The following is a 47,858-nucleotide window of genomic DNA, read 5'->3' on the forward strand; positions in this document are numbered from 1 at the left end:
CAGCATCGGCAAATCAGCCTTACCAGACGTGGCTTTATCCGCTTCGGCATACGCTTTGATGATGTTGATCACGTCATGGGCTACCTGATAGACGGTATCCTCATAGACTTCGCGCACATCCAATACGGCGTTCGCGAGAGCCTCATCATCAGGCAACGTATCGACGCTGGGAAGCAGACGTTTGACGGTGGCCAGCTGCAGGTCGTCCACAAGTTCCTTAGTGGACTTATAAGGGGCTGCGGCCAACATTAATGCTTCCGTGCCAAGCCAGCGTGAAGAGACGCGTTCGGAGGGCAGACGCAGTGCATCCAATGCGCCATGCCAGAGCATGTCGGCGCGAGACTGCGTGGTGGCGCCGGCCTTGTGCAGCAAATTGGCTTGGCTCACCAGATTGCCTTGCTTGGCTGCCTGATCGGCTTGTTTCTTCACCATTTGGCGAGCTGAAGCCTCGGCTTGAGCCGCATACTTGCGCTGCAAATCCTTGAGGTTCTTGGCGCTGTCCAATACCTTGACCTGGCCGCGTACACGGCGACGCCCATGAGACTGTTTGGGTGCGGGCATCTGCTGTTCCACCGAGAACGTGACCTTGAGATACGGCTGCAGACGATCCATCAAATCCGGTCCCAATACTTCCGGATGAATCTGTGCACCCACGGTGGCGATGGCGGCCTTGGTAAATACGTGGGCCAGATCAGGCCAGCCGATTGTTTCGCCATCCTCGCTGGCCGGAGCGAGATTCGGCTTCTGCTGTGAACCGGAGCCAGGCAAATTAGGGTAGTGCTCATCAATCCATGCGCGAATCGCGTGAGCTGCATCAGGCGCTGGCACGAACTGCACGCGCAGCTGCTTGGGCAGTGCCTTGATCATCGCGAGAATCAGCTCATCCAACAGGCCAGGCACATTCCATGTGAACTGGGCTGGCGTGATGCGGGAGAGCGCTTTCAACGGCACATGTACGGTCACGCCATCCAGTGGATTGCTGGGGTCGTAAATATAGCTCAAACGCAAATCGATGGGTTGGCCGTCAGTGCCGATGGTGTGCCAATGATCGGGGTAGTCGTTGAGACTCACGGATTCGCTGGCCGACAGTCGTTCCACTTTGGCAGGGTCGAACGTGAGCAGCTCGGGCTGCTTATCGTGCTCGTCCTTCCACCATTTCGCCAAATCGGCCACTGACGTCACATCAGCGGGAATCACCGCATTGTAGAAGTCGAACAAATCCTCATCGGATACAGTGTTCGCCAACTGACGGGTACGGCTGGCATCCTCAGCGGCATCCTCAAGAATGTCACGGTTCGCGCCAACAAAATCGTCATAGCTGAAACGCTGCTGGATATCACCTTCCACCAAGCCTTGGCGCAGCAGAAAATCACGAGCCTCCAGCGGATTGATACGCCCCCATTGCACAGTGCGATCCTGCACAATCGGCAAACCATACAACAACACGCGTGCAGTGGCCACCGCCGAACCGCGTGAACCGGACCAATGCGGTTCCGCATACGTGGTGCGTGTCAACTGACCGGCCAACGGCTCCGCCCACGCCGGATCGATGGCCGCGGAATAACGAGCCCACAGACGGGAGGTTTCCACCAGTTCCGTGCTCATCACCCAAGACGGCGTCTTCTTAGCCACAGCAGAAGCAGGGAATAAGGCGAAACGAGTACCTCGTGCACCCTGATAGTCATTTTTCGACTGCTTTTGCGCACGTTTCATTGCACGGGCACGAGCCGCACCGGTAAGACCGGCAAAATCGGAAGCCTTAGGGGCACGAATCACCTGCATGCCCATCATCGAAAGCAAGCCGGCCAGCATCGACTTATGAATACCGTCTGCATCCCAAGCGCAGCACAAGGAATGTGCCGGCTGCTGATTCAATGGCAGTTGGCGAATCTCCAAACCTGGGCGAGTGGAAGGCAAGGGATCGCCGACCTTGAACTTGAGCTCTTTGCACATTTGCCTTAACTGGGAAACCAAATCTTTCCACTGGCGCATTCGAAGCCAGCTGAAATACTCGGTTTTGCAGATGCGGCGCAGAGCATTATTGCTCGGATCGCCATCTGCTTGGAACACGCGGTCCCAAATGTTCAACGCGGTCAGAAAGTCCGAAGTCTCATCCGCATACCGGTTATGGATACGGTCGGCTTCCTCACGTTTATCATCCGGGCGTTCACGCGGATCCTGCAAACTCAGGAAGGAGACCACAACCAGTACTTGAGCCAGAAGATTCGGAGAACCGGATTTCGCAGCCTCGATAACCATGCGGCCCAGTCGCACATCAATCGGAATACGAGCCAACTGGCGGCCAATATGAGTGAGTGTCACCTCGCCGCGTTTGCGGCCAATCGCCTTCAACTCGGTCAGCTCATTGAAACCATCGGAGACTGCCTTCATATCCGGTGGGTCGATGAAACCAAATGTGGTCACATCTTCAGCCGTTCGCGCCACACCGACCGACAGCATGTGCAATACCACTGCGCCAAGGGAAGTCCTCAGGATTTCCGGCTCGGTGAAGCGTGGACGGGTTTCATAATCCTCACGCGAATACAAACGGATGGCAATGCCATCCGCTACACGGCCGCATCGACCACTTCGCTGATCGGCGCTGGCCTGACTAATCGGCTCAATCGGCAGACGCTGCACCTTGGCGGTCTTCGAATAGCGGGAAATACGAGCGGTACCAGGATCCACCACGTAACGAATACCCGGTACGGTCAGCGAGGTTTCGGCCACATTGGTGGCAATGACAATGCGCTGATGCGTATGCGGCTCAAACACCTTATGCTGGTCGGCGGAAGACAAGCGCGCGAACAACGGCATGATCTCAATCGCATCAGGCCTGCGCATATCATCGGCACGTGGACCATAATGATGCCTCAGCGCCGCTTCGAACTCGTGAATATCGCGCTCGCCGGAAGCGAACACCAAAATATCGCGAGGGCCACGTTCATGAGAGGAATGAATGACCAGCTCCGCGCAGGCGCGTGCCACAGCGGTAGGCATATCAGTAATGCCGTCATCCTCATAACTCTTACCGGAGCGGCGGGAACGCGAACTATCCGCATCCGACTCGGCGATGGCATTCGCCAGCTCCTCATAATCAGCGTCTCCCGGACGGGCGCCAGTGGCGAAACCGGGCACTTCGCGCATCAATGCGGGCGCGGTCCCGAGCGGCTCATACACCACCTGCACTGGGAAGGTGCGGCCGGAAACCTCAATCACCGGCACCTTTTCGTGCAACGCATGCTCGAAATGCTCTTTGAACTTCACTGAATCGATGGTGGCGGAAGTAATAATCAACTTCAGGTCGCGTCGGCGCGGCAGCAGGGCGGTCAGGTAGCCGAGCAGAAAATCAATATTGAGGCTGCGTTCGTGCGCCTCATCGATGATGATCGTATCGTACTTGGAAAGATTCGGATCGCGTTGAATCTGGGCCAGTAGAATACCGTCCGTCACCACCCTCAAACGGGTGTTCGGGGAACTCTCATCGGTAAAACGAACCTGATAACCCACTTCATCGCCAAGCTGCACGCCAAGCTCGGAGGCGATGCGTTCGGCCACCGTACGCGCGGCAATACGGCGAGGCTGCGTATGCACAATCTGTTTGCCATGTGTGCCTCGCCCTAATTCGAGCAAAATCTTCGGCAACTGCGTGGTTTTACCGGAGCCTGTCTGTCCGGATACGATAACGACTTGGGTGCTCTTAACCGCTTCGGCTATCTCTTCACGGGCAGCGGAAACGGGAAGTTCGGCAGGATACTCATATTTCATGACGAACTTCAATAATACGGAAGCCCTTGGAGCTCGCGTATTTGCTCACCGTGAACTCGGCCCCCAATGCTTGAGCAAGCCACTTGATCAGCGAATCAGAGCCAAGATTCTTCTGCACCACCAGATATGCCGCGGCCCCTCGCTTCAACTTCGGCAGCCAAGCCATCAACAGGGTGTGCAAGGCTTCCTTGCCGATGCGAATCGGTGGATTCGACCAGATGGCATCGAACTCAAGACTCTCGGGAACACTGGTCGCGTTCTTCGGCTGGCGGTCCTGAGGCAGGGGAGTGCTGGATTCATCAACCTGCGCAATATGTACATTGGCGCAGCCATTGTCGGCGGCGTTGGTTGCCGTCAAATCAAGCGCGCGCTCATTGACATCAACCGCCCACACGTTAGCGTTCGGAGATTCAAACGCCATAGACAATGCGATAGGACCCCAACCGCAACCCAAATCAAGGAAATCGCCCTCTTCAGGCAGTTCCGGAGCATGACGCAGCAGCACTGACGTGCCCAAATCAAGGCGAGAACCGGAAAACACGCCGTTGGACACTTGAACGCTGGCCTCATGGTCGCGCAACGTCACATGCAACGTGCGGCGTACATCCTTGGATGAAGGCTCCGCGGAGAAATACTGCTCTGCCATACTGTGCTCCATTTCCGCGGGATTCCCGCATACCATTGCTGTTCGTCTGTGTGCATTTCTTGCCGCCGATGCCCGTGTGCCGGGCATGTCACCTCACCTGATGATAATAAGGAGCCATAGAAGAATCGTGAATCACCGATGTGAATTGATATGAGAGGTGTTTTTGAGCGACAACAACCAGTACACCGATATTGACCACGGCAGCTCCAGCGTAACCTCTCAAGGCGTGCTCTCCTCACAGTCAGACGTGTTGCTCGACAGCAACCAGCGGCCGGCCGGCTGGCATGAGGACACCAACCAGGAATGGGAGGAACGCGAGGCTCGCAACGAGCTCAAACATGTGGCAGGTCTCGGTGAGCTCGAAGACGTTACCGAAGTTGAATACCGTAAGGTCCGTCTGGAACGCGTGGTTTTGGTAGGCGTATGGTCAAGCGCTGTGACCACGCAAGCCAAAGCGGAGGAATCCCTGCGAGAACTGGCCGCGCTCGCGGAAACCGCGGGCGCCGTGGTGTGCGATGGTTTGCTGCAACACCGGTTAAGGCCTGACTCGGCCACGTATGTGGGCTCCGGTAAAGCGCGAGAGATCGCTGACATCGTGGCGCGCGAGGAGGCCGATACCATCATCGTTGATGATGATTTGCCGCCATCACAGCGCCGTGCCTTGGAAGACGCCGCGAAAGTCAAAGTGGTGGACCGTACGGCCGTGATTCTTGATATCTTCGCCCAGCACGCCACTTCTCGCGAAGGCAAAGCGCAGGTTGAGCTCGCCCAATTGGAATACATGTTGCCGCGTTTGCGCGGTTGGGGTGGGTCGCTGTCTCGTCAGGCAGGCGGCCGTGCGGCTGGCGCGGATGCTGGCATAGGCTCCCGAGGTCCTGGCGAAACCAAAATCGAGATGGATCGCCGTGTGATTCGCACGCGTATTGCAAGACTTCGCCGCCAGATTCGTGAAATGGCCCCGGCTCGCGAAGTCAAGCGTGGATCGCGTCGTCGCTTTGGTTTGCCGACCGTGGCAGTGGTGGGCTATACCAATGCCGGCAAATCCTCGCTGACCAATCGCCTGACCGGTTCCGCCGAATTGGTGGAGAACGCGCTGTTCGCCACTTTGGATACCGCGGTGCGTCGTGCAAAAACCCGAGACGGCCGTTTCTACGCCTATGTGGATACGGTTGGATTCGTGCGCCGTCTGCCCACCCAGTTGGTGGAAGCGTTCAAATCCACATTGGAGGAAGTGGCCGAAGCTGATGTGATTGTGCATGTGGTGGATGGTTCGCATCCTGATCCGTTCTCGCAGATCGATGCTGTGAACGATGTGCTGGCGGATATCGAGGGCACGGCTTCGATTCCACGCATCATCGTGTTCAATAAAGCTGACCAGATCGATGAGGCGACTCGGGAGCGTCTATCCGCGCTGCAGCCTGACGCCTTCATCGTCTCCGCATATAGCGGCGAGGGCATTGATGAGCTGCGCGATGCCGTGGAGGCATTGCTGCCGGTACCACATGTGCATGTCAATGCATTGCTGCCGTATACGGCGGGGTCGTTGCTGTCTCGTGTACGCGAATATGGCAAGGTGAGCAAGGTGGAATACCGTGATGACGGTGTGCTGCTGGAGGCTGATGTGGACTCGCATTTGGCGGCAAAAGTCATTGAACAATCAATCGATTAACGTGATGAAAGTCACATATAGATTGTGAGCGCTAACAACCATTGGGAATACAAGGTTTTCTGATTTTCGTAGCGAATTTTTGGGAGCGCAAACGTCTAACCGGGTTTATAAAGTAAAACCGTTAGTTACATGGCCTGCCATTCTGCAGACCGCCTTTGAAGAGAGGTTAATCCATCATGGCGGAAACTACCGTTAAGCCCACGAAGCTTGCAATCATCGGTGCTGGTGCTGTTGGCTCCACTCTCGCATTCGCTGCCGCACAGCGTGGCGTTGCCCGCGAGATCGTGCTTGAGGATATCGCTAAGGAGCGCGTGGAGGCTGAGGTGCTCGATATGCAGCACGGCTCCAGCTTCTACCCGACCGTGTCCATCGACGGTTCCGATGATCCTGAGATCTGCCGCGACGCTGACATGATCGTCATCACCGCTGGTCCTCGCCAGAAGCCGGGTCAGTCCCGTCTGGAGCTCGTTGGCGCCACCGTCAACATCCTCAAGGCCATCATGCCAGGCCTCGTCAAGGTCGCTCCGAACGCCATTTACATGCTCATCACCAACCCGGTTGATATCGCCACCCACGTTGCCCAGAAGATCACCGGTCTGCCGCAGAACCAGATCTTCGGCTCCGGCACCAACCTGGATTCCGCTCGTCTGCGCTTCCTGATCGCCCAGCAGACCGGCGTCAACGTCAAGAACGTTCACGCCTACATCGCTGGCGAGCACGGCGATTCCGAAGTCCCGCTGTGGGCTTCCGCCACCATCGGTGGCGTTCCGATGTGCGACTGGACCCCGCTGCCGGGCCACGAGCCGCTGGATGCCGCTAAGCGCGAAGAGATCCACCAGGAAGTCAAGAACGCCGCCTACAAGATCATCAACGGTAAGGGCGCCACCAACTACGCCATCGGTATGTCCGGCGTTGACATCGTTGAGGCCGTTCTGCACGACACCAACCGTATCCTGCCTGTTTCCTCCATGCTCAAGGACTTCCACGGCATCTCCGACATCTGCATGTCCGTGCCGACCCTGCTCAACCGTCAGGGCGTCAACACCGCCATCAACACCCCGGTGTCCGACAAGGAGCTCGCAGCCCTGAAGCGTTCCGCTGAGACGCTGAAGGAAACTGCCGCCCAGTTCGGCTTCTGATAAATAATCGCTGTACGGAGCGCCTTTTGCGCCGCTCAGAGTTCGAAATACCTTTGTATTCCTTCACTCTGAGCGTCACAAAAATCGCACACGTACAGCGATTATTTATAGATTGACAGCAATCATATAAGTAATCGCCACATGGAATTGTCCATGTGGCGATTACTTATTTGTGATTAGTTACTTGTGGAGGTCGCCAGCTGAGGGGGTGGTGTAACCTTCCGGTTCGAGTTGGAACGTGGTGTGGGGCACTGAGACCGGGAAGTGCTCACGTAGACAATCCTGAAGTTGAGCCAATACCTGGGCCGCCTGCTCCATCGTGAGATCCTTATCCACCACCACATGGGCCATCAGAATCGGCATTCCGGTAGACACCGTGCTGGCATGAAGATCATGCACGGCAATTACATGCGGCACACTTTCCAGATGCGTGCGCACAGCATCCAAATCAAGACCCTTCGGTGTTTCCTCAAGCAGCACGCGTACAGCATTGTGCAACAATTTGATGGCGCGCGGAATCATCAGTAGTGCAATAATCGCACCAGCCACGGCGTCAAAGCCCTTCCAACCGGTAGACATCATTACTAAAGCAGACGTCACCACAGCCACCGAGCCAAGCGCATCATTCATGACTTCCAGAAAAGCCGCCTTCATATTCATGTTGTCTTCCCGCTGAGACGCCAGAATGAAGATAGAGATGATATTGGCGCTCAATCCCAGGATTCCTACGAAGAGCAACAAGCCGATATCATCGATTTGATTATGCGAATTGCCGAACAAACGCATTCCGGCTTCAACCAATGCATATATGCCAACAATCAGCAATACCAATGCGCCAGCAGCAGCCGTCAACACCTCCAGACGAGCCCAGCCCCAGGTTCGCGTGTTGCTTGGCTTGCGTTGCATCAGAATGGCAGTCACCGTGGAAGCGATAAGCACCGACATGTCGGTGAGCATATGGCCTGCGTCCACCAGCAATGCCAACGATCCAGTGAGAAACGCCGTGACCGCCTCAATCAGAAACACCGATGCAGTTACGGACAACGTCGCGATAAGTCTGCGCTGATGGGCTTTGGCATGTGCCACGGAAGTCGGCGAAACAGATGCATGTGTATGGGGCATGGTGTGATGCGCTCCTTTAACGGTATCAAGATGAAATCGTTTCTCAATACCATTTGCGTTACGGTTCATATATGGAGAAACCCCGGCGTGGAGCCGGGGTTTCAATGCTGCCTGACAGTGTAGCACGTATTGCGATGCATGCGTCAGAATGAGGACGATCAGAAAATCGAGATGAAAATCAGAGCTTGCGGAGCACTGTTACCACTTTGCCCATAATCGTGGCATGCGTGCCATCGATGGGGGAATAAGCGGGATTATGAGGCATGAGCCAAACGTGCCCCTGCTCCTTGCGGAATGTCTTCACCGTAGCCTCATCATCCAAGAGCGCAGCCACGATATCTCCGTTCACCGCGGAATTCTGCTCTCGAACCACCACATAGTCCCCATCGCAGATAGCGGCATCAATCATCGAATCACCGTGAACCTCCAACATGAATAATGTGCCAGAGCCGGTTAGCCGTTCCGGAAGACGCATAACATCATCAATATGTTGTTCGGCGGTAATCGGTACGCCGGCTGCGATACGTCCCACCAGAGGAACATCACGAGATTCGCTGATGGATTCAGCCGGGAACTGGAAAATCTCGGCCGATGATGATTCCTTCGTCTGGCTGTCCTGCGACGCAGGGTATTCATGTTCCCGCTGGGAGGCAGGGGAGGCGCTGGGGACGATTACTTCAATCGCGCGACCTTTATTGGCATTGACGCGAATAAATCCTTTTTCCTCGAGCACCTGAAGCTGATGCTTAACCGATGAAGGGCTTTTAAGACCGGCTGCAGATCCGATTTCGCGGAACGAGGGCGCGAATCCCTGCTCTTCGATATGAGCTCTAATGGCGTTCAGAACCTTGCGTTGGCGATCGGACAGTGAGGCTTCGTCTGGTGCGCCTTTGGGGGAAAAGGGGATGGTGCTCACGTCAGGGCTCCTTTCATGCTTTCTCTAGCATAACGTGACATTCACAAAAAATCAAACATCTGTTCGAGTTCTGTACTTGACTAATTCGAACATATGTGCAATGCTATGAACAGATGTTCGATAGAACACCTGTTCGAGAAGGGTGGCTGTGATGAATAGTCCAAACGCAATGGTGATTGTTCACCATCCGAAGATGCGCAATGTTGCACATCGCTATGACGAGACAATGCGCGCTATGGTGTCACTCCGGCATGAATATAAACAGCGCCAGCGGTGGCGTCATGTGATATTGGCGATGTTATTGGCTGTGGTGTTGGCCTGGGCTGGCATTGGCGCGTGGTCGGCACGGCCCGCGCAGTCGAGTACCGGAGCTACCCAAGTAACTAGCTATATTGTGAAACCGGGGGACACATTATGGTCGTATGCCTCCTCCATCACGCCAAAAGGTCAGGATGTGTCAGAAACCGTGGATGAGCTGATTGAATTGAATGATTTGGATTCTGGTGCATTGCAGGCGGGTCAGCGAATTATTGTGCCCAATGAATGATACGAACCACCTGTATTCGGTTTTTCTCCACGGTCACGTTATTCTAGGTGGCATGCATTGTCCTTTTTGCCAGAACCCCGATACCAAAGTTATTGATACCCGTATCAGCGAAGACGGTCATTCCATTCGTAGGCGCCGTGTATGCCCGAAATGTAATAGACGCTTCACCACACTGGAGACCAGTATGCTTTTGGTCACCAAGCGCTCTGGTGGAGCTGAGCCTTTTAGTCGTGACAAGGTGATTAATGGCGTACGGAAAGCTTGTCAGGGCCGTCCGGTGAAGGAAGAAGATCTGAAGGCCTTGGGGCAGAAAGTCGAAGAGGATTTACGCTCCCGAGGTCTTGCGGAAGTTACATCGGATGAGGTGGGCAAAGCCATCCTCAAGCCTTTGCGAGATTTGGATGAAGTGGCGTATCTGCGCTTTGCCAGTGTGTACCAGGATTTCTCTGGTTTGGAAGATTTCCAACGTGCCATTGACGAGTTGCGCAACGACAGATAGCAAGATAAAGGTTGGCCGGTCCCTGAATAAAACAGGAACCGGCCAACTCATAGCATGCGATGCGCGCTATCAGTTGGTAACGCGCATGCGAATCGTGCCTTCGATATTACGCAAGGCTTCCAAGGTTTCGGTACTCGGCTTAGATGCCACATCGGTCACCACATAGCCGAGCTCACCTTCCGTGGCCAGAGACTGGAACGAAATATTGATATTCTCATTGCCTAGTACATGGTTCACGCGAGCAAGCACGCCAGGAAGATTTGCATGCAAGTGGGCAATACGGCAAACGCCCTTGCAGCTGCCGAGATTAATCTGCGGCAGATTCACAGATAGGGATGTAGAACCGTTAAACCAATAATCCTCGAGTCGCTGAGACACAAAATGACCGATGGACTCCTGAGCTTCCAGCGTGGAACCGCCAATATGCGGCGTGAGAATCATATTGTCCTCGTCAGCCAGCGGGGTGTTGAATGCATCCCCGCTCTTTTTCGGCTCAACAGGGAATACATCAACCGCAGCACCGGCCAGATGGCCGGAATCCAGATGCTGCTTCAATGCGTCCAAATCAGCCACAAAACCGCGAGACAAATTGATGAAGATCGCGTCCTGCTTCATATGGTCGAACTGATCTTCGCCAAAGAACCCGGTGTTTGACTTACGGCCGTCAACATGCAGCGTCACCGCATCAGACTGCTCCAGCAGCTCGTTCAATGTGGCGCAACGATGAGCATTGCCCAAGGCCAATTTCTCTTCGATATCGTAGAAGACCACGCGCATACCCAATGCTTCGGCCAGAACCGAAAGCTGAGAGCCGATATTGCCGTAACCGATGATGCCTAACGTCTTGCCACGTACCTCATGGGAGCCGGCTGCGGACTTATCCCAAACACCATGCTTGATATGGTGCGTATGGGCCGGAATGCGGCGCATCAGGCAGATGATGTCGCAGATAACCAATTCCACCACGGAACGAGTATTGGAATATGGGGCGTTGAACACCGCAATGCCATGCTTGCCGGCATAATCCAAGTCAACCTGATTCGTGCCGATGCAGAAGCAGCCGACGGCACTCAAATTGGGACGTGCCTCCAAGACGCGGGCGGTGACGTTGGTTTTGGATCGCACGCCAACCAAATCCACACCATCGAGAGCGTCAATCAGCTCGTCCTCGCTCAGAGCGCCCTTCATCGTTTCGACTTCAAAACCATGATCGCGTAACGATTGGGCCGCATCTGGATGAATATTTTCCAATAACAATGCTTTCGGCATAATTTTCACCTTAGATGTTCATGGACTGTTCGTCCGCTTTTGTCCGAACTATAACCAGTTTCTGGGTTGGCCTGGTCATTGCCACATACAAGTCAGATGCGGCCACCAAGCGGCTCGGTGCATCATCCTCAATCATGGCCGGTTCGGCTACCACCACGGCGTCGAACTCCAGACCCTTAACGGTTTCCGTGCCGCATACACTAATCTGTTCATCCCATTCAGGCTGATCAATCAGACGCTGATATTCCTTGGAATCAAGCGCACCGGATAGAGATTGACGTACATGCTGGCGTACCGGTTCAATCAGCGAATCCGGGCAAATGATGGCAATGCGGCCGGTACCGTCCGTGGAGACGAAATGATGAGCAAGCTGAACCGCTTGATCAGCAATGGCTTGCAGCAGTGATTCCGTATCGTCAACGGTATGGCGAGACACCGAGCCTGGCACATCACGCACAGCATGCACGGTCGAGATGTAGAGTCCTTCGTTCTGGGCGAACTGGGAAGCAAGATCGGAAACCGCCTGTGGATTGCGGTAATTAATGGTCAACTCGTTGAGATCCCAATGTTCCGCTCCAAACAGACGATTCATGGTCTTGTCCCAGCGGCGGGTTCCTCCCAGAGCGGAGGTTTGTGCCACATCACCCACAATGGTGAACGAACGCGAAGGGCAGCGGCGCATTAGCATGCGCCAATCCATAGCCGTGAGCTCCTGCGCCTCATCAACCACGATATGACCATAAGTCCATTCGCGGTCGGCGGCGGCACGTTGTGATGTCAGCTCCGCGTCAGTGCCATTCATTTGGTCAAGAAGCATCTGGCTGGAAACAATGCCCTGGCCGAGACCGGTGGCGGCCAGCGTATCCTTGGCATACTGTTCTTCCGCAGCGAGGCGAGCGTCCGCCGCAGATTTGCGGGCTACGACCTTGGGGTCGGGCCCCAGCAATTCCATAGCCTCATCCAGCAGAGGGATATCGGATTTCGTCAACGGCGAGCCCTTTGGCCTGGCAAGAGCGCGAATATCATCGTCGGACAGCCAGCCGGCAAGCGACTTCAAACGTTCCGGGTGCGCGAATAATTGATCAATTAGCCAAGGGCCGGTCATTGGCAGCCAGCACAGGTTCAGTGTTTTGCGCACGGTATCGTTCATGCGCAGCAATTGCATGGCCCGATTGAGCTCAGCTTGGTCCGGTGTATAGTCCAGCTGTTCGGCATATCGGCGCTGCATGCTGGAAAGCATTGAGCGGATGAACGTTTCACGCGCCTTGTTATGTGCCTGACGAGTGCGCTTGGCATCGGTCTGCGCCTGCTGAATGTCCACGGCAAGCATCGGCACTTGAATGCCGCTGATGGTCACTGTAGGCAGGTTCGCCGGTATGCGAATACGCGAGGCGATGGCATTGGCCACGACCTGCGCCATGCGACGGTCTCCCTTGAGCTTGGCAGTATAAGGGGTGTCGGTGGCGGTGGCGGTGATGCCGGGGATAAGGTCGCTGATGGTGCGAGACACCACACCGGTTTCGCCCAATGAAGGCAGCACCTGATCGATGTAATGCAGGAACGCCGAGCTGGGGCCCACCACGAGCACGCCGGAACGTTCCAGAGTGCGGCGATGAGTGTAGAGCAGATATGCGGCGCGATGCAGGGCCACGGCGGTTTTGCCGGTGCCTGGGCCGCCTTGAACAACCACGGCGCGGTTCATATCGGAACGGATGATGCGGTCCTGCTCGGCCTGAATGGTGGCGACGATGTCGGTCATTTTGCCGGTGCGTCGTGAGCTGAGGGAAGCCAGCAATGCACCTTCGCCGGTGAGGGTTCCGGCCGAGGAGGCTTGCCCCACCTGATCGGAATGAACGTCGAGCACTTCATCTTCGACGCCTACTACATTGCGGAAGCTCAAGGTGATATGGCGGCGCATCACAATATTGCCATGATTGGAAGGCGTTGCCTCATAGAACGGCCGTGCGGCTTCGGCTCGCCAGTCGGTCAGAATCGGTTCGTGATCGGTACTGGATAGGCCGATACGCCCGATGTAGTGGCGGGTGCCGTCTTTGGAATCGAGGCGGCCGAATACCAGACGATCCTCGACACTGCGCAATTGGGTGAGGCGATCCTCATACATTGTGGCAAAGGAATCGCGTTCGGTACGCTGCGTGGGCGATCCGTGCGAGCCTGCGGCGCGTACGGTATCCAAACGCTGCCACATTTCGGCACGAAGGTCATCAAGACGTCCGTAGGCGCGATCAACGGCTTGTTGTTCCTCATGCAGCTGTGAGGCGTAACTCGACATGCTTCTCTTCGTTTCCATTTCTTCGAGGTCAACACTTTAAGGCACTCAAATTTACCGCACGCCCCCTACCGGAATGCTCGGTGAGCTGAATGGGTGCATGAACTTCCGGTGAATTCGTATTCCGCCATGCCTGATGAAGGCATACGCCGGCATGCTGGCGGTGGAGCGGCAGCTGCTAGCAGTGGATGGTGGCAATGTAAGGGTGAACTCCGCCGTTTCCGCTTGAAGGATTTGTGCTGAACCGGCTATGAAAGCGCGCCGACACGCACGGACAAGTGAAATTCTTCGTAAAAGGATGAGCAAATTGTGTATCAGTGGGGAAAAATGGGGAATGGTGGGGTAAAGTGGTGAACCAGTTGGCAGGAGTGTACCCAAACGCGTGAATAAGGAGGTGGAGCCGTGGCTGGTGAACAGACCTCACAGGACGCTCAAACCTCCGGGAATAGCTCCACTGGAATCTCCGATCTCCTGTCAGGACTGCCACCGCTGCTTCTCGGCACATACACTCCAAAAATCGACGCCAAAGGGCGTGTGGCACTCCCCGCAAAATTCCGTGCTCAGCTTGGAGCCGGTCTGGTCATGGCCCGTGGCCAGGAACGATGTGTATATCTGCTGCCCTTCGATGAATTTCGCCGTATCGCCGCACAAATTCAGCGCACCTCGGTGGGCAATAAGGCAGCGCGCGAATACCTGCGTGTATTCCTTTCCGGTGCCGTCGATCAGGAACCGGATAAGCAGGGGCGTGTGGTTGTGCCGCAGATGCTGCGCGATTACGCCAACCTTGGCTCCGACATCGTGGTTATTGGCGTTGGCACGCGTGCGGAAATCTGGAACAAGGACGCTTGGGAGGCTTACCTCGCACAGAAGGAAGAGGACTACGCCGATATCGCGGATGACGTATTGCCGGAGGTTGAATTCTGATGACTGATCTGACCACTATTCACCAGCCAGTGCTACTGGAAGATTGTGTGCACTTGATGGCACCCGCCTTGGCGCATGAAGGTGCTATCGCAGTAGACTGCACGCTCGGTCTTGCCGGCCACTCCACAGCGTTCCTGAAAGCCGCTCCCAATGCTCGTCTTATCGGTATCGATCGAGATAGCGAGGCACTGGGCTTGGCCACCAAGCGAATGGAGCAGGAAGGTCTCGCCGACCGATTCATTCCGGTTCATGCCGCATTCGATCAGCTTGATCAGGTGCTCGAGAATCAAGGCATCGAACGTGTGGACGCGGTGTTCATGGATTTGGGACTGTCCAGCCTCCAGATCGATGAGGCGGACCGTGGGTTCTCCTACTCGCATGATGCTCCGCTTGACATGCGTATGGACGTCAGCCAAGAGCTGACGGCGCAGCGTATTCTCGCCACATATGACGCTCCCGCATTGGTGCGTATTTTCAAAGAATACGGAGAGGAACGTTTTGCACGCCAAATCGCTCGTGCCATTGTCACTGACCGTGCTAAGGAACCGCTGACCACCACGGGGCAGCTCAATGCTCTGGTGGAGCGTGTGGTTCCCAAGGCACATCGACCGGCCGGCAATCCCGCCAAGCGAGTATTCCAGGCATTGCGCATCGAGGTCAATGGCGAATTGGCCAAACTCGCATCCACATTGCCTCAGGCTGCAAACCGCCTCAATGTGGGTGGGCGTCTGGTGGTGGAGTCCTACCATTCGTTGGAAGACAAAACCGTCAAATCGTTCATGGCGAATGGATTGAAGATTGACGCGCCCGCCGATTTGCCGATAGTTCCTCCGGACGCACAGCCTTTCTTCAAGGAATTGACTCGTGGCGCCATTAAAGCCGACGAACAGGAAATCGCGTCGAATCCACGCTCCGCATCAGTCCGATTGCGTGCGGTGGAACTGATTAGACCTATTCCGGATCGATGGCGTACCCGTTTTGAACATATGGCCGAGCATCCGGATGACACTCATGAATCTGGCGGCCGGCGCGGCGGAAAACATACTAACAATCGCAACACTTCGAGGAGAAACTAAAACATGGCGGCAACGGCACGTAGCATTCGATCCGGCTCTTCGGCATCGCAGCGTCCTCAAGCCAAGCCGCAGGCGAGTTCTCGTCCGCAGCTGAGGGTTATCACCAATGCTCATGGTGATAAGGAGCGCAGCGTGTTCGGACGCGTTCTCGAATGGACGAGAACGCGCACGGCGCCAATGGTGCATGTGATTATCGCAGTGGTATTTCTGGCCGCCACACTATTGGGTGCGCTGATGTTGCGTACCGAGATGGTGCAGAACTCTTTTGAAGCCGCCGAAGTCAAGAGCCACATCAATGTACTGACTCAGGATATTGAGGATGATCAGGCGAAGCTCGATCAATTGATCGCATCACTGCCGGATAAGGCCAGCGAAATGGGCATGGTCTCCAAGGGAGGCACTGCCACTATCGATCTTCAGGGATATCAGCAGCCGAAAGACGCGGAAGGCGGCACACAGTGAAATTATTTTCCCGCATCGTGCGGTTCGCCAAGGTGAAGACCTTCGCGTGCAAGTGCATCGCGATTGGCCTGGCCTTGGCATTCGTGGCGTCGCTATGCGTAGGGCAGTTGGCGTCCATCCAACTGATTGACGGGCGTCAGATGGCGCAGGCCGCTACGGCGTCGCGTACTTCGCGAGTGACGCTCAGTGCCAAGCGCGGCCGTATTCTGGATGCCAATGGCACGGTATTGGCCCAGAGCGTTGAACGATATACCATCGTTGCCAATCCTGAGGCCGCTCAGGAATTCACTCCGATTACCTGCAATAAAAACAATCAGGACTACTGCCATCAGATCGATGGCAAGCCAGTTGGAGTCACCGGTGCGGCGGCGGTCGGACGTCTGCTATCCAAGGAATTAGGCATCAGCGCTATGGAATTGGGTGCAGACCTGTCGATCAGCGGCCAATACGTCGTGCTGAAAAAGGATGTGACTCCACAGGTCAAGCGCAGCATCGACGAGCTCAATCTCGGCGGCATTGTCTGGGGAGAGCTCAGCAGCGAACGCATCTACTCGGATGGTGACCTGATGGGCGCATTGCTTGGTGGTGTGAACGACGAGGGCACTGGTGTGGCCGGCATTGAGCAGATGGAAAACAAAGTGCTCACCGGTACTGACGGGCATCAGACTTACCAGCGTGGCAATTACGGCGGTGAGGAAATTCCAGGCACCATGACCGAATCCGTGGCGGCAAAGGACGGTTCCGACGTCAATCTGACCATTGATCGAGACGTGCAATGGTACGTCAAGAAAATCATGAAGGAAGCCAAGTCCACCTACAAGTCGCCTTGGGTTATCGGCGTGGTACAGGATGTGCAAAGCGGAGAGATTCTGGCTCTTGCCGATAGTGACGAAGTGGATGCGGGCACTGATGAGGCGAAGTTAGGCGCATCCCGCGCTGTTTCGGAAACCTTCGAACCGGGTTCCATCGGCAAGCTGATTTCGGCCGCTGGATATCTGCAAACCGGTGAGCATAAGATGACGGACAAGTTCACCGTACCGAACTCGGTGACCGACAATGGGCAGGACTTCAAGGACGCGTTCACCCACGGGGACATGCATTGGACTCTGGCCGGCATTCTGCAGAAGTCTTCCAACAACGGTATGGTGCTCGCCGGCAAGAACTACACCGATGACCAGCGTTACGAGTATCTCACCAAGTTCGGCATTGGCCAGTCCACTGGTCTGGATCTGCCCGGCGAATCCAACGGTGTGCTGACGAATCCATCTTCCTGGGATTTGCGTACGCGTAATACGGTGCTGTTCGGTCAGGGTTACACGGTTAATGCATTGCAGCTGACCAATGTGGTGGCCACCATAGCCAACAAGGGCGTGCGTCAACAGCAGTCGATTATCAAATCGACCACGAATGCGGATGGCAAGACCACGGAAACTAAGCAGGGAGAAGCCACCCGAGTGGTTGACGAACAGGTGGCGGCTGACGTGATGAACGCTATGGAATCCGTTGCAGAGGACTATAGCAAGTTCGTCAAGGTTGATGGCTACCGTATGGCGGCCAAGTCCGGTACCGCAGAAGTGGCGGGAGACAATGGCTCCCTCAGCTCCATCATTTCCGATTACTCGGTGGTGATTCCAGCCGACAACCCACGCTTTGTGGTCACGGTGGTGATGAAGGACCCGCAAGGCTCCTATGGCGGCCTTACCGCAGGTCCGGTCTCCGCGCAGATTTGTGAGTTCCTTATGCAGAAATACGAGGTACCTGTTTCCAGTCCTCGCACAGATGCTATCCCAGTCACTTGGTGATGTTGCAGTGATAGTGAGTATGGAAGAAAGGCGTTAGCCCATGAGTGCGGTGAGCGAAGCCATTTCCCAGCGTATGACGTTGGGCATGTTGGCTGAGAAGTACGGTTTCGATATTGTTCCGCAATTCGCGTCCAATGTCACTATCACTTCGCTAAGTGATTCTTTGGATAGCGTGGGGCCGGGATCGCTGTTCGTATGCGGTGGCAGAATCGCTGAATTATCCCATGCCGCACAGGCTGGAGCATACGCGGCATTGCTGCCGCGTTCCCTGCAGCATCAGTGCCCGCAAGCGGATATCCCGTTGGTTTTTGGTGAGCTGAACGACCATGTTCTGGGAGACATGGCCGTGACGCTTGCCGGTTCTCCAACCAATGCGATGGCGGTATTCGCCGTAGCTGGCGATGATGACGACGAGATCAGCGCTGATGTGACGCAATTGGCCGATTTTCTCCATATGCTTGGCAACCCGGTGGCGGTGATTGATGCACAGGGATCCACGTCCATGACTCGCACGCTGAACCTGACATATCCGTTGGGAGTCCTTGACATGCAGCGCACACTGGCCGTTTGCGCCGAGGACGGTGTTGCCGCAGTGATCATTGCCTTGAATCCATCAACTGTGCGCAATCATGCTTTGGAATCGGTGAATGTCGACGTGCTGGGAATCGAACACAATACATCGAATCAGGATGTATCCGCGTTGAAAACGCGGTATTCGTTCATTTCCGACCGTGACCTTACGCTGACCGGCACCACTCAGGAATCCGATGACCTGGCATTGGAATCCCCGGTGGGATATGACAGAATCAGAGCGGGACATATGTCTTTGGCAATTTCGATGGTGCTGGCGGCAGGTGTACGAAAGAACAATGTGCGCAGCGCATTGCGGGTAGCGAACAATCTTAATTAATCATCCGCGGTGCCGCGAAAGTGCCGCACGGATTGCAAGGAGTGGAAAACATGGTTCCAATGAGTGTCGAGGAGATCGCGCAGGCGGTTGACGGTCGCATCGTCGCCGGAGATGCTCCGGCCGGTGCGGCGACAAATGCGGTCAGCGATTCACGGCAGGTTACTGCTGGCTCGGTGTTCGTGGCCATTAAGGGTGAACGTGTTGACGGTCACAATTACGTGGGTAAGGTTGGTGCTCAGGGTGCCGTGGCTGCCATTGTCGATCATGAGGTGCCGGCCCAGGGCCTTGCCCAGATTGTGGTGAAGAACACGGTTGAGGCATTGGGACAACTGGCGAAGCATAATATCGAGCGCCGCCGCCAACTGCCAGGCGATTTCGATATCATCGGCCTGACCGGATCCGTGGGCAAAACCACCACCAAGGATCTGCTATCGGCGCTGATGTCCACGCTCGGCCCCACTGTTGCCCCTATCGGCTCGTTTAATAACGAGATCGGCCTGCCTTTGACAGCGCTCAAGATCGATGGTGATACGCGTTTCTTCGTGGCTGAAATGGGTGCCAACCATTTGGGAGAGATTGCACGTTTGACGAGCATCGCTCCACCGAACACGGCCATAGTGCTGAAGGTTGGCGTGGCCCATCTGGGTGAATTCGGCTCTCGCGAACGTATTGCTCAGGCCAAGAGCGAGATTGTCGCAGGACTGCTTCCCAATGGTGTTGCTGTACTGAACGGCGATGATGACCATGTGATTCCGATGGCCAAGATCGCCCCGGCGGACGTGATGTGGTTCGGCAAGAACGGTGATCATGAGCCTGAAGTGACGGCAACGGATATTACCGCGGACACGGACGACCATGCCGAATTCACGCTGCATGCTGCAGACGGCGCTCAAGTGCGTGTGCATCTGGGCATCCCCGGTGTGCACAATGTGATGAACGCATTGGCCGCGGCTACCGTGGCATTGCGTTACGGCATGTCGTTGGACGATATTGCACAGGTGCTTCACGCGCAGCGTACGATTAGCCCTCATCGCATGGCATTGTCCGAGGTCAGCCGCGAGCAGGCGCATTTCACGCTGATTGATGATTCCTTTAATGCCAACCCCGATTCGATGAAGGCAGGCTTGGAAGGACTGAAAGCCTGGACGGCCAAAGACGGTGGTACGCCTTTCCGTGTGGCATTGCTCGGCGCAATGCTGGAACTTGGCCACAGCGAAACGGAACTGCACGAGTCCGTGGGCCGTTTTGCAGCGGAACTGGGATTGGACGCCATCATCGCAGTCGGTTCCGATCAGGATACGCATTTGCATGATATGGCTCAGGCTTTGGCTCGGGGGGCTGCGAGCGTAGCAGGAGCTTCAGTAGACTGTGTTGAGAATATTGATCGTGCCGAACAGCTGGTATTGGACATGGCTGCAAAGCATCCGGATACTGTCGTTTTGCTGAAAGGCTCTCATGCGTCGGGCTTGAGCGCGTTGGCGGAACGCTGGTCGACTAAGTAGTAGGTGCCAATCCACCGACAAGAGGAGAGAAACCACTCGTGATTGCTCTGATTATTGGAATGCTGGTGTCGTTGATCGTCACCTTGGTGGGCACCCCTATGCTCATCCAGCTTGTGCATAAACTGCATTACGGCCAATACATTCGCCAAGATGGGCCGAAATCGCATCTGATCAAGCGCGGTACCCCTACGCTGGGCGGCGTGGTGATTAATTTCGCCATTCTGCTGGGCTGGGGAGCTTCCGCATTGTACCGGTATCTGCGCTCGGGCGATGTGCCATCCTGGTCGGCGGTACTGGTGCTGTTCGCCATGCTTTCTATGGGCGTGCTCGGCTTCATCGATGATTTCGCCAAAGTGCGCAAGAAGCAGAATGAGGGCCTGACTGTGGGTGGCAAGTTCATAGGCCAGTTCATTTTCGCCACGATCTACGCGGTTTTGGCATTGATCATCCCCACGAAGTCCGGGTTCCCGAGCGCTCAGCCGGGCATGAGCTTCATTGAAAAGCCGTTCTTCAGCTTCGACTTCGCAGGCCGTGCCGTGGCCATCATTCTGTTCGTCATTTGGGTGAACTTCCTGATGACCGCGTGGACCAACGCCGTCAACCTCACCGATGGCCTGGACGGTTTGGCCGCAGGCTCTTCGATGATTTCATTCACCGGTTTCGGCGTTATCGCATTCTGGGAAAGCTACCACATCAAGGGCGGCGGCCATGAAGGTTACTCATATGCGGTCTCCGATCCACTTGATTTGACGATTATCGCCATCTGTGCTGCGGTGGCTTGCTTCGGATTCCTGTGGTACAACTCGAATCCTGCATCCATTTTCATGGGCGATACCGGTTCTCTCGCATTGGGCGGCCTGTTCGCAGCACTATCCATCGCCACCCATACCGAATTCCTGACGGTGATTCTCGGCGGCCTGTACGTGATGGAAGCCATGAGTGACGTTATTCAAGTTGGCTATTTCAAGATGACACATAAACGTGTGTTCAAAATGGCGCCAATTCACCATCATTTCGAGTTGCAGGGATGGACTGAAACCAAGGTTGTGGTCCGATTCTGGATGATTGAGCTGCTCTTTGTGCTGCTGGCGCTTACTGTGTTCTATGGTGACTGGGTCGCGCGCTCCGGTTTGTTGTTCAGCTGACGTAATGTAAGCGGCCTATCCTCGCTTCGGTGATTGGTGTATCTGGAGGAATGATGCAAGTAGCGGATAAGACAGTGGTTATCGCAGGACTGGGAGTGTCCGGAACTTCGTTGGCTCAAGTGTTGGCTGAGCGTGGCGCTCATGTCATCGGTGTTGATGAGCGCAAAAGCGAAGCTGATGTGCACTCGTTCGATCAGATCGATTGGGATGGCGTGGATTATGTGATGACCTCTCCGGTGTTCAATCCGCGTACACCATTTATATTGGAGGCCCAGCGCCGCGGTATTCCGGTGATGAGCGAGGTCGAGTTCGCATGGCGGTTGCGCGTTAACAATGAGCGCACCGGCAAGCCTGCACCGTGGATTGGCATCACCGGAACGAATGGCAAAACATCCACCACGGAAATGACCTCGGAAATGCTCACCGCCTGCGGTATGGATGCACCCACGGCCGGTAATATCGCATCTGGGGACATGTCCATGAGCTTGTCTCGCTGCGCAACCAACCCTCATCATGATGCGCTGTGCGTTGAGCTGAGCTCGTTCCAGCTGCATTTCACCGATTCGCTCGAATTGGATTGCGCTGCAATAACCAATATTGCCGACGATCATCTAGACTGGCACGGCGGGCGCGAGAACTATGCCGCCGATAAGTCGAAAGTGTTCCAGCACGCTAAGCGCGCTATCGTCTACAATGCACAGGATGCTACGGTGAGCGAACTGGCAAAGTGTGCGCAGACCGCAGCCGGATGCCGCAAAATCGGTTTTACGCTGGCTGTGCCACAAGCCGGTGAAATCGGTATCGAAGATGGATGGATCACCGATCGAAGCGGCGTCGCATCCGGAACGGTTGGAGAGCGGGTCAAGCTTGCCCCTATCACGGACTTCACTCATCTGATGGAGCCGAACGGCACCTTGTACCCGCATCTGGTAGCTGACGCGTTGACTGCCTTGGCGTTGGTGCTTGGATTGGGCGCCGATGCTGAAACGGCGTTGAATGCGCTGAAGGCGTTCAAGCCGGGCGGCCACCGTATCGAGACGGTTGCAGAAGCTCGGGTAGAAGGCGGCTCCATTCGTTTCGTGGATGATTCCAAGGCAACCAATGGGCATGCCGCACATGCTTCACTCTCCAGCTTCCCAGACAAATCCGTGGTCTGGATTGCAGGTGGTTTGGCTAAGGGCAGCCGTTTTGAACAGTTGGTGCATGATCAGGCGAAAACCATCAAGGCTGCAGTCATTATCGGCAAAGATCAGGAGCCGATGCGCGATGCTTTCCTGAGCCAGGCTCCGGATATTCCGGTAACGTTCATCGATCCGAGTGACAACGCAACTGTTATGGATCGTGCGGTTGAAGCTTGCGGACAGTATGCCGAAGCCGGCGATGTGGTACTGATGGCACCAGCCTGCGCTTCTATGGATCAGTTCAAGTCCTATGCCGATCGTGGCAACAAGTTTGCAGCAGCAGCCAAGACTTGGAGCGAGGTGCATGGCCTCCAATGAGTCTCCTGCGCGCCGTGTGCGCGCATCACAAGGCAAACCTGCCCTGACCATTACCGATTACACAGGCTGGCGTAGCCTGTTGAATCCGGTCTGGTGCTATCACGGTTTCCGCACGGCAGTGGTGGGCCTTACCTGCTTCGGCATCATCATGGTGTTCTCAAGCTCCACGGTGTCGATGGCTGCACAGGGAGTTTCCCCGTTCCTGCGATTGGCATCACAGGGAGCATTCTGCGCCATTGGCTTGGTTGCGGGTTTTATCGTCATGATGCTGCCGGTGCGTTTCTGGAAGCGTTTCGGCATCGCAGCAATGTGGATTGCCATTGCACTGCAGTTTCTGACATTGACTCCGCTGGGCGTCGACGTATATGGCAATCGTGGTTGGTTGAATTTAGGGTTCACTACCATTCAGCCTGCTGAATTCATGAAATTCGCCGTATGCGTGTGGCTGCCTACATCCTTATACGCGTCCGGCAAACGATACCGTAAGGACGGCATCAAGGCATATGCCAAGCCACTGCTGATATATGGGTTCGGCTTAGTTGCCGTCATTTTGGGTAGAGACCTCGGTACCGCCATGATTCTGCTGTTCATCGGTTTTGCGGCATTTCTTGTGGCGGGATTCCCCGGCAAATGGATGATGGCGGGCATTATTGCAGCCGTTGTATTGGTTGCAGGTCTCGCCATATCCAGCCCGAACCGTATGCGCCGAATTCTGGCCACTTACGGTGATTGTTCGGCTGCGGATGCACAAACCGTCTGCTACCAGTCGATGCACGCCAAATATGCCATAGCGTCGGGAGGCTTCCTTGGTGTGGGCATCGGCAATTCGCGCGAGAAATGGAACTATTTGCCTGCAGCGCACAATGACTTCATCTTTGCCATCATTGGTGAGGAAACCGGTTTTGTGGGCTGCCTTGTGGTGATTGTGTTCTTTGTGATTCTCGGATGGTGCATGATTGCTGTGGCGCTGCAGGTCACTGATCGTTATGTGTCTATGGTGCTGATGTGCATTACCATCTGGCTTGTCGGTCAGGCGATGGTCAACATTGGTGTGGTTGTTGGCGTGTTCCCGGTATTGGGCGTGCCTATGCCATTCGTTTCCGCTGGTGGTTCTTCGATGGTGATGTGTCTGACTGCAGCTGGTCTTGTTGTGGGACTTATGCGATGCCAACCGCAGATTAGGCAATCCCGTCAGAATGTGTAGAGTACACTCAGTAACCATGACTCAAGGAACACCCCATATCGTTCTTGCCGGCGGCGGTACCGCTGGGCATGTCAATCCTCTGCTTGCTGTGGCTGATGCCATTCGAGATATCGAACCGTCTGCGCAGGTTACCGTTATTGGCACTGCCGTTGGTTTGGAGAAAGACCTCGTACCGAATGCGGGGTATGAACTGGACACCATCGAAAAGGTGCCGTTCCCTCGCCGCCCGAATTTATATATGCTCAAGTTCCCGGCGAAATGGAAACGCGAGACAGCTAAGGTGCGCAGCATTCTCGAGAAGAGGCAGGCTGATGTTGTGGCCGGTTTTGGCGGCTATGCGTCGGCGCCGGTATATGCTACGGCACATAAGATGGGGATTCCTATTGCCATCCATGAGCAGAATGCACGCGCCGGTATGGCCAATAAGCTTGGTGCCCGTTGGGCCGACTTCATCGGTACCGTTTATGAGCACACCGGGCTGAAGCCGGCGTCGAATGCTCGTATCGAACGTGTTGGTTTGCCTTTGCGTCCGGCCATTGCCGCGCTGGCTCAGCGTATGGAACAGGATAGGGGAGCGGTGCGCCGGGAGTCGGCCGCACTGCTGGGCGTCGATTCGGATCGTCCGCTGGTGTTGGTCACAGGCGGTTCTCTGGGCGCACAAAGTCTGAATCGTGCCATTGCCTCTTCCGCAGCTGATTTGCTGGCTCATGCGCAAATCATTCATTTGACGGGGCGCGGAAAGATCGACGAGGTTCGTGATTTGGTTTCCAAATCGGTTAAGGCGGACGTGTTGACGGGTCTTGGCCCGGATTCGGCCGGTAAAGGCGATTATCATGCCGCTGAATACCTGGAACGCATTGATTTGGCCTTCGCCTGTGCCGATTTGGTTATTTGCCGTGCTGGAGCCGGTTCGGTGTCTGAACTTGCGGCACTGGGCCTGCCTGCCATTTACGTGCCATTGCCGATAGGCAACGGTGAACAGCGTTTCAATGCCGAACCGGTCGTTCAGGCAGGTGGCGGATTGCTGGTGGCGGACAAGGATATGACTCCGGTTTGGGTTCATGACCATGTACCCGCATTGCTTGCCGATCAAGAGCGCTTGGCTGATTTCGGCCGGAAAGCTTGGGAATATGGCATTCGTGATGCCGCGACAATCATGGCGCACCGGGTGCTGGATCTTGCCGGCTCGCATTCAGTCTGAAATGGCCGCACCTGAGACGACATACAATATGTGGTTAGGAATAATCCTTCAAGGAGAGTCAATTGTCTCAAGAATCCATCGTGCTTGATCCCACACGCGCCGCGTTTGATGCGCAGGCAACTCCAGCCGATCTCGGCCCCACCCACTTTATTGGCATCGGCGGTGCGGGAATGAGCGTATTGGCTGAAATGCTGCATGCTGAAGGCGTGCAGGTTGACGGATCGGATCGTGAGCACAGTGCTAAGACGGATCGTCTCGAAGCACTCGGTATTACTGTGGAATTCGGCCAGAAGGCTGAGAATGTGGCCGATGCATCCACTGTGGTGTATTCAAGCGCTATTAAGCCGGATAATCCGGAAATCGTGGCCGCTCACGACGCCGGTAAGCGAATCGTGCACCGCAGCGACATTCTGGCATTGCTGATGAACGGCAAGCAGGCTGTTACGGTGGCCGGCGCGCATGGCAAAACCACCACCAGTTCTATGCTGGCACACATTCTGGTACATGCTGGCATTGATCCAAGCTATGCAATCGGCGGCTCCATCCAAGGGCCGGATGGCAGCACGCTTGATGGCGGACATGCAGGCAATGGTTCCGTGTTGGTGGCGGAAGCCGATGAATCCGACGGCAGCTTCGCCAAGTATCATCCGACTATCGCCATTATCACGAATGCGGAAGCCGACCACCTGGACCATTACGGTGACGAGGAACACTACCGTGCTGCTTTTGTCAACCATGCCGGGCACGCTACCGGTCATGTGGTGATTTGCGCCGACGATAAGGACGCGCTTGCTGTATTCGAAGCGTTGCCTGCAGAAGTCAAGAAGCATACAGTCGTATACGGCACCACGCCGAAAGATCAGTTGCCTGATTTGGCGGGAGCCGCATTGGTGGCTATTGCTTCCGAAAGCGAGACCGCTGGCAGCGGCACGGAACAGCTCACCTTGGAGCTTCCGGCTGCAGTGACCGGAGATGAGCCGGTTTGCCAAAGTGTGGCGTTGAAGGTTCCTGGCATCCATAATGCGCGTAATGCCGCTGCCGCCATCACTTCGGCAGTGCTGCTGGGCGTTAAGCCCGCCGATGCGGCAAAGGCCGCTGGCACCTTCCTTGGGGCTGCTCGTCGTTTCCAGGTGCGCGGCACGGTGAAGCAGGTTACCGTGGTGGATGATTACGCGCACCATCCCACCGAAATCGCGGCTTTGCTTGATGCGGCTCGCCGTCGCTACCCGCAAAGCGCCATTCGTGTGCTGTTCCAACCGCACTTGTTCTCTCGTACCAAGTTCTTTGCCCGTGAATTCGCCGAGGCTCTTTCCAAGGCTGACGATGTTATTGTCACCGGTATTTTCCCCGCGCGCGAAAAGCAGGAGGATTTCCCGGATGTAAGCCCGGATACCATCGTGGATGCGGCTCAAGGGCTGAAGGATGAATCACAAGGTGCTTGGATTCAGTCGGTTGATGATATGTGCCTGGCCGCTAAGATGATGGCCATGCGTGCGCATCACGGCGATGTGATCTTCACTGTGGGAGCTGGAGACATCACCGATATGGATCAGGTGCTGCTGACCGCTCTGGAAGCGCATAGGGAGAGCTGCGAGTAATGGCCGGCCGTACGGTCAGTTCTTCAGGCTCTGCCTCTTCAGGTAAGCGTAAAACTCGCGTTGTTGAATCTCATACGCATCAAGACAAGGCGCCACGCAAGTCACGCACTCGTGCGGGGCGAAGCGTGGCTTCGAACCTTAAATCGCAGCCGGAGATTCAGGATGTGACTGTCGCCAAGGGCAAAGCCGGGGCTTTTATTGACGCTCGCGCGTTGCGAAGCGAGGACTATGTAGCGGAAACATTGCGCCAGACCACAGGCCCTCTCGGGGTGGCCTCACGCCCGAAGGTGGTTGATTTCAAGGCGCGAGCCAAGGAACGCAGAAAAGCCGGAGTGCGAGTTCTTGCTGCGCGCGTCGCCATTGGAGCGTTGGCGTTGCTCCTTGTAGGCGCATTGCTGTGGCTGCTGTTGTTTTCCTCGGTGTTCCGGTTGGAATCAAATGCCATCAGTGTTTCTGGTGCTAACGAGTGGGTGAGTAGCGAAACCATTCACAGCATTGCGAATAAGCAGTCCGGCAAATCCTTGTTCTTGGTGTCATCCAATGATGTAGCCAATCAGCTGAAAGCGATTCCGGGTGTTAGCGAGGCAAAGGTTTCCAAGCATTTCCCCAAATCGATGAGTGTGGCAATCAAGGCCCAAAAGCCTGCTGCCATGCTGAAAAGCGGCAGTACGCTTACAGTCGTGGATGATCAGGGGCGAGTGTTGAACTCAGTGGAGAATGCCGATGTTCAAGGCATTCCGGTGATTGAGGTCAAGAATGTGGAGAAAAGCCTGAAGAATCGCTCGGTGAAAGGTGCGCTGACGATTTTAGCGGCTTTGCCGGAATCCATGCGTCAGCAGATTACCAAGGTCACGGTGGCAACCCAGGATTCAGTGACGACTACATTGAACGATGGCGAGCATGTGATTGTCTGGGGTGATTCTTCACAGCTGAAACTCAAGATGGCTGAAGTCGATAAGATTTTGAACGATCCCAATGTGATTGGTGACTACAAGCAGGTTGATGTGTCTGCACCGAGCAGACCGATTCTGAAGTAAGTGGTAGTTGCTAGTGGTGGATTCATCTAGGCAAAACTACGACAAAGGCCGCATAACCATTAGGTTATGCGGCCTTTTGAATGGTGGAGGCGCGGGGAATTGAACCCCGGTCCGATGACCGAGCCCACAGTCTTCTACGTGCGTAGTCTGCTGGCCGTGCGGCGATTTTTCTGCCCCCATCTGTGTCGCAGACAACCGATGGCGAGCATATCCGCAGTTAAAGTCCCGATGCAGCCCTGAGGCTCAACTGCATCAGCAAGTCTTCTTAACGACGCTCAGCATCCTCCCAAAGACGAGGAGGAGTGAACGGAGCGGCTGCTCACTGGTTAATCCTGGCGCGAAGCTCAGGCAGCGAGAGCGAACTCAGTGCGGTTAGATTTAGCACTTATTCTTTTGTCGGGGTCATCCACGAGTGGACCCGACGTTCTCGGCACGCTTCCCTGCAGCGAACAGGTCACCGTCGAAACCGATCGCCCCCAATATTGAGTTATCAAACTCTTCCGGCTCTTTTTGACCGGACTTTTCAATATATCCCTTTACTGGCAGGAATGCAAATCAATACCGCAAATCAGCTCACGGAAATATGAAAAAGCCTGCGTGAACCGAAGGGGAAGATTCACGCAGGCTCGTCTTGGGATGGCGCTAGAAGCGGCTATCAGGCCTCAGCCTTCTTGCCTTCGAGCACCTTGTAGGCAAAGCCCATCACCAGCACGTACAGGCAGCCGACGGCCATCACGAGGATGCCACCGAACTGGCCGGCAGCGTCAGCGGCCACACCCATAATCGGCGGGAAGATAGCGCCACCGATGAGGCCCATGAGCATGAGGCCGGAGATCTCGTTCTGACGATCCGGACGGTACATGAGAGCGTGGGAGAGGAACAGGGAGAACACGTTGGAGTTACCGAAGCCAACCAGGGCAACAGCGACCCAGAACAGCCAGACCGGCGGGTTATCCTGCACCAGGGAGAAGATGGCGAAGCAGACAGCGGACAGGGTCATGATGACACCGCAGATGCGCAGACCGACCTTGTTGGAGATCTTCTGCAGCACGATACCACCGGTGAAGCAGCCGATCATACGAGCGATGAAGTAGACCATAGTTGCAGTTGCGGCGATTTCAGTGAACTGGTCGCCGGTGTGCTCGGTCAGGATTCGCGGAGCCTGAGCGTTGATGCCAACATCCACACCCACGTGAGCCACGATGCCGAGGAAGCACAGGAAGACGATGCCATCAGAGAACAGAAGCTTGAAGCAACGGCCGATGGTGGTGGTGCCTGCATCCGGAGCGGGCTCCTCGATCTTATCGAAGGCGAGCAGGATGTAGCCGATGATGCCGATGACGAAGTAGATCACGAAGAGGATCCACCACATGCCGAGCTTGGTGGCGCCCCAGATGGCGATGTACGGGGCGAACAGGGAAGCGAAGGCCTTGACGAACTGGCCGGTGGTCAGGGTGGAAGCGAGCTTGTCGCCCTTGACGAAGACGGTCAGCAGCGGGTTCAAGGAGACCTGCATCAGGGTGTTGCCGATGCCGAGGAATGCGAAGGAGATAACGATGAGAACCAGGCGAGGAGTGCCGGAGAGAGCCACGTAGGCGATGATCGGCAGAGCCATAGCCACGAGGGTGACCAAAATGGACCACAGCACGGTCTTACGACGGCCGATCTTGTTCATCAGCATGCCGGTCGGTACGGAGAAGATCAGGAACCAGAAGAACACCATCGTGGTGAACAGGTTGGCGGTACCATCCGCCAATGCGAACTCGCCCTTGACGTAGTTCGTCGCGGTGCCGACCAGGTCGACGAAGCCCATGACGAAGAAGGCGAACATTACCGGCAGGATCTTGGCAAATCCAGCGTTGCCGGCCTTAGTAGTTTCGTTGCTCATTATTGAATTCCCTTTTTCTTAACTGCAATGAGACAATGAATATTTCAGTTTTCAGTTATGTTTTCCACGTCTTTAGGTACAGCTCACGCCGGGGAGGCGGTGTTTCTTATGGAATCCTGGACTTCATTGTCCGGCGTGAGCTGGGCCCGAAAACGGGAGGAAAGGAGAGGGCTTCAGCTCTTATTCAGAGCTGAAGCGTGGAATCACTTGCCTTCGTTGGCGAGGTAGTCGGTCATCTCGGTCGGGTAGTCCGGCCAAGCGCCAGCCTGGGTGCAGACGAATGCAGCAGTGTTGACGGCCTTGCGGTGGGCGTCCGACAGGGAGTCGCCCAGCAGGGTGCGTGCGGTGAAGGTGCCGGAGAAGGAGTCGCCAGCGCCAACGGTGTCCACAACCTCGACGTGCGGGGTGTCCAAGGTGGAGGACTCGCCCTTGCGGGAGATCACGGTGGAGTAGGCGGAGCCAGCGGTCAGGATCACGTAGTCGAGATCGAACTCGTCGAGGAACCAACGGCAAGCGTCCTCACCGGAGGTGCCGCGAATGTCGAACATGTCGCGCAGGAGCAGCAGCTCTTCATCGTTGATCTTGAAGACGGTTGCGGCCTTCAGCAGCTCTTCGATGAGTTCCTTGGAGTAGTGGTCACCACGCAGGTTGATGTCGAAGAACTTCATGGCACCCGGCTTGGTGTGCTTCAGGAGCTCCATGATGGTGGCGTGGGTCTCAGGGGAGCGCAGAGCCAGGGTACCGAAGCAGATGGCGTCGGCCTTGGAGACCACGTCGATGAGCTGACGGGTGTACAGAATGTGATCCCAAGCAACACCCTTGACGATGGTGTACTCCGGGATGCCGTTCTTCAGGGCAACCTCAACGGTGGAGGTCGGCCAAGCGTTGCGCTGGATGACGGTGTTGATGCCAGCTTCGTCCGCCTTGGCAACCAGCTCGTCGCCGAGCTCGTCCTCACCGACGGCGCTGATAGCCCAGCCTTCGGCACCATTCTTCATTGCATGGTAGGCGAAGTTCACCGGAGCGCCACCAGCACGCTTGCCGCCAGGCAGCATATCCCACAGCAGCTCACCGAGGCTCAGAACGATTGGGTTGGACATGATGGTTCCTTTCCTTATTTCTTCTTGGTGTGATTCCGTATGGAAATTTCACTGTTGATGTCTTGGTTCAGGAGACATCAAAGAACATCGAAGGATGTTCCAAAAATTGAGTGACCGCCACGGCAGCTGCACCGGAGACGGCGGCATCTGCAGACAACGTGGACAGTGTGATGGACGTGGTGTTATAGATTTCCGGGATGGACCGTTCTTCCACCGTGCTGAGCACCTCTTCAAGGAACATCGGTCCGGCTTCGGATACGATGTCTCCGATGATGATGTGCTTGGGATTAAAGCCGTTGAAAATAGTGACGCAGCCATAGCCTACATACCGCGCGATGCTGCGCACCATGCTGATGGCCTGCTCGTTGCCGGCCTTTGCCTGTGCGAACAAGGCGCGCGTGGCATCGGTATGGGTCATGTCTGCAGCTCCCGGAACCAGCACGCCATCTTCGATGAGCATATTGTGAATGGCCGGGGTGGAGCAGTAACGTTCGAGGCAGCCGATATTGCCGCAGTCGCAGGGGCGTCCGTTCACATCCACGGAGATATGACCGATTTCGGTGGCGGCGCCAAGGAATCCGTTGATAAGACGTCCGTTTTCGATAACGCCGAGACCAACGCCTTCGCCCACGAGATAGTAGGCGAGATTGTCGCTGGTGTGAACGGCCGGATCGAACAGGAAATGAGCCAAAGCACCTGCGCGAGCATCCTGTTCGATGAACAGCGGTACGTGGAAGGCGGAGGCGAATTCGTTGATGAAGTTGATTCTGCGCCAACCCTGCATGCTGGAAACGACGGCGGTGCGACCTTCATTGCGCAGATACGGGCCCGGTACAGCCATACCGATGGCCACGATGGAAGTATCTTCGTTGAGAAGCTGGGTCAAACGCTGATGAATGATAACGATGGTGTCGTCAATGGTGTTGTCGTATACGGTTGGCAGCGTTTCCAGATGAAGCGCATTGCCACACAGGTCGAATACTCCGATTTGCACCAGTGAACGGGCGAATTTTACGCCGATGATATGGAAACGGGTGGTGTCGAGCTCGAGGCCGATGGAGCGGCGGTTCTTGGACCCCTCAATATCGCCGGTCTCTTCAATGACTCCGGCTTCGATGAGTCGGGCGGTGATCTTGGTGATTGCCGCTGGCGTCAAATCCAATGCTTTGGCGATTTGTGCTCGGGAGCTGATGCCGTTGTGGTACAGGTGCTGGAGAATGCGGGAACGGTTGGATTCGGAAACGCTGGCTTGTGAAGTAGCTTGCTTGGCTTCAAGTGCCATGAATCCTCCTTGTCCTGCCGCGTTGCGAGTAATCTCGTCCGCTCGTCTTTGAATCTGAACTTGATTAAGATATTAACGACGTTAATTGATTCACGCAATCAACCCAGCGGTTCGGCGTGTCGAAATATTTGGCGCCGTCTGCTAATTTGTTAAGAAGGTTGTCAATACTCTAGGGCACACTGATAACACACAGCGTTCAACGGAGAACAAAAGGAGCGAGTAATGAGTGAACAGACCTCGAACAAATTGCGTATCGGCGTTGATGTGGGCGGCACCAAGATCGAAGCGGCTTTGATCGATGAGCTGGGCCGCGTGGTACGTACCGCGAGAATACCGGCCCGTCACGGCGAAGATGCCGTGATTGAAGACATCGCTGCTGTTGCGGGGCAGGTGTGTGATGACGACTTCAGCCAAGTGGCAAGCATCGGCATTGGCACTCCCGGACAAGTGGACTTTGTTTCCGGGCATGTCGACAATATTGTCAACCTTGAGGTGACTTCGCTGGATATGGGTCCGCTGGTGGCGCAGCGTACCGGCGTGCCGACTCATGTTGAGAACGATGTGAATGCGGCCGCTCTTGGCGCTGCCACGGTGCTGGGTGGGGGAACAAGTCTGCCCGGTGTTGTGGCATTCCTTAATTTCGGCACCGGTCTTGCGGCTGGCCTGGTGCAGGATGGTGTGCTGCTGCATGGTGCGAGTGGTGCGGCCGGTGAGGTTGGCCATATTCCGGTGGAGCCGCACCGCCTCAAGTGCCCTTGCGGCCAGTATGGCTGCCTGGAGACCGTATGCTCCGGCGCTTCCGTGGCAAGGCTTTGGCCGTCGGCCGATCCGGCGATGCCTGATCTGATTCGTCGTGCCAAGAAGCGTGAGGCGAAGGCTGTGGACGTGCTGGATATGGTGGTGCGCGCTATCGGCGATACCATTCAGATTGTGGCGCAGTCTATGGATCCTTCAGTGATTATTCTGGGTGGCGGCATGGCTAAGACCGGCGATCCGTTGGTCGAAGTCATCACTGCTGAACTGCGACGCAGGGAATCGCAATGCCGATTCCTCGCATCGCTGGATCTTTCAAGCCGTTTGCGTTTGGCTCCGTTGGATCAGCCTGTTGGTGCCATTGGCGCTGCTGTTGCCGCTTGATCTGCAGATTGCATACAGCGAACCGTTGTAAACAGTTTTACTTAACGACAAGGGGCTGGCTCCGCATATCAATTATGCGGAGCCAGCCCCTTGATTATTCGTTATGGTTCATGCGCGACGGCAGTTGAGTAGGGTTGTCGGCGCCTCACTGGCTCAGATAATGCACGAGCACGGCAATCGCCTCGCCCTGCACGGTGATATCCGATCCGCATTCGCAGCGGCGAATAATAGTGTGCTTGTGGAACGTTGAGGATGTGCTGGCGTCAAGATACTGCTGAGCCGCATCGATGAACGTTGCATTGACGATATCCGGTTGGCCATACACGCAGACATCCGCCATATCAAGCAAACCGACCGGCATGGAAAGCGCTTGACCGAGATGTTGCCCGGCTTGAGCGAGAATCGATACCTTCTGCTGCTCGTCGGCGTGAACGAGCTGCTTGCGCAATGCGTTGTCGGAAATCATGGTTTCCAGACATCCGCGCTTGCCGCAGGGGCATTCAGGACCGTTGAGGTCGATGGAAATATGTCCGATTTCGCCCGCCGCATGCATCTCTCCCTTGACTGGCGTGTCATTGATGAGAATGGCTGAGCCAATGCCGCTTTCAATGCGTACGAAAATCATGTTCTTATCGCCTTGGCCGAAGAATCGTTCGGTCAGCATGGCCGCGGTGGCATCGTTGGTCACAGTGACGTTGATGCCAAATCGTTCCTGAAGAGGAGTGGAAAGGTCCATATCGTGCCAGTCGAGCCAAGTGGATCGCTTGACCACGCCGCCGTCCACCACGCCGGGGGAGGCGATGCCCACGCCGATGACGGTGCCCTCGGCCATGCTCATCATTTTTTCGATAAGTTCGCCGATCATCTCCAGCGTGACCCGTTCTCCGGCTCCAAGCGTGATTTCCGCATGGCGCAACGCCTGCCCCAGAAGGTTGGTAACCGCACCGTGAAGCATATGGTCCTGAGTCAAATCAAGGCTGACGATATTCAGGCGGTCGATATCAATGCTGAGCAGGGTGCCACGCTTGCCTTTGCCGCCACTTGGCGCTTGACCAGTTTCACGCAGAAGTCCTTCGTCCAGCATTTGGCCCACCACATCGGAAACTGCTACTCGACTCAGGCCGGTGAGTCGGCCAAGGTCGGCGCGTGAATACTGATTGGTAGGGAACAGCAAAGAAAAAATAAGCTGGCGATTATTGCGGCGCACATCCGCAGGCGACGATTTGGCTGACTGGCTGTGTGATGGCGAGGCGGCTCCAAAGAGTGACATTATTCCTCCTGTCTGGATGAACATGCGCTCCGGAGCATGCAATGCTCGTTGCATATGTTCTGTTTTGCGCGTTGAAGTTCACTCACCGTTGAATCTGTTATGAAACTTCACTAACTATTTCCAGTGTACCGCAGCTCGGGCTGAAGACATTTCAAAAACACCGTATGTGGCTAAGTCCAAAATTGTAAGTACTATTAACAAATAGCTGGTTCGATATATCGATAGGTATGCGATCCACGGTGCATCGCGGGATGTGACAAAGAAGTTGCCAACAACCCCGGATGCGGTAAAACTGCACAAGGCCTGCATGCAACAGGTCACGGATGAAGGAAAGTAACAATGCCTGAGATCATCATTGTGAAGAATGAGGCTGAAGCCGGCGACATCTACGGACGTTGCGTGGCCGACCTGATTAAAGCCAAGCCGAATGCCGTTCTGGGCTTGGCCACTGGTTCCAGCCCTCTGGCTGCATACCGTTCACTCGCCAAGATTGTCAAGGATGAATCCATTGACGTGTCCCAGGTGCAGGGCTTCGCACTGGATGAGTACATTGGCCTGCCGCTGACCCATCCTGAGTCCTATCATGCGACTATCCACCGCACCGTGGTAGAGCCGCTGGGCCTTGATCCCGCAAAGGTGCACGTACCTGGAGATGTGCTCAACGGCACTCCGCTTGAAGACGGTGAGAAGGTTGCCGGTGCCGGCCCTGCCTATGATGCCGCTATCGAAGCAGCGGGTGGTATCGATGTGCAGATCTTGGGCATCGGTACGGATGGTCATGTTGGATTCAACGAGCCTGGCTCTTCGCTGGCTTCCGGCACCCGTGTGAAGACCTTGGCTGAGCAGACTCGTATCGATAACGCACGATTCTTTGATAACGACATCAATCAGGTGCCAACTCACTGCATTACGCAGGGCATCGGCACCATCATGAAGGCTCGCCATCTGGTGCTGTTGGCGTTTGGCGCCGGCAAGGCAGAGGCCATCGAGGAAACCGTAGAAGGTGGCGTGTCCGCATTCTGCCCGGCATCCGCACTGCAGATGCATCCGCATGCCACGATTATTGTGGATGAGGAGGCCGCAAGCCGTCTGCGTCATAAGGATTACTACCGTTACGCTTACACGCACAAGCCGGCTTGGCAGGGTATCTGATCCGACTGAATATTGAGGCTCCCCTTCTTCTGATGGAGGGGAGCCCTACTATTCAATCGGGTTCAATGGGACCCAATGGAGCATTGAACCCGCAGGGATGAATCGAGGGAAAGCATAAATGGCTGATAGGCAAGAGATCGTATCTCGCGTAACCGCGGCGCTGGAGGGCAAGCCGTCGCCGGTGGCAATCTGCAATGCGCGTAAGGTGGACGCCTGCGGCGAACAGTCCGGCTATTGGGTGGTATCCGATGCCAATGGTGTTATCACGGCGACCGGAACCGATGAACAGGCGTTTGCCAAATCTTGCGCAGCAGCGGGCATTGAGCCGGATGGTGAAGCGGTACTGGACGCTGCCGGAAGAATCCTCGCCCCAGGATATGTGGATATTCATGCGCATGGTGCTTGGGAGAAAAGCTTCGATGATGGTTCCGATGGTATTGATGTGGCGCGAGCCGGTCACGCGGTGCATGGCACCACGCGTCAAGTGCTGTCGCTGATCACCAATCCGCTTGACGTGATTTGCCGCAACATCCGTACGGTGGCGGACAAAATGGCCTCCGGTCGCCCGGATATTCTTGGATGCCATCTGGAAGGGCCGTTCTTGGCGCTCGCCCGCAAAGGCGCTCATGATCCGAATTGTTTGAAGGATCCGGTGCCTGAAATCGTCGATGAGATGCTTGAAGCTTCGGGCTCCGATGCTTCGCACGGCAAACTCGGTTGCATTCGTCAGATCACCATCGCTCCTGAACTGCCTCACGGTTTGAGTGCAATCAGCCAATTTGCGGCGGCAGGCGTGGTGCCGGCAGTAGGCCATTGCGATGCCGACTATGAGAAGGCCCAAGCTGGATTCAATGCTGGAGCCGGCATCATGACGCACATGTTCAATGCGATGAACGGATTGCATCACCGTGAACCAGGCCCGATTCCGGCCGCTGTGGAAGACCCTCGCGTCACCATCGAACTCATCAACGATGGATTCCATGTACAGAACCCGATGGTCAAACTTGGTTTCGGGTTCGCGCCGCATCGCATTGCATTCGTCACCGATGCGATGGCCGCCACGGACTGCCCCGATGGAGCCTATAAGTTAGGCGCATTGGATGTGAACGTGGTCGATGGCCATGCACGACTCGTCTCCAATGGGGCGATTGCTGGTTCGACGCTTTTGCTGGAAGGTGCCGTCAGCCGTGCGGTAAACGAATTGGGCATCAGCCCGGTGGCTGCCGTCGAGGCTGCCACATTGACGCCGGCCAAGGCATTTGGTTTCGACAAGCCCAATGATGTTATCGGCGCACCGATTGGTCTGCTTGCTCCTGGTTTTGCTGCAGACTTCAACCTCATCGACCCAAGCAGTTGGAAGGTCGAACAGGTATGGTGCGCGGGCCGCAAGGTCAAATAAGGTTTGTTGCGCTCACTTGATCTAGTGATATGAAAAAGCCGTGGCACGGTTCTTTTTCTGGAAAGAACCATGCCACGGCTTCTTTGTTGAGCGCGTTGTCTCGAAATTGAATCAGTGCTGCACGCCGTCAAAGACGAACAGTGCGTGCGAATCACCGTTCCGCTTATTCTCGAAATAACGGTTGAACAGTTGCAGGCGCTCGGCGGTGCTTGCCGCGAGCGGTTGGGGGAGTGCATCCAAGTCAAACCAGCCGACGTTAAGACTTTCCTCGTCGCCAACAAATGGTTTGTCATTGCCGCCTGGCTTCACCTTGCAGAGGAAGGAATGATCCATATACATGGTGTTATCGCCATTGGCGTAAGTCAGCACCTTGTTCGAGGAGGTTACAGCCACCAAATCGGTGACAATGGCGTCAACGCCGGTTTCTTCCTTGATTTCTCGCACTACGGTATCGGCTGGCTGTTCGCCGGGCTCGTTGATGCCGTAGACCATTGCCCATTCGCCGGTATCCGAACGGCGGCCCAGCAGCAGTTGACCCTCATCGTTCAGCACATAACCGGTTACACCAATGAGCCACAGGAGATCATGGCCGATTTTTTTGCGTAGCTCTAATACAAATTCCGGTGTTGGCATGACTGCCACCTTCCTATGCAAAAATGGCTCCCCTCGCCGAGGGGAGCCGAAATGACAATTACTTGGCAGCGGCTGCTCGGTCGGACATCCACTGCTCGACTTCGTCGATTTGCTTCGGAATGCCAGCGGAAATCCATTCCGGACCGTTCTCGGTCATCAACACATCGTCTTCAATACGAATGCCAATGCCGCGGTACTCCGGTGGAATCAGCAGGTCATCCTCACGGAAGTACAGACCAGGCTCGATGGTGAAGATCATGCCCGGGCGAATCGGAGCACCCTGATAAGCCTCGAAGCGAGCCTGAGCACAATCGTGCACATCAAGACCAAGATGATGAGCCACGCCGCAAGCCAACCAACGGCGATGCTGCTGACCTTCAGGGGAGAGCGATTCCTCAACGCTCACCGGCAATAGGCCCCAATCATGCAGACGCTCAGCGATGACGCGCATGCAGGCATGATGGATATCGGAATAGGTGGCACCCGGCTTAGCGGCCTCAAAACCAGCCTGCTGGGAATCCAACACGGCCTGATATAGGCGCTTCTGCAAATCGGTGAACTTACCGTTGGTCGGGAACGTACGGGTGATATCAGCCGTGTAGAGAGAATCAACTTCCACACCGGCATCCACGAGCAGCATATCGCCGGTCTTCACCACACCAGTGTTGCGCATCCAATGCAAGATCGGAGCGTGGGGGCCGGAAGCCACAATGGAGTCGTAGCCAACAGCGTTGCCCAATTCGCGGGACACCGCGTTGAACGCGCCTTCGAGAATACGCTCGGAACGCGGCTTATCCAATGCTGCCGGCAGTGCGCTCAGCAGACGGTCGAAACCATGCTTGGTGGCGTCCACAGCCTTGCGCATTTCATTGATCTCATAGGAATCCTTCACCATGCGGGCTTCAGACGTGAACTCGTACAGCTTGTCATCGGCGGCAGCATTCTTATCGGGGTCGGCAGCGCCATTGGCCTCGCGGATGGATTCGACCAGCGAAGTGATCTGCGGATCGGTCTCACGCATCACACGCACGCGAACGGCACCCGCCTCGGCGCCGACATCCTTGCTCAATGCATCAGCCAGCTGAGCGATGTCATGCGTTTCGATGCCGGTCATAGCCGTCATTTCCTTCAGACCAGCGCGCGGGCCAACCCAGTATTCGCCATAATGCGGGTTCATGAAGAAATCAGTGGTGGAGTTGTCGGCACGCGGGGCTACGAACAATTCCGGCGTATGGGTCTGGCCGGCCTTGGCTTCCCCGGAATCCGGATCCACCGGGTTCAGCACCAGCACGGCACCCGCCTCATAATCCACGCCGAGGCCAGTGTAATAAGCGAAAGCAGTATCCGGACGGAACATGTAATCGCAATCATTATTACGTACCTTCGGCTGACCGGCAGGAATCACCAGGCGCTCACCGGGGAAGGCCTTACCAAGAGCAGCGAGACGAGCCGGAGTGAACTTGGAGGATTCCAACGGTTCGATTTCCGGCTCATCATCGGCCCAGCCGGACTTCATGAAGTCCTTGAAGGCTTCGGAGCGCGGACGTAGCGAACGATTGTTCACGCGGTCGCTCATGGCCTGATCGCTGCCCGGAGCGCTCTTGCGTTCCTCTGCCTCGTATTCCTTATCTTTCTCGGTGACTACCTCACCCATCGATACTCCTTATGAAAGAAGGCTCATGTTACCGCTCCCATACTAGTCGTTCGAATTCGTTTGGTGCATGCTCCCCGTAGATTTTGCGGATTTACGAGCATGCGAGTGGATGCAGTGGCATTATTCAATTACTGCGCAAGGGTATGCCGGCTTTTAGCAGTTTTATTCGCAACGGAATCCGATCGTATACTTCCGAAAACGAAAGATGAACCACATCGCTGGCTCCCGCACGATGCAATCCGGCATCTCGTTCTCGCTCTTTGGCAACTACTTGCTGAATGCTGCGGTTATTGGTCATATCAGGATTGATGTATTTTTCAGTACCATCATATTCAGCTACTATGATGCGTCCATCATCCAGTCTCCAGACAAAATCTACGCGATAGTTAGTTCCTGTTTGCGGATCTTTAACCGGGACCTGAATTCTAGGCATGACGAATTGTTCTTCATAAATCGTGCCGCGCATCAACGATTCGCCACCGTTCTCGCTGCGAGAATTTGCCTGTTGCAACAGACGGAAAATGGGGGTGCAGTCAGTGCGTAGCGTACTGCATGCGGTGAGGACTTGTTCGGACGAGATTCCTTGCGCAAACGCAGAATCAAAGAACGGTAGGGCAAATCGAAAATCGTAGGTACGCGCGCATTCGATGAGTGTATGAGCTGGAGGTGCAAGCAACAATCCAGTTACTGAATCTCGCATCGCCAAAGAAGAGGCCTGAGGCATGTATACGCGTTTTAATCGCGGATGACGCTGTTCGCTGCCGTGATTTTGCGTCATAATAGACACCGAACCATCATGGAGACACCATTGATGTTCGAAACCGTATGCGCTGGCCGCAACCAATCCTCCGAAAACCCAGTTTGGATGAGCTATTGCAAGAGCCTTTGCAATATGCAGTGTTTGGTCAGGAGGGGTTAGTGCATTCCAGTACTGTTGCTCTGCATATAACGATGGTGAACCACGATAGGTGTTGATAAGTTCGCCGGCTTGGGCACGTCGTTGCAGCGCAAGTTGCTCTGAGGGAATCGTGGAATATGCGCATCGGTGCTCATTCTGGGCTGTACGAAGAATTTGGGCAATTGCTTTGTGTGTTTTCATGCCATTAACGGTAGAGGAAATGGTGGGGCGTGAGGCCGAAATTTAAGTAATGTGGTTCGAGCTTGTGCTTGCGATTATCGTTGCTTTGAAATCGTTGAAATATCAAGCCTCTGTCCAGTTTCGATGATGTATATGAGTTATCCACATTGGTTTGTTCATTAAAGGTTTTATGCCGACGGTTCGGACAAATGTTTGCGTGAGATGCTTGCGCCATATGGTGGGACTCTAACTACGCTGATATGAAAGATGGATGGGTAGAAAGATGGCTAGTGGGCATACGATTGCTGATGACTTCTTTGCACAGAAACTGTCTGGACAAATGGTGGTACGGTGACTTCGATTTTGCGGTTTTTGGTCTTGGAATGAAGTGTTAGCGGCAAGAAGAGGAGCTGCGGAAGGGGTCTTGGTTGTTAGGTATTCACGATTCCGATGCTAAAGCTCCATCGATTGGCCGTAAAACTACACTGAGCTATAACGCATGATGCTGAGTGGACAGGGAGTGGCATCGTAACATCGCTGAACGGCTGAATGAAGTGGTCTGGGCATGTTCTGGACTGATACCGGCAATAAGAATCATTGAGTGCAGTTCTTTTGCCACCATTGGCTTGATGACTTCGCTGACACGTTTTAGTGATGTAAAGCGGGCAGGGGGTGTCCGTATGACTTCTGCGACTTCGTTTGTTGGATATATATAGTGCGTTGCCCTATACGGTTTCTGCGCGGCCCTGTGTTTCTTCGTATGTGGATAATAGACCGCGCTCGCCATTCGCCTATAAAGGCGAAGGCAATCATTCGATGACGGTCGCGCCGTCCTTGGGCAGGTTCTCAGCATGGCCAGCGAATGCGCTTTGTAGATAAATCACGGCAGCCAAAAGCATATGGCAGATTCACTGAGTGCGGAATGAAAGCGCAATGCCGCATCCTATAGACCCCGACGATTAATATGGTGGAAGTTTTCGCTTGGAACATCATGTTTGGAATGGAATGGCTGCGGATACGTTTGCAGACACGTTCTGAGCAAGCCAACGATGAAACGGGCAATGCCACAGCACGGGCCAAGAGCAGTTCGCGCAAAGGCTGAGCGCGCAACGCGCCAATGATGCAGAGAGGGAGTAAGTGCATGTCATTCGAGCATCCGAATAGGAACAATGAGACAATGCGAGACGTCGAGCTGGATATTATGAGCCGGCCGCCGGAACACAACACCACGAACCTCGACCTGGACCGCATGAACCTGATGCTCGATCTGCTGGGACACCCCGAGCAGTCGTTCCGTGTGATTCATGTGACAGGAACCAACGGCAAAGGCTCCACCGCGCGCATGGCTGAAGCCATCTGCCGCGCCTATGGCATGCGTACCGGTCTGTACACGTCGCCGCATCTGGAGCGAGTCAATGAACGCATCTGCATTGACGGCCAGCAGCTCTCCGATGACGACTTCATTGATATTTGGGATCAGACCAAGGATCTGGTGGCACTGGTAGACGCCAAAATGGTGGAGCAAGGCAAGCCGAAGATGAGCTTCTTCGAAGTGCTCACTGCCATGGCTATCTGGAAGTTTGCCGACGCGCCGGTTGATGTGGCCATCGTAGAGGTCGGCATGGGCGGCGCATGGGACGCCACCAATGTGATTAACGCCGATGCCGCGATCATCGGCCCGGTTGACATGGACCATATGCAGTGGCTGGGAAACACGGTCGAGAAAATCGCCAGCGAGAAGGTGGGCATCATCAAGCCCGGCTGCACCGCGATTATCGGTCCGCAGCCGCATGAGGAAGCTGTAATGCCGATTATTGAAGAGGCCGCCGCCCGTAACCACGCCACGCTGGTGCGTGACGGTTACGAGATGACAGTGTCCGACCGTATGCCGGCAGTGGGTGGCCAGGTTGCCACGCTCACTACGCCGAATGGCACTTATGAGGGTGTGCCGATCGCTAAATTCGGCGAACATCAGGCCCACAATGCGCTCGCCGCGCTCGCCGCCGCTGAAGTAGTGATTCCGGTCAACGGCCCGTTGGATGGCGATTTGGTGGCTGAGGCGTTGAGCTCGGTTAAGATTCCTGGCCGCATTGAGCAGATTCGTACCTCGCCGACCATCATTCTGGATGGTGGCCACAACGTGAATGCCGCCGAAGCACTGCGCAAGGCCATCGAGGAAAGCTACGACTTCAAGCAGCTGGTTGGCGTGGTTGCCATGATGCGCGACAAGCAGGTCGAGGAATATCTCGGTGTGCTTGAGCCGATTTTGAGCTCTGTGGTGGTTACCGAAAACTCTTGGCGTGACCGTGTGATGTCTGCCGATGATCTGGAAAAGATTGCCGTAGACGTGTTCGGCCGCGACCGCGTAATCAAGGAACCGAACCTGCCCGATGCCATCCAGACCGCCGTCAACATGGTCGATGCCGAAGATGAGCTGGGCGTGGGCTATGGCCACGGTGTGCTCATCTGTGGCAGCTTCGTCACCGCTGGTGATGCTCGCACGATGCTTGAGGAGCATGCAAGCCCGACTATGCAGCAGGCCATGAACATCCACCAGCCGGTGGTCGATCCTGATGATTCGAACGCTGATGATGATGAAGCTGATACGCTCGACAATCAGGTCAGCCCTGATGATTTCGATGTGTTCGATGTGCTCGGTCTTGGTAAAACCGGCACCGGCAGCGCAAACGATACGTCTGCGGACGACAACGTCGATCCGAATGCAGGTCAGTGACAGGCAGCCTTCATGTACCTTAAAGAGCTCACCTTACGCGGCTTCAAATCCTTTGCCTCGGCCACGACTTTGCGGTTCGAGCCAGGAATTACCGCGGTTGTAGGACCGAACGGGTCAGGCAAGTCGAATATCGTCGATGCGCTGACCTGGGTCATGGGTGAGCAGGGTGCCAAGAATCTAAGAGGCACTTCAATGGAGGATGTGATCTTCGCAGGCACGTCCTCCAGACCTCCATTGGGCCGTGCCCAGGTAAGCCTGACCATCGATAATTCTGATCACACGCTGGATATCGATTACACGGAAGTGACGATTTCCCGCACGATTTTCCGCAACGGTGGTTCGGAATACGCCATCAACGGTTCCGTCTGCCGCCTGCTGGATATTCAGGAGCTGCTTTCGGACACGGGTCTTGGCCAGCAGATGCATGTGATTGTGGGCCAAGGCCGATTGGATGCGATTCTCAAAGCCGACCCATCCGGGCATCGAGCATTCATTGAGGAAGCTGCGGGCATTCTCAAGCATCGCAAGCGTAAGGAACGAGCCCTGCGTAAACTGGCTAATACCGAATCAAATCTGAATCGTTTGGATGATTTGCTTCGAGAATTGCACCGCCAGCTGGGACCACTTGGCAGGCAGGCGCGTATTTCCCGCAGGGCGGATGCGATTCAGGTATCGGTGCGCGATGCTCAGTCTCGTTTGTATGCCGAGGATGCACAGCAATCGATGACTCGCCGAGCAACCGTGCGCAAGGAACTCGGCGAAGTGCGCGCTCAATTGGCGACTGCCCAGCGTGAATTGGCGCAAGTAAAAGTGCGTATCGAGCAGGTGGAATCCGTGACTTCCCAGTCAAGCCCCGCCATTGCTCAAGCCAATCAGTACTGGCATGATTTTTCTCAGACTCGGGAGCGATTGCTTGCTCTTGCACAACTTGCTGATGAACGAGCGCGATCGACGGCAAGCGGCATCGTCAACAATATGGGCGAGGATTCTGATTTGCTGTATGCGCGTGCGCAAGAGCTTGAACAGCAGGCCACAGCGCAGGACAGGTCGGTATCTGACGCCCGGCTGGCCTATGACAAGGCCACAGAACAGCGCGCGGATAGTGAGAAGCAGCTTGCTTCCGTACGCCAAACATTGACCGAACTGCGCAAAACCGCGCAGGAACGGGATTCCGCCATTGCCAAGCTTCACGAGCTGATTGCGCGTGAAGAATCCGCGGCTCAGTTAGCTCACAGCAGAGTCAAGGATTATACGAGCCAGCGTGAAACGGCAACTGAGCAGCGTGACGAGATGCAGCAGCAGCAGCTTAATGCTCTGCGCGAGCAAGCCGAAGCGATTTCAGATGATAATGGGGCAGCTTTGGACACGGCCCGTGCTGCATTGGCTGGATGCCGTGACGCGCTGAACGGATTATCGGATACGCAGCGCGAGTTGCAATCGCGGATTATTTCCTTGAAAGCTAAAGCCGATGCGCTTGCCGATACGCTGGCGAGCCGTAACGCCTCCGGTGAACTGGAACATGATGAATCCGCTCATGTTCTAGGTCGATTGACCGACTTCATTCATGTGGAGGAAGGCTGGGAAGAGGCCGTGGCCCATGTGCTAGGTCAGTTTTCCAGTGCGATGGTGGTAGCTGAGCCGAGCGGTATGCTTCACGCATTGGAACGTGCTCGCGAAGACAAGCTCGGCAAGGCCGTGATGATTACGGCAAATCATGCATCGATGATGCCGGAGAGTTCCAATGCCCGTCATTCCGAGACTGATGATGACGAGCATGCTGTACGTTGGCTTGATTCGCTGGTCACTGTCAATCCTCAAGCTTCTGATAGTGCTACGGCACATGATGTGGTAACTGCGGTAAGACTGTTGCTGAACGATACGATAGCGGCAGACGGTCTCGCTCAAGCGCAGCATATGGTGGAATCCGGGAAAGCTGAACGGGCGGTAACATCTCAAGGGGAAATGCTGTGCAGGGGAGTGGCCGCGGTAGGCGGTTCGTCTCTCTCCCAATCCGATCTTGCGTTGGCCGCTAAACGAGATAAAGCATTGGCGCAGGCGTCTCAACTGGAAATCCAGGAACAGCAGACAGCCGAACAAGTAGCCCAAGCCAAATTACAGCGGGATGAAGCCGCCCAAGCGGTTGATAGGGAATCCTCCAAACGTACCGAGTTGAGGCTTCGCGCACAGCAAGCGCAGAAAGCATTGCAGTCAGCTCAACAGCATCTCGATTCGCTGAACAAGCAGGTCACGCAATTCGATCATCGTATTGCCGGAATGCAGTCGCAGGCCCAGGAACATCAGCTGAAACTCGATGACCTTCATCGCGCTCTGGAATCCGCTCAACAATCCGGCACAGCGCAGGAACAGTGGAATGATTTGGAAAAGCGGGAGCATGAGCTTGAGCAGACGTTGTCTCATGCCCGAGAGCATGAAGTGGAAGCGAAAATCGCTTGGACTGATGCTTCCCGCAAAGCCGAATCGCTGCATCGCCAAGCTGGATTGCTGCGGGACAACGCCAAAGAAGCGGCCCAGCGGCGTGCCCATATCGAAGCATTGAACACCAAGCGGCGAGCACAAGCCGCGCATTTGCAGACCGTGGCCCAAGATGCGCGCAGCGTGGTTGCAATGGTGGCGGACACGCTGCAAGATATTGCAGCTGAGCGTGATCGTCTGCAAGCTGAGGCTTCAAGCCATGATGAAGAGCTGAAGATGCTACGTTCGCAGCGCAATGCCATCGAACCGCGAGTCACCGATTTAACAGCTCGCGAGCATACGTTGGATGTGAATCGCGAACGTCTTGCTATGGAGGCAGGCCAACTTACGCAGAAAGTCTCCGACGAACTCGGCCTGACATTGGAAGAACTGGTGCAAGCATATGGCCCAGATCAGCCCGTGCCGGTTTTGGACGATAACGGCAATCCTGTTCCAATCAACGACTCACTTGACTCCGACGAGATAGCTGAAGGAGAAGACAGCCAAGCACAACGCTTTCAAACTGTGCCGTATAACCGTGTGGAGCAGAAGAAACGTTTGGATAAAGCGCGCCGTGATCTGGCTGCTTTGGGCAAGATTAATCCGCTGGCCACCGAAGAATATGAGGCGCTTGAGGAACGCAACAAATATCTTAATGATCAGCGTAACGATGTAGTCAAGTCGCGTGATGATTTGATGCAGCTCATCAAGGAACTTGATTCCACAATGGTTACCGTATTCAAGTCCGCGTTTGAGGATACGGCGGAGGCTTTCCAACAGGTGTTTGCCACCCTGTTTCCGGGCGGCACCGGGCGGCTGCGCTTGGAGAATCCGGATGATTTGCTCACCACTGGCGTGCTGGTGGAGGCCAGCCCAGCCGGCAAGAGGGTGAAGCAGTTGAGCCTGCTGTCTGGCGGTGAACGATCATTGACCGCATTGGCTCTGCTGTTCGCCATTTTTACTGCACGCCCCAGCCCGTTCTATGTGATGGATGAGGTGGAAGCCGCTCTTGATGATGTGAATCTCACCAGATTGATTCATGCATTGAATGAGCTGCGCGAACATGCGCAGCTCATCATCATCACACATCAGCAGCGCACGATGAGCATTGCCGATGCGCTCTATGGCGTAACCATGCGTGCTGATGGTGTGACCGCTGTCATTAGTCAGAAACTGGCCGATAGGGGCAAGTAACGCTAGCGAAGTCAATCTTTGCGCTGGGCCGAGGCGAATTGATGACGAATGGACTGCAGTGTTTTTAATCCGGCGTAGAACCCGCGGTGAATCGGTACGTCGCGGGCTGGGGCGACTGGTGTGGTTTCCTCGGTGAATTTGGTTTTGAATTCGTTCAGGCCTTTGAGCGAGGGAGCGAAATCGGAGCCGATGCCCATCAGGTCGTAGTCGGTGACGCCCTGCCCGCCGAGCATGCAGCATTCCGCGTACAGGAGGCGGTCGGTGACGTGCAGGCGCATGGCCGAGTCGCGCATCGCGGCGTAATAGCGCACGGCGCATGTATCGTTCACGGTGACGATGGACCATGCGACCACGCGGCCGTCGATCCGCGCGGCGAACACGCGGCAGTGCTCCGGGCCCAACGCCTCGATCATGTCGAGGTAGTCCTTGAGCGGGGCCGGTTTGAACCCGTCCCGCTCGCCGGTCTCGAGCATCACGTCGTAGTATTCGGAGAAATCGGACATGGCGGGCCCGGTCTCGTCGGCCACGGATGCGGGGCATTCGCGCAGCGCCTTGCGCACGTCGCGCCGGCCGCGGCGCTTCATGCGCGACAGGATGGCCTCGTCGCCGCCGGTGACGTCGATGACCACCGTCCAGTCGTAGG

35 protein-coding genes and 1 other RNA gene (1 of these 36 only partly in view) are annotated in these 47,858 nt (G+C 55.5%); 21 read left to right on the top strand and 15 right to left on the bottom strand.

The genetic code is table 11. The annotated features are described in order from the left end of the window. Window positions 1-3,768: the 5' portion of an ATP-dependent RNA helicase HrpA gene (hrpA, locus tag Tam1G_RS03910; protein WP_101625533.1), read on the bottom strand. It extends 372 nt beyond the left edge of the window; 3,768 of the gene's 4,140 nt are visible here — the first part of the coding sequence; the start codon lies at window positions 3,766-3,768; its stop codon lies beyond the left edge, outside the window. Next, window positions 3,758-4,414 carry a class I SAM-dependent methyltransferase gene (locus Tam1G_RS03915; RefSeq protein ID WP_101625534.1) on the bottom strand — a complete coding sequence of 219 codons (657 nt, stop codon included), beginning with the start codon at window positions 4,412-4,414 and terminating at the stop codon, window positions 3,758-3,760. The genes hrpA and Tam1G_RS03915 overlap by 11 nt, the downstream gene beginning before the upstream one ends. A 163-nt stretch (window positions 4,415-4,577) precedes the next feature. Here Tam1G_RS03915 and hflX point away from each other — a divergent pair, with 163 nt between their 5' ends. Beyond that, the gene (gene hflX, locus Tam1G_RS03920) at window positions 4,578-6,083 is read left to right on the top strand and encodes a GTPase HflX (protein ID WP_101625535.1); all 1,506 of its coding nucleotides are present in this window, start codon (window positions 4,578-4,580) and stop codon (window positions 6,081-6,083) included. 176 nt (window positions 6,084-6,259) lie between these two features. Beyond that, complete coding sequence (locus Tam1G_RS03925; protein WP_033890023.1) at window positions 6,260-7,222, top strand: L-lactate dehydrogenase; 963 nt, start codon at window positions 6,260-6,262, stop codon at window positions 7,220-7,222. 180 nt (window positions 7,223-7,402) lie between these two features. On the opposite strand, the gene Tam1G_RS03930 is transcribed toward Tam1G_RS03925, so the two are convergent. Further along, window positions 7,403-8,344 (bottom strand): cation diffusion facilitator family transporter, encoded by a 942-nt coding sequence (locus Tam1G_RS03930; RefSeq protein WP_101625536.1) that lies wholly within the window; start codon window positions 8,342-8,344, stop codon window positions 7,403-7,405. 178 nt (window positions 8,345-8,522) lie between these two features. Continuing rightward, a complete protein-coding gene (gene lexA / locus Tam1G_RS03935) occupies window positions 8,523-9,260 on the bottom strand; it encodes a transcriptional repressor LexA (RefSeq protein ID WP_101625537.1) in 738 nt (245 codons plus the stop codon). Between the two features lie 235 nt (window positions 9,261-9,495). Here lexA and Tam1G_RS03940 point away from each other — a divergent pair, with 235 nt between their 5' ends. Next, window positions 9,496-9,807, top strand: a complete 312-nt coding sequence (locus Tam1G_RS03940; RefSeq protein WP_423220507.1) for a LysM peptidoglycan-binding domain-containing protein — start codon at window positions 9,496-9,498, stop codon at window positions 9,805-9,807. A 52-nt stretch (window positions 9,808-9,859) separates the two neighbouring features. Further along, entirely contained in the window at window positions 9,860-10,306 is a 447-nt protein-coding gene (gene nrdR, locus Tam1G_RS03945; RefSeq protein WP_101625561.1) for a transcriptional regulator NrdR, read from the top strand. Window positions 10,307-10,375: 69 nt separating this feature from the next. On the opposite strand, the gene serA is transcribed toward nrdR, so the two are convergent. Together serA and Tam1G_RS03955 are read right to left on the bottom strand one after the other, a co-directional pair. Further along, a complete protein-coding gene (gene serA, locus Tam1G_RS03950) occupies window positions 10,376-11,575 on the bottom strand; it encodes a phosphoglycerate dehydrogenase (protein ID WP_101625538.1) in 1,200 nt (399 codons plus the stop codon). A 10-nt stretch (window positions 11,576-11,585) separates the two neighbouring features. Next, on the bottom strand, window positions 11,586-13,865 hold the full coding sequence (locus Tam1G_RS03955; protein WP_101625539.1) for a HelD family protein: 2,280 nt from the start codon (window positions 13,863-13,865) through the stop codon (window positions 11,586-11,588). Window positions 13,866-14,321: 456 nt separating this feature from the next. Between Tam1G_RS03955 and mraZ the strand changes: the two genes are divergently transcribed. The 12 genes from mraZ to Tam1G_RS04015 all read left to right on the top strand — a co-directional run bounded on the left by mraZ (window position 14,322) and on the right by Tam1G_RS04015 (window position 28,222). Then, the gene (gene mraZ / locus Tam1G_RS03960; RefSeq protein WP_051917314.1) at window positions 14,322-14,786 is read left to right on the top strand and encodes a division/cell wall cluster transcriptional repressor MraZ; all 465 of its coding nucleotides are present in this window, start codon (window positions 14,322-14,324) and stop codon (window positions 14,784-14,786) included. Next, complete coding sequence (gene rsmH / locus Tam1G_RS03965; RefSeq protein ID WP_033890031.1) at window positions 14,786-15,862, top strand: 16S rRNA (cytosine(1402)-N(4))-methyltransferase RsmH; 1,077 nt, start codon at window positions 14,786-14,788, stop codon at window positions 15,860-15,862. Before mraZ ends, rsmH begins: the two co-directional genes overlap by 1 nt. A 3-nt stretch (window positions 15,863-15,865) precedes the next feature. Next, window positions 15,866-16,324 carry a cell division protein FtsL gene (ftsL, locus tag Tam1G_RS03970; RefSeq protein WP_165781894.1) on the top strand — a complete coding sequence of 153 codons (459 nt, stop codon included), beginning with the start codon at window positions 15,866-15,868 and terminating at the stop codon, window positions 16,322-16,324. Next, window positions 16,321-18,126, top strand: a complete 1,806-nt coding sequence (locus tag Tam1G_RS03975; protein ID WP_101625540.1) for a peptidoglycan D,D-transpeptidase FtsI family protein — start codon at window positions 16,321-16,323, stop codon at window positions 18,124-18,126. Before ftsL ends, Tam1G_RS03975 begins: the two co-directional genes overlap by 4 nt. 40 nt (window positions 18,127-18,166) lie before the next feature. Beyond that, window positions 18,167-19,036: a hypothetical protein gene (locus Tam1G_RS03980; protein ID WP_101625541.1), complete on the top strand. Its 870-nt coding sequence runs from the start codon at window positions 18,167-18,169 to the stop codon at window positions 19,034-19,036. 50 nt (window positions 19,037-19,086) lie between these two features. After that, entirely contained in the window at window positions 19,087-20,538 is a 1,452-nt protein-coding gene (locus Tam1G_RS03985; protein WP_101625542.1) for a UDP-N-acetylmuramoyl-tripeptide--D-alanyl-D-alanine ligase, read from the top strand. A 38-nt stretch (window positions 20,539-20,576) separates the two neighbouring features. Then, window positions 20,577-21,683 (top strand): phospho-N-acetylmuramoyl-pentapeptide-transferase, encoded by a 1,107-nt coding sequence (mraY, locus tag Tam1G_RS03990; protein ID WP_033890036.1) that lies wholly within the window; start codon window positions 20,577-20,579, stop codon window positions 21,681-21,683. A 53-nt stretch (window positions 21,684-21,736) separates the two neighbouring features. Continuing rightward, window positions 21,737-23,182 carry a UDP-N-acetylmuramoyl-L-alanine--D-glutamate ligase gene (gene murD / locus Tam1G_RS03995; RefSeq protein ID WP_242689730.1) on the top strand — a complete coding sequence of 482 codons (1,446 nt, stop codon included), beginning with the start codon at window positions 21,737-21,739 and terminating at the stop codon, window positions 23,180-23,182. Continuing rightward, entirely contained in the window at window positions 23,169-24,386 is a 1,218-nt protein-coding gene (ftsW, locus tag Tam1G_RS04000; RefSeq protein WP_033890038.1) for a putative lipid II flippase FtsW, read from the top strand. The genes murD and ftsW overlap by 14 nt, the downstream gene beginning before the upstream one ends. A 16-nt stretch (window positions 24,387-24,402) precedes the next feature. After that, a complete protein-coding gene (locus Tam1G_RS04005) occupies window positions 24,403-25,587 on the top strand; it encodes a UDP-N-acetylglucosamine--N-acetylmuramyl-(pentapeptide) pyrophosphoryl-undecaprenol N-acetylglucosamine transferase (protein ID WP_101625544.1) in 1,185 nt (394 codons plus the stop codon). A 62-nt stretch (window positions 25,588-25,649) separates the two neighbouring features. Further along, window positions 25,650-27,185: a UDP-N-acetylmuramate--L-alanine ligase gene (murC, locus tag Tam1G_RS04010; protein WP_101625545.1), complete on the top strand. Its 1,536-nt coding sequence runs from the start codon at window positions 25,650-25,652 to the stop codon at window positions 27,183-27,185. Further along, window positions 27,185-28,222 carry a cell division protein FtsQ/DivIB gene (locus Tam1G_RS04015; protein ID WP_101625546.1) on the top strand — a complete coding sequence of 346 codons (1,038 nt, stop codon included), beginning with the start codon at window positions 27,185-27,187 and terminating at the stop codon, window positions 28,220-28,222. Before murC ends, Tam1G_RS04015 begins: the two co-directional genes overlap by 1 nt. A gap of 81 nt (window positions 28,223-28,303) precedes the next feature. Here the strand turns inward: Tam1G_RS04015 and ssrA are convergent. The 4 genes from ssrA to Tam1G_RS04035 all read right to left on the bottom strand — a co-directional run bounded on the left by ssrA (window position 28,304) and on the right by Tam1G_RS04035 (window position 32,492). Further along, window positions 28,304-28,700, bottom strand: a transfer-messenger RNA (tmRNA) gene (gene ssrA / locus Tam1G_RS04020). A 177-nt stretch (window positions 28,701-28,877) separates the two neighbouring features. Continuing rightward, window positions 28,878-30,110, bottom strand: coding sequence for an MFS transporter (locus tag Tam1G_RS04025; RefSeq protein ID WP_033890043.1), 1,233 nt, complete (start codon window positions 30,108-30,110; stop codon window positions 28,878-28,880). 203 nt (window positions 30,111-30,313) lie between these two features. Further along, complete coding sequence (locus tag Tam1G_RS04030; protein WP_033890044.1) at window positions 30,314-31,210, bottom strand: carbohydrate kinase family protein; 897 nt, start codon at window positions 31,208-31,210, stop codon at window positions 30,314-30,316. 67 nt (window positions 31,211-31,277) lie between these two features. After that, window positions 31,278-32,492, bottom strand: coding sequence for an ROK family transcriptional regulator (locus Tam1G_RS04035; RefSeq protein ID WP_101625547.1), 1,215 nt, complete (start codon window positions 32,490-32,492; stop codon window positions 31,278-31,280). A gap of 222 nt (window positions 32,493-32,714) precedes the next feature. On the opposite strand from Tam1G_RS04035, the gene Tam1G_RS04040 reads away from it, so the two are divergent. Further along, the gene (locus Tam1G_RS04040) at window positions 32,715-33,629 is read left to right on the top strand and encodes an ROK family protein (RefSeq protein WP_101625548.1); all 915 of its coding nucleotides are present in this window, start codon (window positions 32,715-32,717) and stop codon (window positions 33,627-33,629) included. Between the two features lie 145 nt (window positions 33,630-33,774). Here Tam1G_RS04040 and Tam1G_RS04045 read toward each other — a convergent pair whose 3' ends face one another. Further along, window positions 33,775-34,899, bottom strand: a complete 1,125-nt coding sequence (locus Tam1G_RS04045; protein WP_101625549.1) for an ROK family protein — start codon at window positions 34,897-34,899, stop codon at window positions 33,775-33,777. 339 nt (window positions 34,900-35,238) lie between these two features. Here Tam1G_RS04045 and nagB point away from each other — a divergent pair, with 339 nt between their 5' ends. Next, window positions 35,239-36,051 (top strand): glucosamine-6-phosphate deaminase, encoded by an 813-nt coding sequence (nagB, locus tag Tam1G_RS04050; protein WP_033890049.1) that lies wholly within the window; start codon window positions 35,239-35,241, stop codon window positions 36,049-36,051. Between the two features lie 118 nt (window positions 36,052-36,169). Continuing rightward, window positions 36,170-37,450 (top strand): N-acetylglucosamine-6-phosphate deacetylase, encoded by a 1,281-nt coding sequence (locus Tam1G_RS04055; RefSeq protein ID WP_101625550.1) that lies wholly within the window; start codon window positions 36,170-36,172, stop codon window positions 37,448-37,450. A gap of 111 nt (window positions 37,451-37,561) precedes the next feature. On the opposite strand, the gene Tam1G_RS04060 is transcribed toward Tam1G_RS04055, so the two are convergent. From Tam1G_RS04060 to Tam1G_RS04070, 3 genes are all read right to left on the bottom strand, one after another. Further along, window positions 37,562-38,083 carry an NUDIX hydrolase gene (locus Tam1G_RS04060; protein WP_101625551.1) on the bottom strand — a complete coding sequence of 174 codons (522 nt, stop codon included), beginning with the start codon at window positions 38,081-38,083 and terminating at the stop codon, window positions 37,562-37,564. Window positions 38,084-38,141: 58 nt separating this feature from the next. Continuing rightward, entirely contained in the window at window positions 38,142-39,737 is a 1,596-nt protein-coding gene (locus tag Tam1G_RS04065; RefSeq protein WP_101625552.1) for an aminopeptidase P family protein, read from the bottom strand. 124 nt (window positions 39,738-39,861) lie between these two features. Then, window positions 39,862-40,836, bottom strand: a complete 975-nt coding sequence (locus Tam1G_RS04070; protein ID WP_101625553.1) for a hypothetical protein — start codon at window positions 40,834-40,836, stop codon at window positions 39,862-39,864. Between the two features lie 1,120 nt (window positions 40,837-41,956). Here Tam1G_RS04070 and Tam1G_RS04075 point away from each other — a divergent pair. Both Tam1G_RS04075 and smc read left to right on the top strand, forming a co-directional pair. Then, window positions 41,957-43,549, top strand: coding sequence for a bifunctional folylpolyglutamate synthase/dihydrofolate synthase (locus Tam1G_RS04075; protein ID WP_165781895.1), 1,593 nt, complete (start codon window positions 41,957-41,959; stop codon window positions 43,547-43,549). 12 nt (window positions 43,550-43,561) lie between these two features. Beyond that, complete coding sequence (gene smc, locus Tam1G_RS04080) at window positions 43,562-47,215, top strand: chromosome segregation protein SMC (protein ID WP_101625555.1); 3,654 nt, start codon at window positions 43,562-43,564, stop codon at window positions 47,213-47,215. A gap of 11 nt (window positions 47,216-47,226) precedes the next feature. On the opposite strand, the gene Tam1G_RS04085 is transcribed toward smc, so the two are convergent. Further along, window positions 47,227-47,858 (bottom strand): lipid II:glycine glycyltransferase FemX (locus Tam1G_RS04085; protein ID WP_133124971.1); only part of this gene is annotated, 632 nt, incomplete at its 5' end.

The sequence above is a fragment of the Bifidobacterium imperatoris genome (genome assembly GCF_002860405.1).
GTDB classification, from domain to species: domain Bacteria; phylum Actinomycetota; class Actinomycetes; order Actinomycetales; family Bifidobacteriaceae; genus Bifidobacterium; species Bifidobacterium imperatoris.

Bases quoted from the DNA above. Each gene is read 5' to 3' on its own strand.
- Tam1G_RS04060 (WP_101625551.1), bottom strand. From the start codon at position 38,083: ATGCCAACACCGGAATTTGTATTAGAGCTACGCAAAAAAATCGGCCAT.
- Tam1G_RS03925 (WP_033890023.1), top strand. From the start codon at position 6,260: ATGGCGGAAACTACCGTTAAGCCCACGAAGCTTGCAATCATCGGTGCT.
- Tam1G_RS04005 (WP_101625544.1), top strand. From the start codon at position 24,403: ATGACTCAAGGAACACCCCATATCGTTCTTGCCGGCGGCGGTACCGCT.
- Tam1G_RS03985 (WP_101625542.1), top strand. From the start codon at position 19,087: ATGGTTCCAATGAGTGTCGAGGAGATCGCGCAGGCGGTTGACGGTCGC.
- Tam1G_RS03940 (WP_423220507.1), top strand. From the start codon at position 9,496: ATGGTGTCACTCCGGCATGAATATAAACAGCGCCAGCGGTGGCGTCAT.
- Tam1G_RS04045 (WP_101625549.1), bottom strand. From the start codon at position 34,899: ATGTCACTCTTTGGAGCCGCCTCGCCATCACACAGCCAGTCAGCCAAA.
- Tam1G_RS03980 (WP_101625541.1), top strand. From the start codon at position 18,167: ATGAGTGCGGTGAGCGAAGCCATTTCCCAGCGTATGACGTTGGGCATG.
- Tam1G_RS03955 (WP_101625539.1), bottom strand. From the start codon at position 13,865: ATGTCGAGTTACGCCTCACAGCTGCATGAGGAACAACAAGCCGTTGAT.
- Tam1G_RS04030 (WP_033890044.1), bottom strand. From the start codon at position 31,210: ATGTCCAACCCAATCGTTCTGAGCCTCGGTGAGCTGCTGTGGGATATG.
- Tam1G_RS04035 (WP_101625547.1), bottom strand. From the start codon at position 32,492: ATGGCACTTGAAGCCAAGCAAGCTACTTCACAAGCCAGCGTTTCCGAA.
- Tam1G_RS04015 (WP_101625546.1), top strand. From the start codon at position 27,185: ATGGCCGGCCGTACGGTCAGTTCTTCAGGCTCTGCCTCTTCAGGTAAG.
- Tam1G_RS04070 (WP_101625553.1), bottom strand. From the start codon at position 40,836: ATGAAAACACACAAAGCAATTGCCCAAATTCTTCGTACAGCCCAGAAT.
- murD (WP_242689730.1), top strand. From the start codon at position 21,737: ATGCAAGTAGCGGATAAGACAGTGGTTATCGCAGGACTGGGAGTGTCC.
- Tam1G_RS04075 (WP_165781895.1), top strand. From the start codon at position 41,957: ATGTCATTCGAGCATCCGAATAGGAACAATGAGACAATGCGAGACGTC.
- Tam1G_RS03930 (WP_101625536.1), bottom strand. From the start codon at position 8,344: ATGCCCCATACACATGCATCTGTTTCGCCGACTTCCGTGGCACATGCC.
- ftsW (WP_033890038.1), top strand. From the start codon at position 23,169: ATGGCCTCCAATGAGTCTCCTGCGCGCCGTGTGCGCGCATCACAAGGC.
- ftsL (WP_165781894.1), top strand. From the start codon at position 15,866: ATGGCGGCAACGGCACGTAGCATTCGATCCGGCTCTTCGGCATCGCAG.
- smc (WP_101625555.1), top strand. From the start codon at position 43,562: ATGTACCTTAAAGAGCTCACCTTACGCGGCTTCAAATCCTTTGCCTCG.
- nagB (WP_033890049.1), top strand. From the start codon at position 35,239: ATGCCTGAGATCATCATTGTGAAGAATGAGGCTGAAGCCGGCGACATC.
- Tam1G_RS04065 (WP_101625552.1), bottom strand. From the start codon at position 39,737: ATGGGTGAGGTAGTCACCGAGAAAGATAAGGAATACGAGGCAGAGGAA.
- Tam1G_RS04040 (WP_101625548.1), top strand. From the start codon at position 32,715: ATGAGTGAACAGACCTCGAACAAATTGCGTATCGGCGTTGATGTGGGC.
- nrdR (WP_101625561.1), top strand. From the start codon at position 9,860: ATGCATTGTCCTTTTTGCCAGAACCCCGATACCAAAGTTATTGATACC.
- serA (WP_101625538.1), bottom strand. From the start codon at position 11,575: ATGCCGAAAGCATTGTTATTGGAAAATATTCATCCAGATGCGGCCCAA.
- rsmH (WP_033890031.1), top strand. From the start codon at position 14,786: ATGACTGATCTGACCACTATTCACCAGCCAGTGCTACTGGAAGATTGT.
- Tam1G_RS03915 (WP_101625534.1), bottom strand. From the start codon at position 4,414: ATGGCAGAGCAGTATTTCTCCGCGGAGCCTTCATCCAAGGATGTACGC.
- Tam1G_RS04055 (WP_101625550.1), top strand. From the start codon at position 36,170: ATGGCTGATAGGCAAGAGATCGTATCTCGCGTAACCGCGGCGCTGGAG.
- Tam1G_RS04025 (WP_033890043.1), bottom strand. From the start codon at position 30,110: ATGAGCAACGAAACTACTAAGGCCGGCAACGCTGGATTTGCCAAGATC.